53 protein-coding genes and 1 riboswitch (1 of these 54 only partly in view) are annotated in these 56,457 nt (G+C 73.6%); of the genes, 28 read left to right on the top strand and 25 right to left on the bottom strand.

The genetic code is table 11. The annotated features are described in order from the left end of the window. The 9 genes from AC2A1K_RS20565 to AC2A1K_RS20525 all read right to left on the bottom strand — a co-directional run. Positions 1 to 476 carry the start of a cytochrome P450 gene (locus AC2A1K_RS20565; protein WP_483898179.1) on the bottom strand. It extends 712 nt beyond the left edge of the window, so 476 of the gene's 1,188 nt are visible here — the first part of the coding sequence; its start codon is at positions 474 to 476; its stop codon lies off the left edge, out of view. Positions 477 to 535: 59 nt separating this feature from the next. Continuing rightward, entirely contained in the window at positions 536 to 1,702 is a 1,167-nt protein-coding gene (locus AC2A1K_RS20560) for a PucR family transcriptional regulator (protein WP_483898178.1), read from the bottom strand. A 72-nt stretch (positions 1,703 to 1,774) separates the two neighbouring features. After that, positions 1,775 to 3,409, bottom strand: coding sequence for a flavin-containing monooxygenase (locus AC2A1K_RS20555; RefSeq protein ID WP_483898177.1), 1,635 nt, complete (start codon positions 3,407 to 3,409; stop codon positions 1,775 to 1,777). Positions 3,410 to 3,420: 11 nt separating this feature from the next. Next, on the bottom strand, positions 3,421 to 4,401 hold the full coding sequence (locus AC2A1K_RS20550; protein ID WP_483898176.1) for an alpha/beta hydrolase: 981 nt from the start codon (positions 4,399 to 4,401) through the stop codon (positions 3,421 to 3,423). Positions 4,402 to 4,512: 111 nt separating this feature from the next. Next, positions 4,513 to 5,574 (bottom strand): 5-methyltetrahydropteroyltriglutamate--homocysteine methyltransferase, encoded by a 1,062-nt coding sequence (locus AC2A1K_RS20545; protein ID WP_483898175.1) that lies wholly within the window; start codon positions 5,572 to 5,574, stop codon positions 4,513 to 4,515. Continuing rightward, positions 5,571 to 6,461, bottom strand: coding sequence for a dioxygenase family protein (locus AC2A1K_RS20540; RefSeq protein WP_483898174.1), 891 nt, complete (start codon positions 6,459 to 6,461; stop codon positions 5,571 to 5,573). Before AC2A1K_RS20540 ends, AC2A1K_RS20545 begins: the two co-directional genes overlap by 4 nt. A 19-nt stretch (positions 6,462 to 6,480) precedes the next feature. Then, positions 6,481 to 7,317 (bottom strand): citryl-CoA lyase, encoded by an 837-nt coding sequence (locus AC2A1K_RS20535; RefSeq protein WP_483898173.1) that lies wholly within the window; start codon positions 7,315 to 7,317, stop codon positions 6,481 to 6,483. Continuing rightward, a complete protein-coding gene (locus AC2A1K_RS20530) occupies positions 7,310 to 8,485 on the bottom strand; it encodes a CaiB/BaiF CoA transferase family protein (RefSeq protein ID WP_483898172.1) in 1,176 nt (391 codons plus the stop codon). Before AC2A1K_RS20530 ends, AC2A1K_RS20535 begins: the two co-directional genes overlap by 8 nt. A 122-nt stretch (positions 8,486 to 8,607) precedes the next feature. Then, positions 8,608 to 9,414 (bottom strand): IclR family transcriptional regulator domain-containing protein, encoded by an 807-nt coding sequence (locus AC2A1K_RS20525; RefSeq protein WP_483898171.1) that lies wholly within the window; start codon positions 9,412 to 9,414, stop codon positions 8,608 to 8,610. Between the two features lie 222 nt (positions 9,415 to 9,636). Between AC2A1K_RS20525 and AC2A1K_RS20520 the strand changes: the two genes are divergently transcribed. Continuing rightward, on the top strand, positions 9,637 to 11,055 hold the full coding sequence (locus AC2A1K_RS20520) for an amidohydrolase family protein (RefSeq protein ID WP_483898170.1): 1,419 nt from the start codon (positions 9,637 to 9,639) through the stop codon (positions 11,053 to 11,055). A 104-nt stretch (positions 11,056 to 11,159) separates the two neighbouring features. Here the strand turns inward: AC2A1K_RS20520 and AC2A1K_RS20515 are convergent, their stop codons facing one another. Further along, positions 11,160 to 12,338: an FAD-dependent monooxygenase gene (locus AC2A1K_RS20515; RefSeq protein WP_483898169.1), complete on the bottom strand. Its 1,179-nt coding sequence runs from the start codon at positions 12,336 to 12,338 to the stop codon at positions 11,160 to 11,162. A 298-nt stretch (positions 12,339 to 12,636) separates the two neighbouring features. Here AC2A1K_RS20515 and AC2A1K_RS20510 point away from each other — a divergent pair, with 298 nt between their 5' ends. The 3 genes from AC2A1K_RS20510 (at position 12,637) to AC2A1K_RS20500 (ending at position 15,346) form a co-directional block, all read left to right on the top strand. After that, positions 12,637 to 13,395 carry a hypothetical protein gene (locus AC2A1K_RS20510; RefSeq protein ID WP_483898168.1) on the top strand — a complete coding sequence of 253 codons (759 nt, stop codon included), beginning with the start codon at positions 12,637 to 12,639 and terminating at the stop codon, positions 13,393 to 13,395. Positions 13,396 to 13,578: 183 nt separating this feature from the next. Continuing rightward, positions 13,579 to 14,412 carry an EamA family transporter gene (locus AC2A1K_RS20505; RefSeq protein ID WP_483898167.1) on the top strand — a complete coding sequence of 278 codons (834 nt, stop codon included), beginning with the start codon at positions 13,579 to 13,581 and terminating at the stop codon, positions 14,410 to 14,412. A 49-nt stretch (positions 14,413 to 14,461) separates the two neighbouring features. Further along, positions 14,462 to 15,346, top strand: a complete 885-nt coding sequence (locus AC2A1K_RS20500) for a class I SAM-dependent methyltransferase (protein WP_483898166.1) — start codon at positions 14,462 to 14,464, stop codon at positions 15,344 to 15,346. Here AC2A1K_RS20500 and AC2A1K_RS20495 read toward each other — a convergent pair. After that, positions 15,243 to 16,277: a helix-turn-helix transcriptional regulator gene (locus tag AC2A1K_RS20495; RefSeq protein WP_483898165.1), complete on the bottom strand. Its 1,035-nt coding sequence runs from the start codon at positions 16,275 to 16,277 to the stop codon at positions 15,243 to 15,245. The two genes, AC2A1K_RS20500 and AC2A1K_RS20495, sit on opposite strands and share 104 nt — an antisense overlap. 121 nt (positions 16,278 to 16,398) lie before the next feature. On the opposite strand from AC2A1K_RS20495, the gene AC2A1K_RS20490 reads away from it, so the two are divergent. The 3 genes from AC2A1K_RS20490 to AC2A1K_RS20480 all read left to right on the top strand — a co-directional run bounded on the left by AC2A1K_RS20490 (position 16,399) and on the right by AC2A1K_RS20480 (position 19,744). After that, complete coding sequence (locus AC2A1K_RS20490) at positions 16,399 to 17,196, top strand: alpha/beta fold hydrolase (RefSeq protein WP_483898164.1); 798 nt, start codon at positions 16,399 to 16,401, stop codon at positions 17,194 to 17,196. Positions 17,197 to 17,199: 3 nt separating this feature from the next. Beyond that, on the top strand, positions 17,200 to 18,354 hold the full coding sequence (locus AC2A1K_RS20485) for an LLM class flavin-dependent oxidoreductase (RefSeq protein WP_483898163.1): 1,155 nt from the start codon (positions 17,200 to 17,202) through the stop codon (positions 18,352 to 18,354). Positions 18,355 to 18,451: 97 nt separating this feature from the next. Continuing rightward, complete coding sequence (locus AC2A1K_RS20480; protein ID WP_483898162.1) at positions 18,452 to 19,744, top strand: MSMEG_0569 family flavin-dependent oxidoreductase; 1,293 nt, start codon at positions 18,452 to 18,454, stop codon at positions 19,742 to 19,744. Between the two features lie 9 nt (positions 19,745 to 19,753). On the opposite strand, the gene AC2A1K_RS20475 is transcribed toward AC2A1K_RS20480, so the two are convergent. Further along, positions 19,754 to 20,962 carry a fatty acid desaturase family protein gene (locus AC2A1K_RS20475; protein WP_483898161.1) on the bottom strand — a complete coding sequence of 403 codons (1,209 nt, stop codon included), beginning with the start codon at positions 20,960 to 20,962 and terminating at the stop codon, positions 19,754 to 19,756. 28 nt (positions 20,963 to 20,990) lie between these two features. Further along, positions 20,991 to 22,118 carry a ferredoxin reductase gene (locus tag AC2A1K_RS20470; RefSeq protein ID WP_483898160.1) on the bottom strand — a complete coding sequence of 376 codons (1,128 nt, stop codon included), beginning with the start codon at positions 22,116 to 22,118 and terminating at the stop codon, positions 20,991 to 20,993. 124 nt (positions 22,119 to 22,242) lie between these two features. Between AC2A1K_RS20470 and AC2A1K_RS20465 the strand changes: the two genes are divergently transcribed. Both AC2A1K_RS20465 and AC2A1K_RS20460 read left to right on the top strand, forming a co-directional pair. Next, the gene (locus AC2A1K_RS20465) at positions 22,243 to 23,253 is read left to right on the top strand and encodes a sigma-70 family RNA polymerase sigma factor (protein ID WP_483898159.1); all 1,011 of its coding nucleotides are present in this window, start codon (positions 22,243 to 22,245) and stop codon (positions 23,251 to 23,253) included. A 96-nt stretch (positions 23,254 to 23,349) separates the two neighbouring features. Beyond that, positions 23,350 to 24,765, top strand: a complete 1,416-nt coding sequence (locus AC2A1K_RS20460) for a selenium-binding protein SBP56-related protein (RefSeq protein ID WP_483898158.1) — start codon at positions 23,350 to 23,352, stop codon at positions 24,763 to 24,765. Positions 24,766 to 24,828: 63 nt separating this feature from the next. Here AC2A1K_RS20460 and AC2A1K_RS20455 read toward each other — a convergent pair whose 3' ends face one another. Then, positions 24,829 to 25,002 (bottom strand): hypothetical protein, encoded by a 174-nt coding sequence (locus AC2A1K_RS20455; protein ID WP_483898157.1) that lies wholly within the window; start codon positions 25,000 to 25,002, stop codon positions 24,829 to 24,831. A 107-nt stretch (positions 25,003 to 25,109) separates the two neighbouring features. On the opposite strand from AC2A1K_RS20455, the gene AC2A1K_RS20450 reads away from it, so the two are divergent. The 5 genes from AC2A1K_RS20450 to AC2A1K_RS20430 are packed head-to-tail and all read left to right on the top strand — an operon-like array spanning position 25,110 to position 28,414. Further along, a complete protein-coding gene (locus tag AC2A1K_RS20450) occupies positions 25,110 to 26,018 on the top strand; it encodes a VOC family protein (RefSeq protein ID WP_483898156.1) in 909 nt (302 codons plus the stop codon). Next, positions 26,015 to 26,479 (top strand): SRPBCC family protein, encoded by a 465-nt coding sequence (locus AC2A1K_RS20445; protein WP_483898155.1) that lies wholly within the window; start codon positions 26,015 to 26,017, stop codon positions 26,477 to 26,479. Before AC2A1K_RS20450 ends, AC2A1K_RS20445 begins: the two co-directional genes overlap by 4 nt. 17 nt (positions 26,480 to 26,496) lie before the next feature. Continuing rightward, positions 26,497 to 26,889 (top strand): nuclear transport factor 2 family protein, encoded by a 393-nt coding sequence (locus tag AC2A1K_RS20440; protein ID WP_483898154.1) that lies wholly within the window; start codon positions 26,497 to 26,499, stop codon positions 26,887 to 26,889. Then, positions 26,886 to 27,536 (top strand): class II aldolase/adducin family protein, encoded by a 651-nt coding sequence (locus tag AC2A1K_RS20435; RefSeq protein ID WP_483898153.1) that lies wholly within the window; start codon positions 26,886 to 26,888, stop codon positions 27,534 to 27,536. Before AC2A1K_RS20440 ends, AC2A1K_RS20435 begins: the two co-directional genes overlap by 4 nt. A 47-nt stretch (positions 27,537 to 27,583) precedes the next feature. After that, the gene (locus tag AC2A1K_RS20430) at positions 27,584 to 28,414 is read left to right on the top strand and encodes a GntR family transcriptional regulator (RefSeq protein ID WP_483898152.1); all 831 of its coding nucleotides are present in this window, start codon (positions 27,584 to 27,586) and stop codon (positions 28,412 to 28,414) included. A gap of 93 nt (positions 28,415 to 28,507) precedes the next feature. On the opposite strand, the gene AC2A1K_RS20425 is transcribed toward AC2A1K_RS20430, so the two are convergent. Genes AC2A1K_RS20425 through AC2A1K_RS20415 form a run of 3 tightly spaced genes read right to left on the bottom strand, consistent with a single transcriptional unit; the run spans position 28,508 to position 31,447 of the window. Then, on the bottom strand, positions 28,508 to 29,398 hold the full coding sequence (locus AC2A1K_RS20425) for a VOC family protein (RefSeq protein WP_483898151.1): 891 nt from the start codon (positions 29,396 to 29,398) through the stop codon (positions 28,508 to 28,510). After that, on the bottom strand, positions 29,386 to 30,303 hold the full coding sequence (locus AC2A1K_RS20420) for a fumarylacetoacetate hydrolase family protein (protein WP_483898150.1): 918 nt from the start codon (positions 30,301 to 30,303) through the stop codon (positions 29,386 to 29,388). The genes AC2A1K_RS20425 and AC2A1K_RS20420 overlap by 13 nt, the downstream gene beginning before the upstream one ends. A gap of 28 nt (positions 30,304 to 30,331) precedes the next feature. Beyond that, positions 30,332 to 31,447 (bottom strand): alcohol dehydrogenase catalytic domain-containing protein, encoded by a 1,116-nt coding sequence (locus AC2A1K_RS20415; RefSeq protein ID WP_483898149.1) that lies wholly within the window; start codon positions 31,445 to 31,447, stop codon positions 30,332 to 30,334. Between the two features lie 504 nt (positions 31,448 to 31,951). Here AC2A1K_RS20415 and AC2A1K_RS20410 point away from each other — a divergent pair. Next, the gene (locus tag AC2A1K_RS20410) at positions 31,952 to 33,169 is read left to right on the top strand and encodes a pyridoxal phosphate-dependent aminotransferase (RefSeq protein ID WP_483898148.1); all 1,218 of its coding nucleotides are present in this window, start codon (positions 31,952 to 31,954) and stop codon (positions 33,167 to 33,169) included. 73 nt (positions 33,170 to 33,242) lie between these two features. Here AC2A1K_RS20410 and AC2A1K_RS20405 read toward each other — a convergent pair whose 3' ends face one another. Beyond that, a complete protein-coding gene (locus AC2A1K_RS20405; protein WP_483898147.1) occupies positions 33,243 to 33,689 on the bottom strand; it encodes an ATP-binding cassette domain-containing protein in 447 nt (148 codons plus the stop codon). Positions 33,690 to 33,811: 122 nt separating this feature from the next. On the opposite strand from AC2A1K_RS20405, the gene AC2A1K_RS20400 reads away from it, so the two are divergent. Together AC2A1K_RS20400 and AC2A1K_RS20395 are read left to right on the top strand one after the other, a co-directional pair. Further along, a complete protein-coding gene (locus AC2A1K_RS20400; protein ID WP_483898146.1) occupies positions 33,812 to 35,563 on the top strand; it encodes a chorismate-binding protein in 1,752 nt (583 codons plus the stop codon). Then, positions 35,560 to 37,800 (top strand): S9 family peptidase, encoded by a 2,241-nt coding sequence (locus AC2A1K_RS20395; RefSeq protein WP_483898145.1) that lies wholly within the window; start codon positions 35,560 to 35,562, stop codon positions 37,798 to 37,800. Before AC2A1K_RS20400 ends, AC2A1K_RS20395 begins: the two co-directional genes overlap by 4 nt. On the opposite strand, the gene AC2A1K_RS20390 is transcribed toward AC2A1K_RS20395, so the two are convergent. The 3 genes from AC2A1K_RS20390 to AC2A1K_RS20380 are packed head-to-tail and all read right to left on the bottom strand — an operon-like array spanning position 37,731 to position 41,005. Continuing rightward, positions 37,731 to 38,549 carry an ABC transporter permease gene (locus AC2A1K_RS20390; protein ID WP_483898144.1) on the bottom strand — a complete coding sequence of 273 codons (819 nt, stop codon included), beginning with the start codon at positions 38,547 to 38,549 and terminating at the stop codon, positions 37,731 to 37,733. The genes AC2A1K_RS20395 and AC2A1K_RS20390 overlap by 70 nt on opposite strands. Further along, a complete protein-coding gene (locus tag AC2A1K_RS20385; protein ID WP_483898143.1) occupies positions 38,546 to 39,478 on the bottom strand; it encodes an ABC transporter permease in 933 nt (310 codons plus the stop codon). The genes AC2A1K_RS20390 and AC2A1K_RS20385 overlap by 4 nt, the downstream gene beginning before the upstream one ends. A 3-nt stretch (positions 39,479 to 39,481) precedes the next feature. Continuing rightward, positions 39,482 to 41,005 carry an ABC transporter substrate-binding protein gene (locus AC2A1K_RS20380; protein WP_483898142.1) on the bottom strand — a complete coding sequence of 508 codons (1,524 nt, stop codon included), beginning with the start codon at positions 41,003 to 41,005 and terminating at the stop codon, positions 39,482 to 39,484. A 121-nt stretch (positions 41,006 to 41,126) separates the two neighbouring features. On the opposite strand from AC2A1K_RS20380, the gene AC2A1K_RS20375 reads away from it, so the two are divergent. Further along, positions 41,127 to 41,741 carry a superoxide dismutase gene (locus AC2A1K_RS20375; protein ID WP_483898141.1) on the top strand — a complete coding sequence of 205 codons (615 nt, stop codon included), beginning with the start codon at positions 41,127 to 41,129 and terminating at the stop codon, positions 41,739 to 41,741. A 143-nt stretch (positions 41,742 to 41,884) separates the two neighbouring features. On the opposite strand, the gene AC2A1K_RS20370 is transcribed toward AC2A1K_RS20375, so the two are convergent. Beyond that, the gene (locus tag AC2A1K_RS20370) at positions 41,885 to 42,910 is read right to left on the bottom strand and encodes an acyl-CoA dehydrogenase family protein (RefSeq protein ID WP_483898140.1); all 1,026 of its coding nucleotides are present in this window, start codon (positions 42,908 to 42,910) and stop codon (positions 41,885 to 41,887) included. A gap of 75 nt (positions 42,911 to 42,985) precedes the next feature. On the opposite strand from AC2A1K_RS20370, the gene AC2A1K_RS20365 reads away from it, so the two are divergent. The 6 genes from AC2A1K_RS20365 (at position 42,986) to AC2A1K_RS20340 (ending at position 47,902) form a co-directional block, all read left to right on the top strand. Further along, the gene (locus AC2A1K_RS20365; protein WP_483898139.1) at positions 42,986 to 43,699 is read left to right on the top strand and encodes a siderophore-interacting protein; all 714 of its coding nucleotides are present in this window, start codon (positions 42,986 to 42,988) and stop codon (positions 43,697 to 43,699) included. 2 nt (positions 43,700 to 43,701) lie between these two features. Next, positions 43,702 to 44,517, top strand: coding sequence for a class I SAM-dependent methyltransferase (locus AC2A1K_RS20360; protein WP_483898138.1), 816 nt, complete (start codon positions 43,702 to 43,704; stop codon positions 44,515 to 44,517). A gap of 109 nt (positions 44,518 to 44,626) precedes the next feature. After that, positions 44,627 to 45,346 (top strand): metal-dependent transcriptional regulator, encoded by a 720-nt coding sequence (locus AC2A1K_RS20355; protein WP_483898137.1) that lies wholly within the window; start codon positions 44,627 to 44,629, stop codon positions 45,344 to 45,346. A gap of 73 nt (positions 45,347 to 45,419) precedes the next feature. Then, positions 45,420 to 45,650: a FeoA family protein gene (locus tag AC2A1K_RS20350; protein WP_483898136.1), complete on the top strand. Its 231-nt coding sequence runs from the start codon at positions 45,420 to 45,422 to the stop codon at positions 45,648 to 45,650. Positions 45,651 to 45,653: 3 nt separating this feature from the next. Next, positions 45,654 to 46,481 carry a FeoB small GTPase domain-containing protein gene (locus AC2A1K_RS20345; RefSeq protein ID WP_483898135.1) on the top strand — a complete coding sequence of 276 codons (828 nt, stop codon included), beginning with the start codon at positions 45,654 to 45,656 and terminating at the stop codon, positions 46,479 to 46,481. Then, positions 46,478 to 47,902 (top strand): nucleoside recognition domain-containing protein, encoded by a 1,425-nt coding sequence (locus AC2A1K_RS20340; RefSeq protein WP_483898134.1) that lies wholly within the window; start codon positions 46,478 to 46,480, stop codon positions 47,900 to 47,902. Before AC2A1K_RS20345 ends, AC2A1K_RS20340 begins: the two co-directional genes overlap by 4 nt. 59 nt (positions 47,903 to 47,961) lie before the next feature. Here AC2A1K_RS20340 and AC2A1K_RS20335 read toward each other — a convergent pair whose 3' ends face one another. Beyond that, entirely contained in the window at positions 47,962 to 49,017 is a 1,056-nt protein-coding gene (locus AC2A1K_RS20335; RefSeq protein WP_483898230.1) for a ribonucleotide-diphosphate reductase subunit beta, read from the bottom strand. Continuing rightward, positions 49,008 to 51,863, bottom strand: coding sequence for a ribonucleoside-diphosphate reductase subunit alpha (locus AC2A1K_RS20330; protein ID WP_483898229.1), 2,856 nt, complete (start codon positions 51,861 to 51,863; stop codon positions 49,008 to 49,010). The genes AC2A1K_RS20335 and AC2A1K_RS20330 overlap by 10 nt, the downstream gene beginning before the upstream one ends. A gap of 135 nt (positions 51,864 to 51,998) precedes the next feature. After that, positions 51,999 to 52,196: riboswitch (cobalamin riboswitch) on the bottom strand. Positions 52,197 to 52,403: 207 nt separating this feature from the next. Between AC2A1K_RS20330 and AC2A1K_RS20325 the strand changes: the two genes are divergently transcribed. From AC2A1K_RS20325 to AC2A1K_RS20310, 4 genes are read left to right on the top strand one after another with little or no spacing between them, the layout of a single operon-like run. Continuing rightward, entirely contained in the window at positions 52,404 to 53,387 is a 984-nt protein-coding gene (locus tag AC2A1K_RS20325; protein ID WP_483898133.1) for an ABC transporter substrate-binding protein, read from the top strand. Further along, entirely contained in the window at positions 53,387 to 54,433 is a 1,047-nt protein-coding gene (locus AC2A1K_RS20320) for a FecCD family ABC transporter permease (RefSeq protein ID WP_483898132.1), read from the top strand. The genes AC2A1K_RS20325 and AC2A1K_RS20320 overlap by 1 nt, the downstream gene beginning before the upstream one ends. Beyond that, positions 54,430 to 55,461, top strand: a complete 1,032-nt coding sequence (locus AC2A1K_RS20315; RefSeq protein ID WP_483898131.1) for a FecCD family ABC transporter permease — start codon at positions 54,430 to 54,432, stop codon at positions 55,459 to 55,461. The genes AC2A1K_RS20320 and AC2A1K_RS20315 overlap by 4 nt, the downstream gene beginning before the upstream one ends. Further along, positions 55,458 to 56,240, top strand: a complete 783-nt coding sequence (locus AC2A1K_RS20310) for an ABC transporter ATP-binding protein (protein ID WP_483898130.1) — start codon at positions 55,458 to 55,460, stop codon at positions 56,238 to 56,240. The genes AC2A1K_RS20315 and AC2A1K_RS20310 overlap by 4 nt, the downstream gene beginning before the upstream one ends. Before the next feature lie 45 nt (positions 56,241 to 56,285). On the opposite strand, the gene AC2A1K_RS20305 is transcribed toward AC2A1K_RS20310, so the two are convergent. Next, positions 56,286 to 56,456, bottom strand: a complete 171-nt coding sequence (locus AC2A1K_RS20305; RefSeq protein WP_483898228.1) for a CbtA family protein — start codon at positions 56,454 to 56,456, stop codon at positions 56,286 to 56,288. Position 56,457 lies beyond the last annotated feature (1 nt).

The following is a 56,457-nucleotide window of genomic DNA, read 5'->3' as shown; positions in this document are numbered from 1 at the left end:
TGCTCGCGGCCCTGCGGGGCCATGCCCACCGCATCGGGCAGCACGGTCATCGGGAAGCGCTCGGCCAGCGCGACCGCGGCGTCCACCTCGCGGGCGTCCACGGCGTCGTCGACGACCTCGGCGGCGACCGCCGCGAACCGCGACGCCAGATCCGCCAGCGCCCGCGGCGACAGCACCCGGTTCATCACCCGGCGCGCGGCGGTGTGGGCGGGCGGGTCGACGTCGAGCAGCGCGCTCGGCGGGCGCCACGCCTCGCCGCGCCGGATGTCGGCGAGCCCCGTGCCCGCCGCCGACGACCACGTCCCCCCGTCCCGGAAGATCGCCGCGACCTCCCCGTGCCGCCCCGCGGCCCACACCCCGTGCGCGGACAGCCACACCACCGGCGCGGCCTCGCGGATCGCGGTGTCGGCCGGGACGGGATCGGCGAGGACGTCGAGGGCGAACGGGTCGACGTCGAGCTCCACGGTGGCGACCACCGGGCCATCCGAACACTCCCCGCCACGGTGGGGCACCCCTCTCCCGGATGCCGGCAGGCCTACCCGGCGTCGTCCGCGGCCACGAGCGCGAGCCCGAGGAGCAGGCGGTCGCGGGCGTCGGCGAGACGGCGGCCGGTGAGGGCCTCGAGCCGGGAGAGCCGGTACATCACCGTGTTGCGATGGCAGTACAGCGCGCCGGCGGCGTGCGAGGGCGACCCGTCGGCGTCGAGCACCGCGCGCAGCGTCGCGAGCAGGGTGCCGCGCTCGGGGGCGGGCAGGTCCAGCAGGTCGCCGAGGGCCGCGCGGCGCAGGCGGGGCACGAGGTCGGCGGCCTCGGCGAGCAGGGCCTCGGGGAGCCGGTCGTCCAGGTCGGCGACCGCGCCGGCTCCCGCCGGGAGTGTCCGCGCGGCCAGGCGCGCCCAGCGGTAGGCGACGTCGAGCTGGCCGAGGCCGGGCACGGGCGGGGACACGCCGACCGGTCCGGTCGCGTGCGGGCGCAGCGCGGCGACGACCTCGCCGACCTGCCCGCCGACCACCACGCCGACGACCTCCGCGGACCGCACGTGCCAGAACGACACCGGAAGCACCTCGGCCGGGCCGTCGTCTCCCCCCGGCGCCACGACGCACACGACGGGCGCCTCGGGGTCGACGTCGAGCTGGCGGGCGGCGTCGTGAGCCCACGCGGCCTCGTGGCCGCGCCCGGCGAGCAGGCCCTCGAGCACCGCCCAGCGCCGGCCGATCTCGAGCCCGCGCCGGCGTGTCTCCTCGCGGCGGTAGGCGTCGACGAGGCGGTCGGAGCTCGCGTCGAGGATCCGCCAGACGTCGTCGGCGACCACCAGCAGCGCGCCGTCGTGCCCGCCGGCGAACCGCTCGCGCGACACCGCACGCATCCGCTCCCACACCAACCGCCCGCACTGGCGGTAGGCACGCAGCACCACCTCGAGCGGCACGCCCTGGCGCGCCCGGCGCCGGCCGGTGTCGACGGTGAGCGCCGCCGCGTCGACGTCGGGCGGCAGGTCACCGGCGAGCTGGGTGAGCAGCCGCTCCAGGCTCGCGCGGCACGTCGTGCGCAGGTCGTCGTGCAGGGGGACGCCCAGCACGCCGTACACGTCCTCGCGCTCGAGGATGCGGGCGGTGAGGCAGTCGGCGAGGTCGTCGACCTCCTCGAGCAGCGCCCGGCACAGCACCGTCAGCGAGTCCCGGGCCGTCCCGGCGGGCGCCACCATCGGCGCAGCATGCCGTGCGCGCAGCCCTGCGGTCCACGTCACATCCTGTGCTCGGCGCCCGGTCGGCGTCCCTCACACCCCCGAGCGGGCCCCGACCCGGGTGAGCTCGAAGCCCTCGTAGCCCTTCGCCGCGACGTCGTCGCAGATCCCACGATAGGTGCCGACACCTCCGAGGTACGGGTAGAGGCTCCGCGGCTTGCCCGGGATGTTCGCCCCGACCCACCAGGAGTTCGCCCGCGGCAGCAGGGTCGCGGCCGCGACCTCGTCGTGGTGGGCGATCCAGGCGTCCTCGGCCTCGACGGTCGCCTCGATGCGCTCGACGTCCTGCTCGCCGAGGTGGCGCAGGCAGTCCGCGACCCAGTCGACGTGCTGCTCGATGGACACGACCATGTTGCTCATCACCGACGGGCTCTGCGGGCCGGTGAGCATGAACAGGTTCGGGAAGTCGTGCGTCGCGATCCCCAGGTAGCTGCGCGGCCCCTGCGCCCACTTGTCGGTCAGGGCGACACCGTCCCGGCCCGTGATGCCCAGCCGGAACAGCGTGCCCGTCATCGCGTCGAACCCGGTCGCGTAGACGATGCTGTCGACCTCGTACTCCCCGTCCGCGGTCCGCACGCCGGTGGGCGTGATGGCCTCGATCGGTGCGCGGCGCACGTCGACCAGCGTCACGTTCTCGCGGTTGAAGGTCTCGTAGTAGCCGTTCTCCAGCGGCGGGCGCTTGGTGAAGAACGGGTGGTCGCTCGGGGCGAGCATCTCGGCGACGCCCGGGTCCTCGACCCGCTCACGGATCTTGCCGCGGAGGAACTCGGCGGCGGTCTCGTTGGCGTCCGCGTCGAGGAGCAGGTCGTTGAACGTCGTCCCCAGGCGGAACCCGCCCTGCGCCCAGGCCGCCTCGAAGATCTCCCGTCGCTCGTCGTCCGGGACGGAGAGCGCGGCGCGGTCCGCGACGTCGTACGGGAAGCCGAAGGCGGTCTCGCGGGTGCGCGCCCAGATCGCCCGGTAGTCGTCCTTGATCCGGCGGTCGAACTCGGGGGTGACCGGGTGGTTGCCGCCGGCGATGTCGTAGTTCGGCGTGCGCTGGAAGACGGTCACGTGCGCGGCCTGCTCGGCCACCTCCGGGATGAGCTGCACCCCCGTCGCGCCGGTGCCGATGACGGCGACCCGCTTGCCGGTGAAGTCGACCCCCTCGTGCGGCCACGTGCCCGTGTGGTGGGAGTCGCCGCGGAAGCTCTCGCGCCCGGGGAAGTCGGGCAGGTTCGTGGTGGACAGGCACCCGACAGCGGTGATCAGGAAGCGCGCCGAGACCCGGCCGCCGTCGTCGGTGTCGACGGTCCAGCGGCCGGCGTCGTCGTCCCACGCGGCGCCGACCACGCGCGTGCCGAACCGGATGTCCCGCCGCAGGTCGAACCGGTCGGCCACGTGCTGGAGGTAGCGGAGGATCTCCGGCTGTCCGGCGAAGCGCTCGCTCCACGTCCACTCCTCGAGCAGGTCCTCGGAGAGCCGGTCGGAGAAGCTGTAGAAGTAGCTCTCGGAGTCGCAGCGCGCGCCCGGGTAGCGGTTCCAGTACCAGGTGCCGCCCACGTCGTCGCCGGCCTCGAACACCTGCGTCGCGAGGCCGAGGCTGTCGCGCAGCCGGTGCAGCATGTAGAGCCCGGAGAACCCGGCGCCGACGACGACCGCGTCCACGGTCTGGTTCGTGCTGGTCATGGCCTTCCTCCTCAGAGTCCGAGAATCCGGCGCAGCCAGGCGGCCCGCGCCGCCCGTGCCTGGCGGGAGAGCGCCGCGTCGGGGACGAGCGTGTCGAAGCCGTGGAAGCCGCCCGGCCAGACGTGCAGCTCGGCCTGGACCCCGGCACGCCACAGCGCGCTCGCGTACGCGACGTCCTCGTCGCGGAACGTCTCGGTCGAGCAGACGTCGACGAACGCCGGGGGCAGCCCGGCGAGATCGGTGGCGCGGGCGGGCGCCGCGTAGGGCGAGACGTGCGCGGTCCCCCGCCGGTCGCCGAGCAGGAGGTCCCAGCCCGTCTGGTTGCTGATCCGGTCCCAGACGCCGAGCCCCTCGAACTGCGCCGTCGACGGGGTCTCGTTCCGGTCGTCCAGCATCGGGTAGATGAGCATCTGGCCGGCCGCGACCGGGCCCCCGCGGTCCCGCGTGGCCAGGGCCAGCCCCGCGGCCAGACCACCGCCGGCGCTCGCCCCGGCGAGCACGAGGCGGCGCTCGTCGAACCCCAGCTCGTCGGCGTGGGCAGCCGTCCAGACCAGCCCGGCGTAGCAGTCCTCGATCGGCGCGGGGTCCGGGTGCTCGGGCGCCAGCCGGTACTCGACGGACACCGCGACGGCGCCGAGCTCGTCGACCCACTCGCAGAGCTGGTCGACCCCGACGAAGCGGTCGCCGAGGATCATGCCCCCGCCGTGGGTGTGGAAGATGCCGGGCGCGTGCGCGACGGGGTCCCGGGGCCGCAGCACCGTCACCACGAGATCCGGCGCCCCGGCCGGGCCGGGGATGGTGCGGTCCTCGTACTCGATGGCCCGTCCGCCGATCACGTCGTCGATCGGCAGGAAGGCCGCCGCGAGGTTCTCGCGGACCCGGTCGAGGTCCTGCGGCCTGATGCTCGAGGGGAGCACCTCGTTGACCGCGGGCAGCGCCGCGGCCAGCTCCGGGTCGAAGGACGGGCGGGTCGGCGCGTGTGTGTCCGTCATCCGGCGGTCGCCTCCGGGCTCGCGACACCACGATCGATGTGGCGTCTGTCACACGGAGTGTGGAACCCCGGCCCGGGGCCGCCTATGTCCTGCCGGGACGAATCCGGTCGCTCAGTTCGCCGTCGGCACGCCCTGCCCGCCCGAGCGAATCTCCGCGCGCAGGCGCTTCGCCGCGTCGGCCAGCGCCCGCATCTTCCCGAACGCCGACTCCCGCGGCAGGTACTTCAACCCGCAGTCGGGGGCGAGGACGAGCTGCTCGGGCGGGAGCCGCTCGAACGCCCGGCGGGCGCGGCCGGCGACGACGCCCGGGCTCTCGACGGCCGGGTCCGACAGGTCGAGCACGCCGAGGATGATCGTCTTGTCGGTGAGGTCGCTGAGCACGCCGAGGTCCAGGCCGGACTGCGCGGTCTCGATCGAGATCTGCGTGACCGGCGAGCCGGCGAGCTCCGGGAGGAACGAGTAGCCCTCGGGACGCTCGTGGATGATCGCCGCGTAGCCGAAGCAGATGTGCACCGCCGTGGTGCCGGTGATCCCCTCGAGCGCCGTGTTGAGCGCCTCGAGCCCGTAGGCGCGCGCGGCGTCGGGCCGTGCCTGCATGTACGGCTCGTCGATCTGGACGACGTCCGCGCCCGCGGCGAACAGGTCGCGCACCTCGGCGTTGACCGCCGCGGCGTACGCCATCGCCGCCGCGCCCGGGTCGCCGTAGTGATCGTCCTGGGCCTGCTGGGACATCGTGAACGGGCCCGGCACGGTCATCTTGATCGTCCGGTCGGTCGCCGAGCGCAGGAAGTGCAGGTCGTCGACCTGGATCGGCGCCGGCCTGCTGATCGGCCCGGTGATGCGTGGGACCGGGTTGGGGTGACCGCTGCGGTCGAGCGCCGTGCCGGGGTTGTCGACGTCGACGCCGGAGAGCGCGGTGGCGAAGTGGTTCGAGTAGCTCTCCCGCCGGGCCTCGCCGTCGGTGAGGACGTCGAGCCCCGCGCGCTCCTGCGCGCGGATCGCCAGCAGCGTCGCGTCGTCCTGGGCCTGCGCGAGGAGCTCCGGCGCCACCCGCCACAGCTCCTTCGCCCGCACCCGGGGCGGGAACCGGTCGGCGAGCCGGGCGCGGTCGATGAGCCAGTCGGGCTGGGCGTAGCTGCCGACGAGCGAGGTCGGCAGGATCGGCGGCGTCATGCGGGCTGCAGCACGAAGTCGTAGGTGGCCTCGCACCACGGGACGTCGCTGTGGCCGCCGTCGGGCGTCGGACCCGGCTCCCGCTCGGTGAAGGTCACGACCAGCTCGCGCTTGACGCCGAACACGACGTCGCTGTCGAGGTACGGGGCGCCCTCGCGGAACAGGTGCGTGATCAGCGGCTCGAAGCCCGGCACGTCGAGCAGGAAGTGCACGTGGGCCGGCCGGAAGTGGCTGATCTCGGTCTGGTCGATGAGGCGCCCGACGGGCCCGTCCATGGGGATCGCGTAGCCGAGCGGCGCGATGGTGCGCACGCAGTAGGCGCCGTCCTGGCGCGTCGTGTACTTGGCCCGCAGGCGCGCCTCGTCGACGTCGAGCTGGGACTCGTAGGCGCCGTCGCTGTCCGCCTGCCAGACATCGAGCACCGCCCCGGGGATCGGCGACCCGTCCAGCGAGCGCACGGTGCCGTGCACGTAGAGCGGTGTGCCGGGCAGCCCCTCGGACATGTCCGCGCCGTACCCGAGCTCCGGCGAGCCCTCGATGTGGAACGGGCCCAGCACCGTCGCGGGCGTCGCCCCCTCGGCGAACCGGTGGTTCTGCTGCACCACCAGCATCGACAGGCCGAGCACGTCGGAGGTCAGGATGAACTCCTCGCGCTTGTCGTCGCTGATCTGCCCGACCTCGGTCAGCCAGCGCACCGCCGCCATCCACTCCGCCTCGGTCAGCCGCGTCTCGCGGGCGAAGGCGTGGAGGTGGCGGACGAGCGCGGTCAGCAGCTCCGCGGTCCGCGGGTCGTGCGCCGTGCCCCACCGTTCCGCGGCGAGGTCGGTGATCGTGTCCTCGGTGACGGTCAGAGGAGTGACCGGGGCGGGTGTGACCGGGTGCGCCATCGCGCCCTCCCTGTGGTGGCTAGAGGCTGTCCGGGGCATAGGGATCAGGGTCGACGGGTCGGTTGTTCAGGTCCACCGACAGGAAGATGTCACCTCCGACGGGGTGGCGCAGCTCCTCGGCGAGCTGGCCGATCAGCCCCGCGGTGCGGGCGAGCAGCGCGAACGCGCGCAGCAGCTCGAGCGGCAGCCCGAGGTCGGCCAGGGCGGCCCCGCACACGCCGGCGCCGTTGAGCGGCAGGGTCTTGCCGAGGATCTCGGGGTGCACACGCCCGATCGCGGCGAAGAGCGCGAGGTGCGGGCCGGTGACCCCTTCCTCGGCGGCGATCGTCATGAGCCGCGGCGTGCGGGGGTCGCCGTCCTTGTGGACGTGGTGGCCCAGGCCGGGGACGAACGTCTTCGCCTCGCGCTGCCTGCGGACGGCCTCGCGCGCCAGCTCGTCCCAGCCGGCGTCGTCGGTGGGCAGCGCCGAGGCGTTGGTCGAGCTCCGCTGCGCCGGGTCGCCGGCTGCTGCGACCAGCACGTCGTGCAGGAACCGCCCGCAGTCCTCGGTGACGCCGAGGAACCGCGACCCGCCGGCGAGCAGGCCCGCGGCGAGCGCGCCCTGCACCGAGTCGGGCGCGGAGAGGTGGGCGAGGCGGCTGATGATCGCGGTCGGCGTGTAGCCGTGGTCGGCCAGCGCCGCCAGCACGGCCTCGAACACCCGGGTCTCCCCCGGCGTCGGGCGGCGCTGCGTGGCGAGCCAGAACGCGAGCTCCCCGAACCCGACCTCGCCCATGACGTCGTTCGCCAGGTCGTGGCCGAGCAGGGTGATCGCGTCCTTGGACGCCGCGCCCAGGGCCGTCGGGTACTCATTCATGGGAGCTCAGCCACTTCCGGATCTCGTCGCCGTGCTCGTCGAGCTCGGGGGGCGGCAGCTCGTAGCTCACCGGGGTGTCGGAGAGGCGGATCGGGTTGCGGGTGGTGGGCACCTCGCGGCCGCCCACGCCCACCGGCACCACCGGGTCGAGACCGAAGCGCTCGGCGATGGCGAAACCACCGGCGATGCTGTTGATCGGGCCCGCCGGAACGCCGGCCGCGACGAGCAGCTCGAACCACTCGTCGGCGCCCTTGGTGGACAGCGCCTCGATCAGGATCGGCTTGAGCTCGTCGCGGTGCTCGGTGCGGTCGGCGTTGCGCAGGAAGCGCGGGTCGTCGGCGAGCTCGGGCATGCCGAGGACGCCGCACAGCTTGCGGAACTGGCCGTCGTTGGCGGCCGCGACGATGAGGTCGTTGTCGGCGGTCGGCAGCGGCTCGTAGGGCACGACACTGGGGTGGGCGTTGCCCATGCGGGTCGGGACGACGCCGCCCGCCGCGTACGCCGAGCTCTGGTTGACCATCCCCGACATCGCCGACGCGAGCAGCGACAGTTCGACGTGCTGGCCGCGGCCGGTGGCGTCGCGGTGGCGCAGGGCGGCGAGGACGCCGATGAGCGCGTCCTTGCCCGCCATCACGTCGAAGATGGAGATCCCGGCGCGGAACGGCGGCCCGTCGGGGGCGCCGGTGAGGCTCATCAGGCCCGACACCGCCTGGACCATGAGGTCGTAGCCGGGGACGTGGCCGCCGCCGGTGGACCCGAAGCCGGAGATCGAGGCGTAGACCAGGCCGGGGTTGTCGGCGGAGACCGACGCGTAGTCGAGCCCGTACTTGCCCATGCCGCCGGGCCGGAGGTTCTCGATGAGGATGTCCGCGCGCCGCGCGAGCTCCTTGGCCACGACGACGTCGGCCTCGTCACGCAGGTCGAGCGAGATGGAGCGCTTCCCGCGATTGATCCCGAGGTAGTAGGTCGACGTCTCGCCGCGCGTCGGCGGCATCCAGGTGCGCGTCTCGTCGCCCTGCGGCGACTCGACCTTGATCACCTCGGCGCCGAGGTCCGCCAGGAGCATCGTGGCGTACGGCCCGGCGAGCACGCGCGAGAAGTCGGCCACCAGGAGTCCCGCGAGCGGCCCCCCGCGCGCCGCCGCGTCGGGGTGGTCCTCCTGCACCATGCCTTCGACCCTCCGTACGCTCTCCGGACAGTTGTCCGGCAAGGAGCCTGCTCGCTGCGGGCGAGATCGTCAAGTCCCCGACCGGCGCCGCGGGCTCGGGCGGGTCCACCCCTCCTGCTCACCTACGAGGCCGGCAGCGTCGCCCGCGGGAGCGCCTCCCGGCGGGCGAAGTCGGAGGAGATGTCTCCGGCGGCCTGCAGCAGCAGGGGCAGGTGGTGCTCGAGGAGGTGGTCCACCGAGGTCTCGGCGGCGTGGCAGTTGACGTTGACGCCGGCGATCACGCGGCCCTCGCCGTCGCGCAGCGGGGCGGCCACCGAGCGGATGCCCGGCGCGAGCTGCTCGTCGGTCAGGGCCCAGCCGCGGGCCCGCACCTCGCGCAGCACGGCGTCGCGCTCGGCGACGTCCGGGCGCCAGCGCGGCGTGAGGCCCGAGCGCGTGGGCTCGGCGAGCACGCGCTCGAGCTCGTCGGACGACAGGGCGGCGAGCTGGACCTTGCCCAGCGAGGTCGGCAGCGCCGGGAACCGCGTCCCGATCTGGACGGTCAGCGCCACGATCTTCGGCACGGCCACCCGTGCCACGTAGACGATGTCCGACCCGTCGAGCTGCGCGATCGAGCAGGACTCGCCGGTGCGCGCGACCAGGCGCTCGAGGTGCGGGCGCGCCACTTCCCACAAGCCCATCGCGTCGACGAAGGCGACCCCGAGGTCGAGCACCCGGGGTGTGAGCGTGAAGCCCCGCTCGCCGGCACGGACGTAGCCGAGCTCGGCGAGCGTGAGCAGGATGCGCCGCGCCGTGGGACGGGCGAGCCCCGTCGCGGCGGCGACCTCGGCCAGGCTCATCACCGGGCGCTCGGCGCCGAACGCGGTGAGCACGTCGAGCCCGCGGGCCAGGGCCTCGATGAAGTCGGGCCCCGCTCCGTCTCGCGGCATGAGCGTCCCTCCTCGAGGCGCGGCTGGCCGGAGCGTAACCGCCTGACCGCTGGGCGGACAGCACGCGTCACCCGCGGTCAGACCGGGCGTGCCTGCGTGGTCCCTGCGTGGTCGTTGACAACTGCGCTCGTCCTCCACGACAGTGACGTTCGTCATCTGACCGCTAGACGGACGACTGTCCGTAGTTGGTTCGCCACTGTTCGGCCACCGAGGAGCGCCTCCATGAGCCAACCCGTCGTCCTGCGCGGGGGCACGGTCATCACCGTCGACAACGGCCACACCGTGCTCGAGGGGCACGACGTCCTCGTCGTCGACGACCGCATCGCCGCGATCGGTGTCGACCTCGAGGTCCCGGCCGGCACCGACGAGATCGACGCCCGCGGCGGCGTCCTCATGCCCGGCATGATCGACACCCACCGACACATGTGGCAGACGGCGATGCGCGGCTACGGCGCCGACTGGACGCTCACGCAGTACTTCGTCTGGAACTACCTCGACCACGGCCGGAAGTTCCGACCCGAGGACATCCACGCCGGCGACCTGCTCGCGGCGCTCGAGGCGATCGAGGCCGGCGTCACCACCTGCGTGGACTGGTCCCACAACCTGCAGACCCCGCAGCACGCCGACGCCGCGATCGACGCCCTCGCCTCCGTGCCCGGCCGCTTCGTGCTCGCCTACGGCAACATCCAGGACGCGCCGGCGAACTGGACGGCGGACCCCGGGTTCCGCGACGTCCTCGAGCGCCGCCGCGGCGACGTCGACGGATTCCAGCTCGCCTTCGACGTCACCGGCGACCCGACCTTCCCGGAGAAGCCCGCGTTCGAGGTCGCCCGCGACCTCGACCTGCCCGTGACCACGCACGCCGGCGTGTGGGGCGCGACCAACGACGACGGCATCCGCCTCATGCACGAGCACGGGTTCATGGGCCCGGAGACGGTCTACGTGCACGCCGCGACGCTGACGGCCGACTCGTACCACCGGGTGGCCGCGACCGGCGGCTCGGTGTCGGTGTCCACCGAGAGCGAGCAGAGCGCCGGCCAGGGCTACCCGCCCTCCTGGGTGCTGCGGACGCACGCCATCCCGATGTCGCTGTCGATGGACACCTCGATGTGGTGGAGCGGCGACCTGTTCTCCGCCATGCGCTCCACGCTGAGCGCCGACCGCTCCCGTGAGCACCTCGAGGCGCACGCCAAGGGCGAGACCGTCACCCACCACGCCCTGCGCGCCGAGCACGTCGTCGACATGGCCACGATGGGTGGCGCCCGCGCGCTGGGTCGCGCGTCGGACCTCGGCAGCGTCGAGGTGGGCAAGAAGGCCGACCTGGTGCTGATCCGCAACGAACACTCGCCGGTCGGGTTCCCGATCCTCAACCCCTACGGCCACGTCGTGTTCCAGGCCCAGCGCGGCGACGTCGAGGCCGTGCTGGTCGACGGCCGCCTCGTCAAGCGCGACCACCGCCTCGTCGGCCTCGACCTCGCGGCCGTCCGCCGGACCGTCGAGCAGACCGTCGAGCACCTGCGCGGCGAGCTCGGCGAGGACGCCTGGCGCCAGGGCATGAACCCCGACATCCCGCAGACCAAGGTCCTCGACAACCCGTACACCTACACCGACTACCGGTCGGCCTCGACGCACGGCGCCTGAATCCCCCGAGGGCCCGCCAGCGGGGTGGTCCTCGCCCTGGTCATCGAGGTGCTCGGCGACCGCGTGTTCCTGGAAGCCGTGCACCGGCGGGCACGGCGCGGTGATCAGTCGGGGTCGACGCCCGCGTACGCGTGCGCGAACCACCGCCGCAGCAGCAGGTCGCGGTGCAGCGACGACACCCAGCCCTTCCGCAGGCCGAGCCCGAACCCGTCGCGCTCGTCGCCCGCGCCCGGCGGGGCTGTCATGATGCGCAGGAACCAGTCGGAGAACGCCTGCGTCCGCCAGATCGCGGGGAGGCGGGTCGCGCTGTAGCTCTCGGCGCGCCGGCCGTCCCGCTCGGGCCCGAAGCGCTCGGTCAGCCCGTGTGCCAGCTCGACGGCGTCGAAGATCGCGAGGTTCATGCCCTTCCCGCCCGCCGGCGTGATCAGGTGCGCCGCGTCGCCGACGAGGAACACCCGGCCGTGCTGCATGGGCGTGGTCACCCGGGTCCGCAGGTCGAGCACGTCGACCTCGGGCAGCTCGACCCCGTCCAGCGCGGCCCCGACCCCGAGACGCCGGCCGACCTCCGCGCGGATGGCGTCGTGCGGCCAGTCCGCGGGCGACTGGTCGCCGGGGACCTCCATGTACAGCCGCGTGACCTCGGGCAGCCGGCGCATGTGGGCGGCGTAGCCCCGGGGGTGGGCGGCGTAGATCGTGTGGTCGACCAGCGGCGGCATCGCGGCACTGATCACGAGGAAGCGCTGCGGGTGGCGACGGTCGTGCTGGGTGAGCTCGCCGGCCAGCGATCGCGCCACCACGCTGCCCGCGCCGTCGCATCCGACGACGATCTCCGCCTCCAGCTCGCGGACGCCGTCGGGACCCGTGGACGTCACCCGCGCCCCGTCGGCGTCCTGCTCGACCCCGGTGACGCGGCGGGAGAACAGCACCTCGCCGCCGTGCTCGAGCAACGACGTCGCGACCCGGGCGACCAGGTCGTGCTGGGGGAACACGTAGTGCGGGCGACCCCCGGTCAGCGCGGCGTAGTCGACGAGGACGGACTCGTCGGCGGTGCGGAACTCGCAGCGGTGGTTCTCGGCGGCGAAGTCGAGGACCGTGCCGCCGAGGCCCTCGGCCGTCAGCAGCTGCACGGTGCGGTACTCGACGATGCCGGCCTTGGGCAGCGTCCCGAGCTCGTCGCGCGGCTGGGACTCGATCACCGTGGTCGCCACGCCCGCTCGCTGGAGCATCCACGCGAGGATCAGCCCCGCCGGCCCGGCGCCCACGACGATCACGTCCGTCCGCACCCCGCCACCCTCGCCCGCAGCGCGGTCGGCCCGCAGCGCGACTCCCGGCGAACGGGAAGGAGATCGCTCGCGGGGGTGGGCGGGGCTCGGCGGGCGGATGTGCGCCGGATTCGGCGGGCGGGCTCGTGCCGGGTTCAGACGGCACGGCGTCGCCAGGGCCCGCCGGGTGGCGGGTGCGCCTCGCGGCGTCGCCAGGAGTCGATGTCGCGGTGCCGGTGACCGGGTCGGTGAGCAACCGACGCCACCACGCCTGCGGGTCGCCGGCCAGGCGCCGGGCCGTCTCGGCGGGGATCGGGCCGTGGCCTTCCAGCTCACCGGGGCGGTCGGAGAACCCGGCGAGCACGTCCCACCCGATGGTCACCCGCACCTCGGTGCGGACCGGCGAGCGCCTCCCGCGCCGCACGCCCCGGACCGGGTCGCGCGCGTCGTCGGAGTCGCCCCGGCCGGTCGCGGTGTCGGCGGCGGCCTGCTCCTCGGCGGCCTGCTCCTCAGCGCGCCGCCCGTCCGCCGGGCGGTCGTCCGCCGGCCGGTCGTCCGCCGGGCGGTCGTCCGCCGGCCGGTCGTCGTCGACGGCCTCACGCGTCGGCTCGTCACCGCGAGCGTCGCCGTCGGTCACGTCGCCGTCGGTCACGTCGCCGTCGGTCACGTCGCCGTCGGTCACGTCGCCCCTGGCCGAGTCGTCGTCCTGGCAGCACGCGCCGTCGCAGTGGTCGCCGTACGCCGTGGCGCCGTCGAGGATGAGGTCGCGGGCGGTGTCGCCGCGCTTCTGTTCCATGTCGCGCTTCGGGCCCTCGGGGTCGTCGCCGGCCTTGCGGGCGACGGCGTCGACGAGGCCGAGGGACGTGGCTCGTCGGCCACCGCCGCCCACCCGCTGTCGAACACATGTTCGATGATATCAGTCACGCCGACACGGCGGGGCTCGGCGCGGCTGCTTTCTGGTGATCAGTGTGCCGGAGCCGCCGGAGCGACGTACGTGACGTCCGCCGACCCCCGCGGAGCGAACCTGCGAGGTCCTCCCGCCGGCGTTAGGGTCCGGACAGCACGTGGTTGCGCCTAGGGTTCCGTCCGCCGCCCGCCTTCCAGCCCACAACCAGGGTCGGCCGGGGTCTGGACCGAGCGGCGCCACGACCGCCCCGACCCACGGTCCGGGCCGGTCGACACCTGACGGGAGAGAAGCCCCGAGGGCTCCTGTTCGACGTGCCCACCTCCGGGTGGGCAGCGACACCTAGGAGCCACCTCGGTGACCCCCGCGATCACAGCCCTCACCCTGCTCGCCGCCGTCCTGCACGCGACGTGGAACGCCGTCGCGCACGGCGTCCCCGACCGTCTCGTGGGGTTCGCCCTCATCGGCACGACCTACGTCGTCCTCGGCGGGGGCGCCGCCCTGGTGCTCGGCCTGCCGCCCGCAGCGGCGTGGCCGGCGATCCTCGCCTCCGCACTGATCCACGTGATCTACATGCTGCTGCTCTGGTGGAGCTACCAGCTCGGCGAGTTCAGCCAGGTCTATCCGGTCGCGCGCGGGACGGCGCCCTGGGTGGTCGCGCTGGTCGAGATGGCCTGCGGCGAGGACCTGCCGACCCTGCAGCTCGTCGGGATCGGCGTGATCTCGCTGGGCCTGATCAGCCTCGCCCTCGACGGCGGGCGGCTCACGCGGGCGTCGCTGCCGGCCCTCGGCGCCGCGTTGGCCACCGGCGTCAGCATCGCCGGCTACACGGTCGTCGACGCCACGGCCGTGAGCACCACCCCGGTGGCGGTCTACGCGGCGTGGATGTTCCTGCTCCAGGGTCCCGTGATGCCGCTCGTCGCCCTCGCGCGACGAGGACGGCGCCTGCGGACGCTCAGCCGCGGCGTCGTCCTCGCCGGCCTCGGCGGCGGCGTGGTCTCCCTCGCCGCGTACGGACTGGTGCTCGTCGCCCAGACCAGCGGGGCCACCGCCGCGATCGCCGCGCTCCGCGAGACGAGCATCGTCATCGGGGCCGTCATCGGCTCGGTCCTCCTCGGCGAGCGCTTCGGCCGCGGCCGCGCCGCCTCGGCGGCGGTGGTCGTGGTGGGGATTCTCCTGGTGGACCTCTGAGGGTAGATTCCGACCGAATGATGGGATTCTTCTCAGAATGTGAGACACCGTGACTGCCTACAGCCAAGGGCACGCCGCGAGCGTGCTGGCGTCGCAGACCTGGCGGACGGTCGACAACTCGGCGGCCCACCTCGCACCGCACCTCACGGCCGGAGCGCGCGTGCTCGACGTCGGCTGCGGTCCGGGGACGATCACCGTGGACCTCGCGCGGCGGGTCGCGCCCGGCCGGGTGACCGGGATCGACCTCGACGAGGCGACGCTCGAGAGGGCACGGGCGAACGCGGACGGCGTCGAGAACGTCCACTTCGCGACCGGGACGGCGGACGACCTCCCGCCCGGACCCTTCGACGTCGTCCACGCCCACCAGGTCCTGCTGCATCTCACCGACCCGGTCGCTGCGCTGCGCGAGATGCTCCGCGTCGTCCGCCCCGGAGGCCTCGTCGCCGCCCGGGAGTGCGACTACGCCGCCATCGCGATGTGGCCGCACGACCCGCGTCTCGACCGCTGGCTGGAGATCTACCGCGCCGTCGCGCACGCCCACGGCACCGAGCCCGACGCGGGCCGCCGCCTCCTGGCCTGGGCCCACGCCGCCGGCGCGACGGACGTGACGCCGAGCGCCTCGATCTGGTCGTTCGCGACCCCGGACGACCGCGCGTGGTGGGGCGGGCAGTGGGCCGAACGCATCGTCGCGTCCACGATCGCCGAGCGCGCCGTCGACGGCGGCGTCGCGACGCGGGACGAGCTCCAGGACGTCGCCGACGCCTGGCGCGCCTGGGCCGCCCACCCCGACGGCTGGTTCAGCATCCCCCACGCCGAGGTGGTGATCAGGGCTACCGACGGAGCGTCGTCGAGGGCGGCTCCCCGAACCGCACCCGATACGCCGCCGCGAACCGTCCGAGGTGCGAGAACCCGTGCCGCAGGGCGATCTCCGTGACTCCGTCGCCGGGTTCCGCCACGAGCAGGTCCTCCCGCACCGCCTCGAGACGCCGGGTCCGGAGATACGCCATCGGCGTGGTGCCGAGCTCCCGGCGGAAGGCCGCGTGCAGGGCCCGCTCGCTCACGCCGGCGCACTCCGCGAGGTCGGCGACGGTGAGCGTCCGGTCGTGGGCGGAGTCGACGAGCTCGAGCACCCGGCGCAGCACCCGGCGCGGCGCCGGCGGCGACCGCCGGAAGATCCGGTCGCGGTGGTTGTGCCGCGTCCCCAGCAGCAGCGCGGTGACGACCGCGTGCTCGACCTCGCCCGCCAGCACCGCCGGCACCTGCCCCGGCGAGTGCGCGAGCAGCGCGCGCAGGCTCGTCACGGCCCCGACCACCGCCCGCCCGGTGCTGTCGACCTCCAGCCCCGGCTCGAACGCCAGCGGCGCATCGGGCACGTCCTCGACCAGCGACCGCAGCCCGCGCTCGAGCCGGTCGCGGTCGACCGCGACCATGAACTGCTCGGTTCCGGAGCGCCAGCGCATGTCGACGCGCTCGGCGTAGTCGAGGACGACGCCGCGGCTCCGGTCGCCGACGGTGCTGGAGCCGCCCGCGGAGAAGGACACCGCCCCGCGCGGGACGAAGCTGATCGTCACCCACGGGATCGGCGGCGTGCAGGTGACCGTGACGGGCGAGCGGTAGCGCGAGCGCAGCACCCCCACCCCGCCGACCCGCCGCCACGACACCGCGGCGTCGAAGTCCTCGGGGTCGTCGTCGACGGTCATGGCGTGGCCGCAGCCGAGGAACTCGATCGTCCGCGAGCGGGCCAGCGCCGGGCGCGAGGTGCGGATGTCGACGGTCTCCGCGGGGTCCGCGGGGTCCGCGGGGTCCGCGGGGTCCGCGGCGCCGAGCTCCGGGCGTGCCAGGTCCTCGGTGAAGGCCAGCGACATCGATGTCCCCCTCGAGGAGAAGGGATCCGCTGCAGGAAGCGGCCGACGGCGGCGGTCAGCGGATCGTGCCGGGCGCGGCGCACTTCCTAGTGTCCGCAGTCACATCCTGACAGGAGGCCCCGTGACCGTCACCGATGTCGATCCCTCCACACCGGCGATCCAGCGGCGCACCGCCGGGAGCGGCGCCGTCGCCTACCGCCGCGCCGGCACGGGCCGCCCGGTGCTGCTCCTGCACTCCGCGGGCGGCGCGAACGAGTGGGGCCCGCTGCAGCTCGGGCTCGCGGGCACCGCCGACCTGATCGCGCCCGACCACCCCGGCTTCGGCCTGTCCGACGACCTGCCCGAGCTGCACACCGTCGACGACCTCGTCTACCACTACCTCGACCTGCTCGACGGCCTCGGCCTGCCGCAGGTGGACGTGGTGGGCCTGTCCTTCGGCGGCTGGGTCGCGGCCGAGCTCGCGATGCACTCCCCCGAGCGCGTGCGGCGCCTCGTCCTCGGTGCCGCGGTCGGCCTGCGCATCCCCGAAGCGCCGATCGCGGACCTGTTCCTCATGAATCCGCCGCAGCTGATGCGCGCGCTCTTCCACGACGAGGCCCTGGTGTCGGCGGCGCTCGCGGCCGTGCCGACGACCGAGCAGATCCTCGCCACCTACCGCGACCTCGGCGCGCTGGCCCGCTTCGGCTGGCACCCGTTCCTCAACGACCCGAAGCTCGAGCGCCGCCTGCACCGCATCACCGCGCCGACCCTCGTGCTCGCCGCGGGCGAGGACCGCCTGGTCCCCCGCGCGCACGCCGAGCGCTACACCGCGCGCATCCCGAACGCCCAGCTGCACGTCATCCCGGACTGCGGCCACGCCCTGCACGGCGAGAAGCCCACCGAGGTCACCGCCGCCGTCGTCGAGCACCTGGGGAGCTGAGACGTGAAGGTCAACTTCTTCCACCTGATGCCCTACCCCTACCTGCCCGACGACTTCGACGACGTCGAGAAGTACCCCTCGCCGTCGCTGACGTTCTCCAACGCCCACTTCGATCCGGCGATCGGCGTCGACCTCTACCACCGCTACCTCGACGAGCTCGAGTACGCCGAGACCGTCGGCTTCGACGGCATCGTCGTGAACGAGCACCACCAGTCGGCCTACGGGACGATGCCCTCGCCCAACATCATGGCCGCGGCGCTGGCCCGCCGGACGAGCCGGGCGACGATCATGGTGCTGGGCAACGCGATCCCCCTGCGCGGCAACCCGCTGCGGGTGGCCGAGGAGATCGCGATGCTCGACCACCTCACGAAGGGCCGGCTCCTGTCGGGCTTCGTGCGCGGGATCGGCTGGGAGCACTTCGGGCACAGCATCAACCCCGCCGACTCGCGGACCCGCTTCAACGAGGCGCACGACCTGATCAAGAAGGCATGGACCGAGCCCGGGCCGTTCAGCTGGTACGGCGAGCACTACGAGTACCGCTACGTCAACATCTGGCCCCGCCCGCTGCAGCAGCCGCACCCGCCGATCGCGGTGCCCGGCGCCGGGAGCCCGGAGACGATGCGCTGGGTGGCCGAGAACCACTACACCTACGTCTCCGTCTACGCCCCGACCCGCGTCGTGAAGGGATGGTTCGACGGCTACCGCAGCGCGGCCGCCGACCTGGGCTACGTCCCGGAGCCCGAGAAGATCGGGATGGCTCTGCCGGTCTTCGTCGGCGAGGACGACGCGTCGGCGCACCGCGAGGCGCGCCCGTACGTCGAGTGGCTCTTCCACCGCGGCCTGCGCCAGGGCCTCGAGATCGTCTTCCCGCCCGGGTACATGAGCCCTGCGGCCATGAAGGGCCTGCTCAGGGCGAACATGAAGGCCTTCCCCGAGCTGTCCTACGAGGAGCTGCTCGAGCTCGGCTACGTCGTCGTCGGCGGCCCCGAGCAGGTCCGCCACCGCCTCGGCGAGCTGCGCGACGAGCTCGGGCTCGGCCAGCTCATGGCCATGCTGACCATCGGCGCGATGCCCGCGGAGATGGTCCGGCGCAACACCGAGATCTTCGCGAGCGAGGTCATCCCGGAGCTGAGGAAGACACCGCCGGCGGCGTCCTGACCCGTTACACGCGGCAACAACGGCGCAGTCCGGAGGCAATCACCCCGCAACGGTTCCCGCCCATCGTGAGGAGGAAGCCGAGCGACGGGGAGCGATCATGGAGTTGTCGGGCGGGCACTGGCCGGTCGTCGTCGTGGGCGGCGGGCAGGCGGGGCTGTCGATGAGCCGGTGCCTGGGGCGGCGCGGGATCGACCACCTCGTCCTCGAGCGTGCCGAGGTCGCGCACTCCTGGAAGACCTACCGGTGGGACACGTTCTGCCTGGTCACGCCGAACTGGCAGTGCCAGCTGCCGGACTTCCCGTACGCCGGCGACGACCCGCACGGGTTCATGGTGCGCGACGAGATCGTCGAGTACCTCGAGGCCTACCGGGCGTTCGTCGACCCGCCGATCGTCGAGGGCGTCGAGGTCACCCGGGTCTCGCGGGACGACCGCGGGACCTACCGGCTGGCGACGAGCCGGGGCGACATCTCCGCCGACCAGGTCGTGGTCGCCACCGGCGGGTACCACACGCCGATCACCCCGCCCCTGTCCCAGCCGCTGCCCGACGAGATCACGCAGGTCCAGTCGCAGGACTACCGCTGCGGTGCGCAGCTACCGCCCGGCGAGGTCCTGGTGGTGGGCAGCGGCCAGTCCGGCGCACAGATCGCCGAGGACCTGCACCTGGACGGCCGGAAGGTCCACCTCGTGGTCGGCGACGCCCCGCGCGTGGCCCGCTTCTACCGCGGCCGTGACGTCACCGACTGGCTCGCCGAGATGGGCTACTACGACATGCCCGTCACCGAGCACCCGAACCGCGAGGGCGTGCGCGCGCAGGCCAACCACTACGTCACCGGGCGCGACGGCGGCCGCGACATCGACCTGCGCGCCCACGCGAAGGCCGGCATGTCGCTCTACGGCCTGCTCACCGACCACCGCGACGGCGTGCTGCACTTCAAGCCCGACCTCACCGAGCGGCTCGACCACGCCGACGAGGTGTCCGAGTCGATCAAGGACACGATCGACGGCTACATCGCGAAGCAGAAGATCGACGCCCCCGTCGAGGAGCGTTACACGCCGGTGTGGCAGCCCGACGGCGAGACCCTCGAGCTCCGCCTCGCCGACACCGGCATCACCTCGGTGGTGTGGTGCATCGGCTTCCGGCAGGACTTCCGGTGGGTCGACGTCCCGGTGTTCACCGGCCGCGGCGCCCCCGCCCACACGCGCGGGGTGACCAGCGCGCCGGGGCTCTACTTCCTCGGTCTGCCCTGGCTCTGGACGTGGGGGTCGGGGCGCTTCTCCGGCGTGGGGCGCGACGCCGAGTACCTCGCCGAGCGCATCCGCTCCCAGCGCGGTCTCACCGGGACGGGCCCGCGCGGGGACGTCTGCAACGTCCTCGCGCTGGGCTCCTGACCCGGGCGACTACGACGCCGGGTGCCCCGGCGTGCTCGGCGCGACCTGCGGCGTCGCCGGGGCGCCGGAACCCGTCGGGTTCACCGCGCCCCAGTTCCGCGGCAAACCCTTCGCCTGACGGCGCTCCTGGGCCTCGCGCATCTTCTTGGCCGGCAGCGACAGTCGCCAGATCGACCGCGTGGCCTGCCAGAACTGCCGCGGGAACGAGCCCGTCGTGTAGGGCAGGTCGTACTTCTCGCACAGCGCGAGGACCCGCTCCTGGATCTCCGGGTACCGGTTGCACGGCAGGTCCGGGTACAGGTGGTGCTCGATCTGGTAGCCGAGGCTCCCGGACATGATGTGCATGAGCCGGTTGCCGGTGAAGTTCGCCGACCCCAGCAGCTGGCGCAGGTACCACTCGCCCTGCGTCTCGTTCTCCAGCTCCTCCTCGGTGAACACCTCGGCGCCGTCCGGGAAGTGCCCGCAGAAGATGATCGCGTAGGACCAGATGTTGCGGATGAGGTTGGCCGTGAGGTTGGCGGTCGCCGTCGTCCGGAAGTTCCTGCCCGCGAGCGCCGGGAACAGGACGTAGTCCTTGCCGATCTGGCGGGCCTGCTTGCGCACGACGCCCTCGAGCTTGCGGCGGAACTCCTCGGGGTCCTCGATCTGCAGCTTCACGAGGCCGTCGATGTCGAGGTCGTGCAGGGACACGCCGTACTCGAACGCCAGCATGAGCAGCGTGTTCACCACGGGCTGGGTGAGGTAGTACGGGTGCCACGGCTGGTCGGAGCGGACGCGGAGGATCTCGTACCCGACGTCCTTGTCCTTGCCGATCACGTTCGTGTACGTGTGGTGCAGGTAGTTGTGGGAGTGCTTCCACTGATCGGCCGGGCAGACGTTGTCCCACTCCCAGGTCGCGGAGTGGATCTCCGGGTCGTTCATCCAGTCGAACTGGCCGTGCATGACGTTGTGGCCGATCTCCATGTTCTCGAGGATCTTGGCCACGGACAGCGTCAGCGCGCCGGCCCACCACAGCTCGCGGCGGTGGCTGCCGAACAGCATCGCGCGCCCCGCGACGTTCAGCCGGCGCTGGATGGTGATCAACCGGCGGATATAGGCGGCGTCGGAGTCGCCGCGCTTCTCCTCGAAGTCGGCGCGGATCTGGTCGAACTCGCGGCCGATGGCTTCCACGTCCGCCTCGGTGAGGTGGGCGAACTCCTTGACGTCGGCGATGGCCACGGCGGTCTTCCTCCCGAGGGGGGTTGTCCTACACGTCGAGCACGACGTCGCCCGCGGCGGCGCCGATACAGGTCTGGATCTTCACCGCGTCCCAGTCGGCGCCACCGGTGCCGTCGGCACGGTGCTCGGTGCCGTCGCGCAGGTCGCGCACGACGCCCTGGCGCAGCGGGACGACGCAGGTGTGGCAGATGCCCATCCGGCAGCCGAACGGGAGCTGGAGGCCGGCCTGCTCGCCCGCCTCCAGCAGCGTCGTGGCGCCGTCGATCACCACCTCCTTGTCGGACTGCCTGAAGGTGACGGTGCCGCCCTCGGCCTCGCCGCCGGCCAGGTCGACCGAGAAGCGCTCGAGGTGCAGCTGCTCGGAGAGCCCGGCGTCGGCCCACACGCGCTCGGCGTCGTCGAGCAGGGCGTTCGGCCCGCACACCCACGCCTGGCGCTCGCGCCAGTCGGGGCAGAGCTCGGTGAGGTTGTCGAGGTCGAGGTGACCGTCGGCGCGGGTGTACTGCTTGTGCAGCCGCAGGTTGTCGTGCTGCGCGGCGAGGCGGTCGAGCTCCTCGCCGAAGATCAGGCTCTGCTCGTCGGGCGCCGAGTGCGCGACGAGGACGTCGGGCATGGTGCCGCGCCGGTCGAGCGTGCGGAGCATCGCGATGATCGGCGTGATGCCGCTGCCGCCGGTGAGGAACAGGACCTTCTTCGGCGGCGGGTCGGGCAGCACGAACTCGCCGCGGGGCGGGGCCAGGCGGACGATCGTGCCGGGCTCGAGCCCGTCGACCAGGTGCTTCGACAGGAAGCCCTCGGGCATGGCCTTGACGGTGACCGAGAGGTGACCCTGGTCGCGGCGCGGCGGGGAGGTCAGGGAGTAGGAACGCCAGTGGAAGCGCCCGTCGACCTGCACCGCGATGCCCACGTACTGGCCGGCCTGGTGGTCGAACGACCAGCCCCAGCCGGGCTTGATGACGAGGGTGACCGCGTCGTCGGTCTCGGGCGCGACCTTCACGACCTTGCCGCGCAGTTCCCGCGCCGACCACAGTGGGTTGATCAAGGAGAGGTAGTCGTCGGGGAGCAGCGGGGTGGTGAACCGCCCCGTCAGCGTGCGCAGGCGGCGGATGCCGCGCGGCAGTCGTCCGGTGCTGTCGCCGTCGCTCACGTCGCTCACCTCCACCACACTACACGGAACCATCGGTACCAGGAACTGACGGTAACGGCTACCGTGCCGCGGGGACGTGATACCCGTGAGCCGCGCCACGAAACAACCCCGCGGCTGCGGCAGACTCGAGCGGGTGAGCGAGACGGCGGTTCCCGACACCGACCTGGCCCGGGCGCGCGACGGGGACGACGCCGCCTTCGGTCGCCTGGTCGCCCCGCTGCGCCGCGAGCTGCACGCGCACTGCTACCGCATGCTCGGCTCGTCGCACGACGCCGACGACGCGCTGCAGGACACGCTGGTGCGCGCGTGGCGCAAGCTCGGGAGCTTCGAGGGCCGCAGCTCGCTGCGCACCTGGCTCCACACCGTCGCCACCCGCGTGTGCCTCGACCTCGTCGACGCGCGCGGCCGGCGGGCCCTCCCGATGGACCTCGCGGCGGCGAGCGAGCGCATCGTCACCGAGGACGTGCCGCTCACCGAGGTCGCGTGGCTCGGCCCCTACCCCGACGAGCCGGGCGCACGGGCCGAGGAGCGCGAGGCCGTCGAGCTCGCGTTCGTCGCCGCGCTCCAGCACCTGCCGGGCAACCAGCGCGCGGCGCTCGTGCTGTTCGAGGTGCTCGGCTTCTCGGCCGCCGAGATCGCGGCCATGATGGACACCTCCACCGCGTCGGTGAACTCGGCGCTGCAGCGGGCCCGCAAGCTGGTCGGCGAGAAGGTGCCGGACATCGGCCAGCAGCGCACCCTGCGCGAGCTCGACGACGCCCGCCTGCGCGCGATCGTCACCGGCTACTCCACGGCGCTCGAGCAGGGCGACGCCGACGCGCTGGTCGCACTGCTCACCGAGGACGTCACCTGGTCCATGCCGCCGCTGGGGCGCTGGTACGCGGGCGTCGAGGACGTCGAGGCGTTCGTGCGCGCGGTCCCGGCCGGCGGCAACTGCGGCTCGTGGCGCCACGTCGAGGTCGTCGCCAACGGGCAGGTCGCGGTGGCGTCGTACCTGCGCCCGCCCGAGGAGCCCGCCGACGCCCCGCACCGGCCGTGGTCGATCGACGTGCTGACGCTGCGTGGCGACCGCATCGCCGCGGTCACCTCGTTCATCGGTGCGGAGCACCACGCGGCCTTCGGGCTTCCCGAGCTCCTGCCCTGACCGGCGCACCGGCCACGGCCGGACGACGCCTTGGTCCGTGGTGGGCGCGGGTGTGACGCTGGGCACACCTGCCGCCGACACCCGGGGGAGCGTCCGATGAGCCCGTCGACCACCGACCCGACCTTCTACCGATCCCCCGCCGCGGCCGCCGCCGCGCCGCCGGAGCAGCTCGCGTACGTCGCGGCCTTCGACCGGTCCGGGGAGCTCCCCGACGCGATGGCGGTCGTCGACGTCGACTCGCGCTCCGAGCACTACGGCCGTGTCGTCGGGTGGACCGACCTGCCCGCCGGGGCCGAGCTGCACCACTTCGGCTGGAACGCCTGCAGCAGCGCCCTGCAGCACGAGGGTCACGACATGGACGGGCTCTCGCGCCGCTACCTGCTGGTGCCGGGGCTGCGGTCGTCGGACGTGCACGTCCTCGACACCGGGCCCGACCCTCGGGCACCACAGATCGTGCGGACGATCGACGCCACCGAGCTGTCGGCGAAGGCCGGCTACTCCCGCCCGCACACGCTGCACTGCGGACCCGACGGCATCTTCCTGACCTGCGTCGGCGGCCCGCTGGACGACCCCGACGGCCCCGGCGGGATCGCACTGCTCGACCACACGACCTTCGACGTCGTCGGCCCCTGGGAGACCGACCGCGGGCCCCAGCGGCTGCACTACGACGCCTGGTGGCACCTCAACCAGAACGTGCTCGTCTCCAGCGAGTGGGGTACGCCGTCGATGATCGAGGACGGGCTCGTCCCCGAGCACCTCCTCGGCGGGGACTACGGCCACCACCTGCACTTCTGGGACCTCGCGAAGGGCGTGCACCGGCAGAGGGTCGACCTCGGCAGGGAGCACCAGATGGTGCTCGAGATCCGTCCCTCCCACGACCCGGAGGCCACCTGGGGCTACGTCGGGGTCGTCATCTCGACCGCCGACCTGTCCGCGTCGGTGTGGCGGTGGCACCGCGCCGACCCGGGCGGGCCGTGGGAGGTCGACGAGGTCATCACCATCCCGGCCGAGCCCGCCGACCCGTCGCTGCTCCCGCCCGCGTTGAAGCCGTTCGGCGCGGTCCCGCCGCTGGTCACGGACATCGACCTGTCCGTCGACGACCACTTCCTCTACGTCTCCTGCTGGGGCACCGGCGAGCTCAAGCAGTACGACGTCAGCGACCCGGCGCGCCCGCGCGAGGTCGGCTCGGTGCGCCTCGGCGGCATCGTCGCCCGCCGGCCGCACCCCGGGCGGCCCGACGAGCCGCTGTCCGGGGGCCCGCAGATGGTCGAGGTGAGCCGCGACGGACGCCGCGTCTACGTGACGAACTCGCTGTACGGGTCCTGGGACGACCAGTTCTACCCCGACGGCGTCGGCGCCTGGATGGCGAAGCTGGACGTGTGGCCCGACGGCGGGTTCACCCCTGATCCGCGGTTCTTCCCGCACGGCGAGGAGTTCCGGGGCCGGCGCGTGCACCAGGTGCGCCTCCAGGGCGGGGACGCGTCGTCGGACTCGTACTGCTACCGGTCCTGACCTACCGGTCGCCCACGCCGCCCCTGGTCCGGGTCACCCATGACCCCGACGATCGGGCGCGGTTCAGCGCAAGCCGGCCGTGACCCCGCCGTCGATGGAGATGTTCTGGCCGGGGAGGAACGGCGCGAACCCCACGCCCGCGGCGGTGCCGTCCTGCACGTCGCAGCCGGCGACGCGCGCGCCGGGTGGAGGCGTCGGAGCAGGGGCGCGGGCGGCGTCGGCCGGACGTGCGCTCATGCGTCCCAGAGTGTGCATACCTTGACGAGCCATCGATCCGATCTCGCCGCCGCGGTCGGTCCGCGACAGTGGTTGACATCACCCGTAACTGTATCCACTCTGAGGGGGTGATCGAGCTGGTCGACATCGCCTACGTCCGCTCCGGTGCGGCCGATCTGGCCGGCGCCGTGCGGTTCGCGACCGACGTGGTCGGGCTGGAGCACGTCGACGGCGGTGAGCCGGGGGTCGCTCACCTGCGGGCCGACGGCCGCCACCACTGCCTGGCGTTCGTCGAGGGGGTGGGCGGAGTCATCGCCTCGGCCTTCGCGGTGGCCGATCCCGGCTCGCTCGCCCTGGCGGAGACCGAGCTCGAGACGCGCGGTTTCACCGTCCGCCGGGGCGACGCCGACGAGGCCCGCTCGCGGCGGGTGAGCGAGTTCGTCGCGTTCGACGACCCCTTCGGCAACCGGATCGAGCTGGTCGTCGGCCAGCAGACGCTGGCGCGCCCGGTGCGGTTCGGGCGGGCCTCGGGCATCACCGAGTTCGGCCACCTCTGCCTCGACGCCCCCGACGTCGTCGAGGCCCACCGGTTCTGGTCGACCACGTTCAACGCCCGCGCCTCGGACTGGATCGGCGACGCGGCGTGCCTCATGCGCATCGACGAGGTCCACCACAAGCTCGCGGTGTTCAAGGGCGACCGGCCGGGCCTGTGCCACGTCAACTTCCAGGTGGCCGAGCTCGACGACGTCTTCCGCAACTGGCATCACCTGCAGGACCACGACGTCGTCATCGAGATGGGCCCGGGTCGCCACCCGCAGTCGGGCGCGGTCTTCCTGTACTTCCTCGGGCCCGAGGGCCTGACCTACGAGTACTCGTACGGCGTCCGCCGCATCACCGACGAGGCGGCCTGGCGGCCCCGGTTCTTCGACCCGGCCGAGCCCGGCTCGATCGACATGTGGCTCGGACCCACCCGCAAGCCGCTGACACAACCTCAGGGCCCGCAACCTCACCTGGTCCCGGAAGGGATCCGTCCATGATCTTCGTGACGCACGCGCTACCCGTGAACGAGCCCGGCGAGCCGCTGATCACCCGCGACGCCCTGTGGGACGGGCTGGTCCGCAAGGCGGAGAACGCGCTGCCGTTCGTTCCCGCGATCACCGACTGCACGGTCACCGCCCGTTACAGCGACGCCGTCTTCGACCGCGACATCGTGCTCCAGGCCGAGGCGTTCTCCGAACGGATCACGCTCGAGCACCCGCACCGGGTGGTGTTCACCCGCCTCGCCGGTCCGGTGCTCGGGACGATCGCCAACGAGATCGAGGGCGACACCCCCGACCAGCTCACGCTGCGGTTCAGCTTCGCGCTGGTCGTGGCGGGCGAAGCGGGCGGCTCGGCGGGCGAGCAGGCCCATGCCGACCAGATGACCGGCATGTACCGCGCCGCCGTCGCGGCCACGCTCGACGCCGTTCGCAAGATCGCGGCCGGCGCATCCGTCTGATCCCCCGAGGAGCAGCCATGTCCGACTGGGTCACCGACTACTACGCCGACGTCGACGCGCTGCGTCTCGAGCCGTTCGTCGCGCGCCACGCCGACGACGCCGTGGTGATCTTCGGCAACCAGCCCCCGACGGTCGGCGTCGCCGCCATCCACGACGCCTTCGAGGGCTTCTGGGCGATGATCGGCGGGATGCGCCACGAGGTGCACAACCGCTGGGACGAGAACGACGGCGCGACCGCGGTCCTCGAGGTCACCACGCACTACACGACCAAGGGCGGCGCCCACGTCCCGTTGCCCTGCGTGTCGATCCTCGACCGGAACGCCGAGGGCAAGGTGACCTCGTTGCGCATCCACATCGACCTGGCGCCCCTCTTCGCGGCGATGGCGCAGGAGGCCCAACCCGTGTCGTGACGGACACCGACCTCCCTTCTCAGGTCGCGCTCGCGGCGCGGGTCCTGGGCCGCCACGGCCTGGTCACCGCGTTCGGGCACGTCTCCGCGCGGACCGGCGACCGGGTGCTCGTCACCCCGCCGACGGCGCCGGGCCTCGTCGCCGCCGACGACCTCGTGACCGTGGACGTCGCCGCCGACGAGCTGCCCGCCGGCGCCGCCCCGGAGACCTGGGCGCATCTCGCCGTGTACCGCGCCCGCCCCGACGTCGCCGCGGTCGCGCGGGCCCAGCCCGAGTCGGCGTTCGCCGCGGCGGCCGTCACCCGGGAGCTGGCGCCGCTGCACGGCCAGGCCGCCTGGCTGGGGCGCCGGGTGCCCGTGCACGAGCACGCCCGGTTGCTGCGCGACCCCGAGCGCGCCGCGGCCGCCGCGCGCACCCTCGCCGACGCCGACGCCGTGCTGCTGCGCGGGAACGGGGCGCTGACGGTCGGGGACACGCCCGGGATCGCGGTGGCCCGCATGTGGCTGCTCGACGCGGCGTGCCGGGTGCACCTGGCCGCGGCGGGTCACCGGTCCCGGGCGCTCGACGACGAGGACGTCGACGCCTGGCGCGCCGCCGGCCCGCCGCTGCTCGAGCGCCTCTGGCGGCACCTCGCCGGTGTGCCGTGACCCGGTTCGTTCCGCCGTCCGCCCCAGCCTCTGCATACACTCGTCCGGTGTCGATCGGCGAGCTCATCGGTGGGCGGGACGGGCTGCGCATCCCCGACCCGCGCCAGACGAGCGTCAGCGTCCACACCTACCTGCGCGACCTGATCATCAGCGGCGACCTGCCGCCCGGCACCCAGCTCAAGCAGGCCGAGCTCGCGCGTGTCCTCGCGGTGTCGCGGACACCGCTGCGCGAGGCCTTCCGGATGCTGCAGGAGGAGGGGCTCATCTCCGCCGAGCCCAACCAGCGCAGCCGGGTCGTGGGACTGGACGCCGAGGAGCTCGACTCGCTCTACGCCGCCCGCGTCACGCTCGAGTCCCTCGGGGCTCGGCTGACCGCCGGGAAGTTGACCCGCGAGGAGCTGCGCAGCGCGACCGCGGCGTTCCGCGAGATGGAGCGCACCTACAAGGCCGGCGACATGGCCAGCTGGACCGTGGCCCACCGCAACTTCCACCGCCTGCTCGTCGGGCGCTGCGGCGCCACCGTGCTGCGCACCATCAACTCCTACGCCGAGCAGAGCGAGCGCTACGTGCGCATGGACCAGAACCAGCACGGCAACGACTTCTCGTCACGCCAGGCGGAACACCAGGCCATCCTCGACGCGGTGCGCGCGGGGGACGGGGTTGCCGCCGTCGCGGCGATGGCGAACCACCTCGCGGGCACGGCCCGGCGCGTGGTGAACGGCTTGACGAAGGCGGCACCGGGCCACGGGACCCCGTGCGTGGACGCGGCGCTTGCCCTCGTGCTCAGGGGGGTCAGTGATCCCCCCGAGCCGCACCTTGGAGCGGTCAGTGGTCCCCCCGCGACGGCGCCGGTCGGCAACGCGACGGAGGAGCGCTGACGAGCCGGACCTTGGAGCGGTCAGTGGTCCCCCCGCGACGGCGCCGGTCGGCAACGCGACGGAGGAGCGCTGACGAGCCGGACCTTGGAGCGGTCAGTGGTCCAGAGAAGGCGGGTCGATCGGGCCCCACTGGTTGACCGTCGCCAGGTCGACCTCCCACGTCCGCGGGTACATGGGGAACTCCTCGTGCCAGGGACGCGGCTCCCAGTAGCCCTTCGCCTCGTCGTGCACCACGTCGATCTGGGTGAACAGCTCGACGACGTTGCCGTCGGGGTCGCGGTGGTAGGTGAACAGGTTGTGGCCCGGCCCGTGCCGCCCGGGACCCCAGTGCAGCCGGTGGTTGTTCTGGGCCAGGTGGTCGAGCATCGAGATCAGGTGGTTCGGGTCGCGCATCTCGTAGGCGACGTGGTGCATGCCCGCGTACTTCTGGCTGGCCATGAAGTTGGCCGCGTGGTGGTCGGCGTTGCAGCGCATGAACACGAAGAAGTCGCCGACGGTGTCCGACCACCGGAAACCGAGAAGGTCCTGGTAGAAGGCCTGCATCGGGGCCAGCTCGGGGGTGTAGGCCGCGACGTGGCCGAGCTTGGTCGGGCGCAGCGGGGTGAAGCCTTCGACGCCGCTGGGGTCCTGCGCGGTGGTCAGGTGCAGGGCGACGCCGGTGAGCGGCTCGTCGAGGACGAGCACGTCGGGCGTGCCCGGCCCGATGTCGCTGCGGCGCTCGGTGACGTACCCGGCGTCCTTGAGCCGGGTCTCTGCGCTGTCGAGGTCCTCCCAGAGCTCGTACCCGACGACCTGACGGGCGCGCGCCGCGCCCCTCGTGACGACCACGCAGTGGTGGTCGACGCCCGTGGTGAGGAACGCGCCGTTCTCGTCGCCCTCGACGAGCACGAAGTCCAGGACCTTCGTGTAGTACTCGACGAGCCGCTCGACGTCGGGGGTCTCGAAGCCGACGTAGCCGAGCTTCGAGACGTTCACCGTGCCCATGACCGGTCCTCTCGTGTCGTGACGGTGTTGCGCAGCGCGCCGACGCCGTCGATCTCGGCGACGGTCTCGTCGCCCGGGGCCAGGAAGTCGCCGCGCGGGAAGCCGACGCCGGCGGGCGTCCCGGTGGCGATGACGTCGCCCGGCTCGAGGGTCACCGCGCGGCTCGCGGCGGCGATCAGCCGGTCGGTCGGAGTGACCATGTCGGTGGTGCTCGAGTCCTGCTTCACCACGCCGTTGACCGACAGGCGCAGGGCGAGGTCCTGCGGGTCGCCGATCATCCACGACGGCACGATCCCCGGCCCCAGCGGACAGAAGGTGTCGCCGGCCTTGGCCAGGATCCAGTCGTGCCCGAACGGTGGTGCCACCGCGTCGGCGCGTTCGAGCAGGTCCCGCGAGGTGATGTCGTTGACGACGGTCCAGCCGGCGACGACGTCGAGGGCGCCCTCGACGGGGACGTCGACGCAGCGGCGACCGATGACGGCGGCGAGCTCCACCTCCCAGTCGATCTTCCGCCCGGCGCGGTCGGGCAGCACGATCGCCTCGTCCGGCCCGACGACCGAGGTGGTCGGCGGCTTGAAGAAGAAGTACGGCTCCACCTCGCCCACGGGGCGCTCGACGCCCATCTCGGCGAGGTGGGCGTAGTAGTTGGCGCCCGCGCACAGCACCTTGCGCGGGTAGAGCAGGGGGGCGGCCAGGACCGCGCCGGGCACGGGGTCGAGGCTCTCGGCGTCGAGACCGCGCAGCGTCGGCGCGAGCACGTCCCACTCCCCCAGCACCTCGAGCATCGTGCGCCCGGCGAGCTCGTCGGGCGCCCGGCGGATCACGCCGCCGGCGCGGACACCGACCTCGGCCTTCGACACGTCGCCCTGGTGGTGGGTGACGAGCATCCACGGCGGCTCGCGCACGCGTCCTCCCCTGCTGGCCAGCCGGATGTCAGCCGTGGTCGGCGGCCGCGGTCGTCAGCACGATCCGGCCCATGTTGTCGTCGGCCTCGAGGAAGCGGTGCGCGAGCGCCGCCGCCTCCAGCGGGAACGAGCGGTCGACCACCGGGCGGAAGCCTCGCCCGACCTCGGCCCACAGCTCCCGCGCGCTCGCGTCGTTGCCGGTGCGCACGCCGAGGATCCGCTGGTTGAGCGTGTAGAGCCGGGCGAGGTTCAGCGGCACGGCGCCCCCGAGGAAGGCCCCGGACGAGACCACAGCGCCCCGCGGGGCCAGGACGTCGGTGGCGCGGGCGAAGATCTCCGGCTCGCCGAGGTCGTCGACGGCGACGGCGACACCGGCGCCACCGGTCAGCGCGCGGACCTCGTCGACGAAGGACTCCGAGGTGGGGTCGAGCGCCGCCTCGAGGCCCAGCCCGAGCAGCCGCTCTCGCTTCCAGCCCGCGCGCGAGGTGCCGACGACCCGGGCGCCGAGGTGGCGGGCGAGCTCGGCGGTGGTCGACCCGAGCGCGGACGCCGCGCCCAGCACCAGGACCCAGTCACCCTCGCGCAGGCCGGCGCGGCGCAGCTGGTTCATCGCGACCGGACCGGCGAGCGCGACGCCCGCGGCGGTCGCCGGGTCGAGGTCGCCGGGGATGGTCCAGATCGCGGCCGCCGGGACCGCGGTGTACTCGGCGTAGGCGCCGTGGCCGTGCACCCCGGCGATGTGCAGGCGGGGGCAGGCCTCCTTGTCGCCCTCGGCACAGGCCGCACACGCGCCACAGCCGAGGACCGGCCAGACGGCGACGTGCTGGCCGACGGCGACGCCACTCACGTCGGCGCCGACGGCGACGACGGTGCCGGCGTGCTCCACCCCGAGGATGTGCGGCAGCTCGGGCTTCACGGGATGGCGCCCGGCGCGCAGGGACACGTCGAGGAAGCGTCCGACGCACACGGCCGCGACACGCACCAGGACCTCGCCGGGCCCCGGCTCCGGGGTGGGCACCGTGTCGAGCGCCAGCACGTCGGGCGGTCCGAAGCGGTCGAACACGACCGCCGACATCGTCGCGGGAACGGCGCTCGGGACGCCGGGCCAGACGGCGGGGACGGGACTCGCGGAGAGGGTCGGCATCGACGGCTCCTTGTCACGCGGCACGGAGCGCAGCGGAGCTGCCGCGGCGAGGGCCAAGCACTGCGCGGAGCCATAGTGCACACACTTTGTGGCGGGCGCAATGCGACGGACGTGAACGGCGCGGTGCCGTGGTACGGCCCGATCACCCCGGAACGGGCCTTCCCCACTGCTCGCGCATCCAGTCGGCGCTCTCCCGGCCCGCGCGGAACGGACGCCGTTCGTCCCCGCGTGGACGCCGGTGTCCCCGGCCGAGAACCAGTCGACGATGGGCCCCACCGAGTCGTCGGGGCGGGCGATGAACCCGTCGAGCGACATCGTCGCGATCAGCACGACGGCCATGACGACGTCCGTGTTCGTTGTCGGAACACGAAGGTATCGCTCGAGGACTCTTTATTCAACCAAGAAGTTGGGCAACCGGAGTTCCCGGTCACACGTCCTCGTTTGGTAGACCGGGACGCGGCACGGTGACGTGCCGAAGCTCGAGGGATGAGTGGGCGAGGGGTAGTGCCAGTGGAGTTCCGCCAGTCGAACAAGCTCCGCGACGTCTGTTACGAGATCCGCGGCCCCGTGGTGGAGCAGGCGAACCTGCTGGAGGAGGCGGGCCACAGCGTCCTGCGCCTCAACACGGGCAACCCGGCGCTCTTCGACTTCGAGGCGCCCGAGGAGATCGTCCAGGACATGATCCGGATGCTCCCTCACGCACACGGCTACACCGACTCGCGCGGTGTGCTGCCCGCGCGACGTGCGGTCGCCCAGCGCTACCAGGCGCGCGGGCTCGAGGTGGACGTCGACGACGTCTTCCTCGGCAACGGGGTTTCCGAGCTGATCTCGATGGCCGTGCAGGCGCTGGTCGAGGACGGCGACGAGGTGCTCGTGCCCGCGCCGGACTACCCGCTCTGGACCGCGGTCGCGACGCTGGCCGGCGGGAACGCCGTCCACTACCGCTGCGACGAGCAGGCCGACTGGGCGCCCGACCTCGACGACGTCGCCACGAAGATCACCGACCGCACCAAAGCGCTGGTGATCATCAACCCGAACAACCCGACGGGGGCGGTGTACTCGAAGGAGGTCCTCGACGGCCTGCTCGACCTCGCCCGCCGCCACGGGCTGATGGTGATGGCCGACGAGATCTACGACCAGGTGCTCTACGACGACGCCGTGCACCACGACGTCGCGTCCCTTGCGCCCGACCTCGTGGTGCTGACGTTCTCGGGGCTCTCGAAGACCCACCGGGTCGCCGGCTTCCGCTCCGGCTGGCTCGTCGTCACCGGCCCGCGTCAGCACGCGCGCGACTACCTCGAGGGCCTCGCGATGCTGGCGTCGATGCGCCTGTGCGCGAACACCCCGGCGCAGTACGCGATCCAGGCGGCGCTCGGCGGGCGCCAGACCATCGGTGAGCTCTGCGCGCCGGGCGGGCGGCTGCGCCAGCAGCGCGACCGCGCCTGGGAGAAGCTCAACGCGATCCCCGGTGTCTCGTGCGTGAAGCCCCGCGGCGCGCTCTACGCGTTCCCGCGCCTCGACCCGGACGTCTACCCGATCAAGGACGACGAGCAGTTCGTGCTCGATCTCCTGCGCGAGGAGAAGATCCAGGTCGTGCAGGGCACGGGCTTCAACTGGCCCGACACCGACCACTTCCGCATCCTGACCCTCCCCCACGCGGCGACCCTCGAGGACGCGATCACCCGCATCGGCACCTTCCTGGAGACCTACCGCCAGAACTGAGCGTCGTGCTCGGTACGACAACGCAACCCACCACGATCATGGTCGGGGCGCCGCGCCCGGCCCCGAGCCCTCATTACTGGCTGTGGCCCGCGGTGGACAGACGCCGGGCGACGCCCCCGTCCTCGACCCGCAGGACACGGTCGGCGACGCGCCCCACCTGCGCCTCGTCGTGGCCCGCCCCGACGACGGTCAGGCCGTCGCGGGCCAGCTCGAGCACCGAGGACGGCTCGTCGAGCAGCACCGCCTCCGGTTCGGTGATCAGCGTGCGCGCGAGGCACATCCGCTGCAGCTCGCCGCCGGGGAGCCTGCGGCGCGTGAACGCCGACGGGCTCGTGGCCGTGGCGCAGGAGCCGCGGGCGATCCAGGACACGCTGCCGGACCGTTCCTGACCATCCAGGAGCCCGTCGAGGACGAGACGTTCCGCCCGTCCGTGCGCGGGCGGCGACAGCGGATCGCCGGCGGCCGGGGTCGACGTCCCGGCCGGCGAGGTGCTGCGTTCCGGGGAGCGCCCGACGATCACGCCGCCCGCGGTCGTCGAGCCGTGCCGTCGACCGGGCGCACCTCGACCTCCCGGCCCCGAGCCGCGGTGATTCGTTGCTGCATCACAGATGCATCAGTGGCTCGACGGTAGGTTGGCCGCTCGTGACCGCCCGCTTCGACGATCTGCGCACCCGGAGCGGGCTGGCGTTCCCGACGCCGGACGAAGTGCTGGTCGCCGACAACCACGACGAGGTCCGCGGCGTGCTCGCGGCCCTGGACGCGGCGACCGCCGCAGGCCGCTGGGCGTTCGGGTTCGTGGCCTACGAGGCGGGCGCCGGCCTCGATCCCGCCCTGCCGCGCGTGGACCCACCGGCCGGGGTGCCGCTCGCGTGGTTCGGGGTCTGCGGTCCGCCGACGCCCGTTCCGGCCGTGACCGCGCCCCAGGTCTGGCCGACGTCCGGACCCTGGCGGCCCGACGCGGACGCCGGCCGGCATCGGGACGCCGTCGCCGCCGTGCGGGCGCGCATCGCCGCCGGCCAGACCTACCAGGCGAACCTCACGACCACGCTGCGCGGACCGGCGCCCGCCGACCCGCACGCGGTGTACGCCGCGATGGCCACCGAGCAGGGCGGTGCCTTCAATGCCCTGCTCGACCTCGGCGACCTGGTGATCGCGAGCGCGAGCCCCGAGCTGTTCGTCGAGCGCGAGGGTGACGCGCTGCGGATGCGGCCGATGAAGGGGACGGCCGCGCGCGGGCCCACCTCCGCGGAAGACCTCACCGTCCGCAACCGTCTGCGCGCCGACCCCAAGGAGCGCGCCGAGAACGTGATGATCGTCGACCTGGTGCGCAACGACCTCGGCCGGGTCGCCGCCACGGGGTCGGTGCAGGTCACCGACCTCTGCACCCCCGAGCGCTACGGCACCGTGTGGCAGCTGACCTCCGGGGTCACCGCCCGCGCCGCTCCCGGGGTCGGCTGGACGGAGACGTTCGCCGCGCTCTTTCCGTGCGGCTCGGTCACGGGCGCGCCGAAGCACCGCTCCATGGAGATCCTCACCGAGCTGGAGGCCGGCCCGCGCGGCGTGTACTGCGGCGCGATCGGCTGGGTGGGGCCGACGGCGGGGCGGTTCTCCGTGGCGATCCGCACCCTCGTCGTCGACCGGCGCACGGACGCGGCGACGTACGGCACCGGCAGCGGCATCACCTGGGGCTCCGATCCGGCCGCCGAGCACGCCGAGCTGACGGCCAAGGCGCGCGTGCTGGGACGACGCAGCCGGCCCGCCGGCCTGCTCGAGACGTTCGCGTACGCCGACGGCCGGTGCCGCCACCTCGACCGGCACCTCGCGCGGTTGCGCGACTCCGCGGGGTACTTCGACGTGCCGTTCGACGCCGACACGATCGACCGGGCTCTCGGCGAGGCGCTGGACGGCAGCCACGACGCCCGCGTCCGCCTGCGCCTCGCCGCCGACGGCACCGTCGACATCACCCTCGCGCCGCTGCCCCCGGACCTCCCCGGGCCGGTGCGCCTCGCCGTCGACGACGTGCCGATCGACCCCGCCGACGCGGCCCGCCACCACAAGGTCGTCCACCGCGAGCCTCACGACGACGCCCGCGCGCGCCACCCCGACGCCGACGACGTGGTGCTGGTCAACACGTGCGGCGAGGTCGTCGAGACGACGGTCGCGTCCCTCGCCGTGCTCCTCGACGGGACCTGGTGCACGCCGCCGCTGACCGCCGGCGCGCTCCCCGGTGTCGAGCGCGCGGTCCGGGTCGAGCGGGGCGAGCTGACCGAGCGCACGCTGCGTCCGGACGATCTCGAGCGCGCGGACGGGATCGCCGTCCTGAGCTCCCTGCGCGGGTGGCGGGCCGCCGTGCTTGACCATGCCGCGACGGCACGGTGTCCACTCGGGGCATGACGAGCCCCGTCTCCCCCACCCCCGCTCGCACGGCTGCCGACTACGCCCGCGCCGAGCAGATGCTCGCGCCGTACCGCGCCCGCCGGGTGCCCACGGTGACGCCGCAGTGGATCGGCGACGGCGAGCGCTTCCACTACGTGTCCGCGGGCCGGTTCATGCTGGTCGACCCGGGCAAGGGCGAGCGGACCGAGCTGGTCGACCACGAGCGGCTCGCCGCCGCGCTGTCGGTGGCGACGGGTACGGCGGTGGAGGCCGGCGCGCTCCCTCTCGTCGCGCTGGAGGTCGACGACGACGCGATCCGGTTCACCGCCCTCGGGCAGCGCTACCGGTGGGCCGACGGGGCGCTGACCGGCATCGAGGAGATCCCGCCGCGGCCGAACGAGACCGCCTCGCCCGACGGGCGCTGGATCGCCTTCGGCCGAGACGGGAACATCTGGGTGCGCTCCCGCGACGGCAGCGAGGAGTTCGCGCTCACCGACGACGCCGAGCCCGGCCTCGCCTACGGCGCCGCGAACGCCCCGATGAGCCTGACCGTGCTGCTGCGCTCGTTCGGCACGACCCCGTTCGTCTACCTGACCTGGTCGCCGGACTCGACACGGCTGCTGGTCCACCGGCTCGACGAGCGCGCACTCGACGAGCAGGTGCTCGTCGAGTCGGTACCGCCCGGCGGCGGGCGCCCGGTCGCACACCGGCTGCCCTACCCGATGCCCGACGACGAGGCGCACCCGACGCTGACGTGGCACGTCCTCGACGTGGCCGCCCGCACGCAGGTCGACGGCCAGGACCCACCCGAGCCCGCGGTGCACGGCACCGCGTTCGTCTACGCGTGGTGGTCGGCCGACGGTGACGCCGTCCACTACCTGCGGCAGGCGCGCGACGCGCGGACCCTGCACCTGCGCCGCCTCGACCCGGCGACCGGGGCGACGACGACGCTGATCACCGAGACCGGTGCGACCCGCGTCGACGCCACCCCGCAGCTCGGCGAGCCGACGATGACCCACGTGCTCGGCACCGGGGAGATCCTCTGGTGGTCACAGCGCGACGGCTGGGGTCACCTGTGGCTGTACCCCTCCGGCGACGGGGAGGCCGAGCAGGTCACGTCGGGCCAGTGGCCGGTCCGTGCGGTGCTCCGGGTCGACGAGGGGCGCCGGCTGGTGTGGTTCCTCGCGGGCGGGCAGCGCCCTGGCGACAATGGGGACCCGTACGTCCGCCAGATCGCGCGGATCGGTCTCGACGGCACCGGCTTCACGCTGCTCACCGACGACGACCTCGACCACGACACCGTCGCCCCGCCCGGCGGCGGCTACGTGGTCGACCGGGCCTCGTCCCCCGCCGTGCCGCCGCAGGCCCGGGTGCTCGACGAGGACGGCGAGGTGCTGGTCGAGCTCGAGGCGCCCGGCACCGAGACCTTGCGCGCCGAGGGCTGGACCCCGCCCGAGCGGTTCCGCGCCACGGCCGCCGACGGCCGCACCCCGATCTTCGGCCTGCTCTGGCGCCCGCACGGGCTCGACCCGCGGGGCCGCTACCCGGTGATCGACCACGTCTACCCCGGCCCACAGAACCACCGCGCGCTCCCCGCCTTCGACTCGCCGCACCAGGGCGAGCCGGAAGCGCTCGCGGCGCTCGGGTTCGCGGTCGTCGCGATCGACGGGCGGGGCACGGCCGGGCGCAGCAAGGCCTTCCACGACCACTCCTACGGCGACCTGGGCAACGCCGGCGCGCTCGACGACCACGTGGCCGCGATCCGCGAGCTGGGGCGGCGCCACCCGTGGCTCGACACGGACCGCGTCGGCATCACCGGCCACTCGGCGGGCGGGTTCGCCGCGGCGCGCGGCATGCTCGCCCACGCCGAGCTCTACCGGGTCGGCGTCGCGGTGGCCGGCAACCACGACGACACCTACGGCCTGCAGATGTGGGCCGAGCACTACCACGGCCCGGATGCCGAGTCCGACCGCAGCGCCCTGTCGACCCCCGCCCTGGCGGCGAACCTGGCGGGCAAGCTCCTGCTGATCCACGGCGAGCTCGACGAGACGGTGCTCGTGACGCAGACCCACCGCCTCGTCGACGCGCTGATCACCGCGGACAAGGACGTGGACGTGCTCATCGTCCCGGGCGGCGACCACTCGATCTTCCATCGTCGCCACTACGTGTTCCGCCGGACCTGGGACTACTTCGTCCGCCACCTCCACGGCCAGGAGCCGCCGGCGTACCGCCTGGCGCCGCTGCCGCTGGGCTGAGCCGGGGCGAGAACGCCGAGGGCGAGCGTGCTCGCGACCAGGGCGGCCGCCGGCGCCACGACCAGCCAGGGCGCGACGAAGACGTAGGTCCGTCCCTCGGCGAGCATCGTGCCCCACTCCGGCGTCGGCGGCTGGATCCCGAGCCCCAGGAACGACAGCCCGGCCAGGGTGAGCACGATGCCGGCGAACCGCGCCGCCACCGACGCGAGCAGGGGCGACGCGACCGCGGGCAGCACGTGGTGGCGCAGCACCCGCCCCGGTCCGGCGCCGAGCGCGGTGGCCGCCAGCACCCAGTCCTCCCCGCGCACCGCGACCGTCAGGTGGTGGACCTGCCGCGCGAACGGCGCCCAGCCGGTCACCACGATCGCGAGCAGGGCCGGGGCGAGCCCCGACCCGAGCACCGCGGCGACCACGAGCCCGACGAGCAGGGCCGGCAGCGCCCCGAGGACGTCGACCAGCGCCTGCGTCCCGCGCGCCACCGGGTGCCGTGGCCACCAGCCGCTCGCCAACCCGCTCGCCGTGCCGACGGCCGCGGCGATCGCGAGCGCGAGCAGGCCGAGCCCCAGCGAGTAGCGCACCCCGCCGAGGACGCGGGCGAGCACGTCGCGCCCGAGCTGGTCGGTGCCCAGGAGGTGGGCCGACGAGGGCGGCGCGAGGCGGTTCGCGAAGTCCACGGCCTCCGCGGGCCACTCGACCACCGCGACGACGGCCAGGATCACCGCGAGCCCGGCCAGGAGCAGGCGCCTCACGAGCGGAGCCTCGGGTCGGCGGCGAGCTGCGCGAGCTCCGTGACCAGCGCCGCGAGCAGCGCGACCGCGACGACGAGCACGAGCCCGGCCTGGATCACCGGCAGGTCGCGGTCCCCGACGGCCTCCGCCAGCAGCCGGCCCAGGCCGGGCACGGCGAACACCACCTCGACGACCACGGCGCCCCCGAGCGTCCCGCCGAGGAACGGGCCCGCGCCCGCGACGACCGACGTCAGGGCGCGCGGCACCACGTGCACCAGCAGGGTCCGGCGCGGCGACAGGCCTTTCGCGCGGGCGGTCCGGACCGAGGGGTGCCCGAGCACCTCGGCGGTCTCGGCCCGTACCAGCCGCGCCGCCAGGGCGCCCGGCCAGACGGCGAGGGTGAGCACGGGCAGGACCGCCTCGTCCGGGCTGCCCCACCCCAGCGCCGGGAGCGCGCCGGCCCCGACGGCGACGACCAGGACCAGCACCGGGCCCAGCACGAACTCCGGGACGGCCAGGGCCACCGCGCCGCCCCACCGGGTGGCGCGGTCCGCGGCGCCGTCCGGGCGTCCCGCGGCGAGCGCCCCCAGCGGGACGCCGAGCGCGAGCGCGATCGCGAGCGCCGGCGCGGCCAGCACCAGCGAGGTCCCGGCGGCCTCGAGGACCTCCGGTCCGACCGGGGAGCGGGTGGTGAACGACGTCCCGAGATCGCCGCGCAGCGCCCCGCCCAGCCAGTCGAGGTACTGCGTCACCACCGGCCTATCGAGTCCGAGCTCGCGGGTCAGCCGCTCCTCGGTCGCCGGGTCCGGGGTCGACGAGGCACTGCGGGCGCGCACGACCGACCGGGTCACCTCGCCACCGAGCAGCCGCGGCAGCACGAACGCCGCCACCGACGTGAGGAGCAGGACCGGCGGGATCCAGAGAAGCCGTCGGAGGGCGACCGCGAGCACTCGTCAGTCGGCGGGCGCCAACGTCGGCAGCACCGGGCGCAGGTCGAGCGGGTCCGGGGTGAAGCCGGTGACGCCCCGCTCGGCCGCGGTGTTCTGCGGGTGCACGAGCGGCACGTTGACGGCGTTCGCGGTCAGGGTCGCCGCGGCGGTCCGGAAGACGTCCGCCCGCCGGGCCGGGTCCTCGAGCGCGCCGAGGCTCGCGACCGTCGCGTCGAACGCGGGGTCGCAGTAGCGATCGATGTTGTACGACCCGTCGCAGGTGTAGTCCGAGTCCAGGACGCCCGCGGGGTCGGGGAAGTCGGAGAGGTAGCTGCGGGAGTTGACGAACATGTCGAAGCGGCCGGCGAGCAGCTCGGGCTCCTGCGCGGCGTAGTCGCCGACGGTGATGTCGACCGCGATCCCGGCCGGTTGGAGCTGGGCCGCGATCGCCGAGGCGAGCACCGGCAGCTCGGGGCGGTTGGGGAAGGTCCACAGCCGCACGCGCAGCGGGTTCTGCGGGCCGTACCCGGCCTCGGCGAGCAGCGCCCGCGCCGCCGGGACGTCACCCGCCGGCGGAGGCGTCGTCGCGCCGTAGGGGACGGCGGGCCCGAAGAGGTCGGACGCCGGGGCCGCGGAACCGCCGAGGACCTGGTCGGCGAGCACGTTCCGGTCGAGCGCCGCGGTGACCGCCCGGCGGACCCGGACGTCGTCGAACGGAGCGGCCGAGCCGTTCAGCTGGAGGAGCACGGTGCGCGCCGACGGGTACTCGGCGAACCGCACCTCGGGGTCGGCCTGCAGGCTCGCCCGCGAGGTCTCGGGCAGGCCCTCGGCGAAGCCGACGTCGCCGGAGCGCAGGGCGAGCTCGCGGGTCTGTGGCTCGGTGACGTAGTCGACGGTGACCTGCGGCGACGCCGCCTTCGGACCCCAGTAGGCGTCGTGGCGCAGCAGCGTGGCGCCCTGCGTCCCGCGGATCTCGGTCATCCGCAGCGGCCCGGTGCCGGTGTTCTGCGGCGAGGGCTGGCCGTCGGGCGAGGAGGCGGCGGCGTAGGCCGCGGGCGAGAGCACCGAGGTCGTGCCGGAGCTCAGGCGCAGCGGCAGGACGGGATCAGGGGCATCGGTGCTCACCCGGACCGCGGCGGGCCCGTCGGCCTCGACGCGCATCCCGAGATCCGCGATCGACCGCGGCGGGGTGGGGCGGGAGAGCACGAAGGTCAGGGCGGTGACGACGGCGGCGGCGTCGAGGCGCGCGCCGTCGTGGAAGACCACGCCCTCGCGCAGCGCGAAGCGCCAGGTCCGCCCGTCGGCCTCGCGCGCCCAGGAGGTCGCGAGGCCGGGCACGGGGTTGCCCTGCGGGTCGAGTCCGACCAGCGGCTCGGCGACGCCGAGCTTGGTCAGCAGGGCGCCGTCGTCGGCGTCGAACGCGTAGGCCGCCCGCGGCGGGAACTGCAGCGCCACCCGAACCCCCTGCTCGGCGGGCGCCGACGTGGAGCAGCCGGCCAGGAGGGCGAGGGCGGCGATCGCGACGAGGGAGCGCAGCGTTCGAGACACGCCGTTCATCATCTCAGCAGTCAATGAGGTATTTGGTCCGACAACGTACGTTCCGGGTCACACCGGACATCGCCAGACTTTCTATGTTGCATATCAACTGCAACAGCGTCAGGCTGGTGCGATGCCGGAGTACACGCTCCCCGACCTGCCCTACGACTACGGCGCCCTCGAGCCGCACATCTCGGGCAGGATCATGGAGCTCCATCACGACAAGCACCACAACACCTACGTCACCGGGCTGAACACGGCGATCGACGCCCTCGCGGAGGCCCGCGAGAAGGACACGATCGGCACCACGGCCCTGCTGTGGGAGAAGAACCTCGCCTTCAACTACGGCGGGCACATCAACCACTCGGTGTTCTGGAACAACCTCAGCCCGGACGGCGGCGACGAGCCGACCGGCGAGCTCGCCTCGGCCGTCGACCGCGACTTCGGGTCGTTCGAGGCGTTCCAGAAGCACTTCACCTCGGTGGCCACGACCATCCAGGGCTCGGGCTGGTCGATCCTCGGCTTCGACACGCTGGCCCAGAAGCTGCGCATCTTCCAGCTCTACGACCAGCAGGCGAACGTGCCGCTCGGCATCGTCCCGGTGGTCATGCTCGACATGTGGGAGCACGCCTTCTACCTCGACTACCTCAACGTGAAGCCGGACTACGTCAAGGCCTGGTGGAACGTCGTGAACTGGGCCGACGCGGCCGAGCGCTTCGAGCACGCGAAGGGCACGACGCTGGTCTGAGCCCTCAGGACTCGCGCGGTGATCGTTCCGACAAGCGTCCGCCGCGCGGCGCGCGGCGACCCCTCGACCCTCCTCGGTCGGGGGGTCGTCGTGAGTGCTGCCGCGATGTGAGCAGAAACCGGTGCTGGAGCACCGGTTTCTGCTCACATGCGCGGTAGCGCACCCAGCAGCTCGGCGCGGATCTCCGGACGGCCGGCCGCGACGAGCGTGAACGCCGCCTCGCGCGCCAGACGCCGGGCCGGGTGGCGCCCGACGATCGCCCGGCTGCCCACCGCGACGGTCAGGATCGCGGCGGCACGGACGGCGAGCGCGGAGGCCGCCGCGCGGGCCGGCGCCATCCGCGGGGCGTCGGCGAGGCCGGCGTCGAGGTCGTCGCGGGCCGCGTCGAGCGCCTTGCGCAGGGCCGCCGCGGTGTCGGGCTCGCCGGCCTCGCCCACCAGCGCGGCACAGCGCCCGGCCACCCCGAGGGCCAGGCAGCCGTTGACGCGCGCGCTGACGTGCTGGCCCGCCAGGAACTCCGCGCGCGTCGGAGTCGCGACCACCGCGTCGTCACCGACCCACCACCCGTCGACGTCGAGGCGCACGGTGCGACTGCCGTTGGCCGCGGCGAGCTCGAGGGGATGGACGGTGAGCCCGCGTGCCTCGGTCGCCGGGACGAGCAGGGAGACGACGCGCGCGTGCTCGTCGTCGGCGTCCGCGGTGGCCGCATCGCGTGCCGAGACCTGCAGCAGGTCGACGATGCCCCAACCGGTGACCAGCGGGGCGACGCCGTCGAGGCGCCAGCCACCCTCGACGGCGGTGGCCCAGAGCTTCGGCGGCTGCGGGATCGCGCCGGCGAAGGCCACGCCGCCCCGTGTGACGCCGCGGACGGCGTCGACGAGGTGCCGCTCACGCAGCGCCGCGTTCGGCGTCGCGGACAGCCCCCGCAGCACCCCGTGGTGCTGCATCCACGTGAACGTCGTCGTCAGGCACGCGCCGGCAAGGGTCTCGACGACGCCGACGAAGTCGTCGAACGCGACGTCGTCCGAGGCCGCGAGCCCGTAGAGGCCCGCGTCGGCCAGCGCGCGGAAGTGACTCTCCGGGATCGTCGAGGTGCGGTCGACCTCGTCCGCCGCCGGGGCCAGCACGTCGGCGGCGACCTCGCGCGCCCGGTCCAGCACGTCGCCCATGACACTCGAGGATAGCTTCCGGCGATCAGCAAGTAAGGCTAGCCTCACCTTCATGTCGTCCCGTGGTGCCCGCTGATGCCCTCGCTCCCCGCGCCCCTCGCCGCCCGGGCCGAACGCTGGTTCGGACGGCCGGCCACCGTCGTCGAGGTCGTCGACCTCTCGCCCGGCCTCGTGCGGGTCGGGTTCGTCGGCCCCTCCTGGCGCGGACGGCCCTGGGTCCGGGGCCAGGAGGTGGAGTTCCGCGTCGGCGACCGGGAGTTCCGCCACTACACGCCGGCCGACGTCGACCCGAGTCGCGGTCGGTTCGACGTGGTCTTCGTGCGGCACGGCGACGGACCCGGGACGGCCTGGCTCGCGGCCCTGCAGCTCGGCACCGAGGTCGGTGTCATGGGCCCGGGTGGCGGGGTCCGCCGTGAGCCCGATCGCCGCGAGCTGTTCCTCGGCGACGCGAGCGCGCTGGGCCTGTTCGCCGCCGTGGTGCCGACCTCGGGCGACGCGCGGGGGGCGGTCGAGGTGCCGTCCGCGGACCTCGGCGCGGCCGCGGCGCTCGTCCCCGCGCTCGACGTGGTCGTCGCCGGCGCCGTGCCGGGCATCGCCCTCGACGCCTGGCTCGACGGCTGGATCTACGGCGGGGTCGCCGACCGCGAGCCCGCCCCCGAGCAGGTGTGCCTCGCCGGCCACGTCGGCACGATCGAGGAGCTGCGCCGCCGGGTCCGCCTGCAGTACGGGCTCGGGCGCCGGGCCATCGCCACCAAGGCGCACTGGGCCGACGGGAAACAGGGGTTGTGACCGTGCGCCCCGAGCTCACCGGCGTCCCCGAGACGACCCTGTGGACCCTGCACAACCGGGCCGCCGAGGCGCGCCGGCCCGACGCCGCGTTCCACGACCCGTGGGCCATCGAGGCCCTGGGGCGGCTGACCTACCCCTACACGGAGCGCTTCGGCACCCCGAGCCAGACGCACGCCCTGCGCGCCCGGGCCTTCGACGACGCCCTGCACGCCTTCCTGGGCGAGCACCCGGACGCGACGGTCGTCGCGCTCGGCGAGGGCCTCCAGACCACGTACTGGCGCCTCGGCGAGCCCGACGTCGACTGGATCAGCGTCGACATGCCCGAGGTGCTCGCCCTGCGCGAGCAGCTGCTGCCGGCGGCCCCGCGGATCCGGCACGTGGCCCGGTCGGCCCTGGACCGGGACTGGACGGACGGCCTCGGCGACGCCCCGACGATCGTCACCGCCGAGGGCCTGCTCATGTACTTCACGCGCGAGCAGGCGCTGAGCCTGCTCGCCGACTGCGCGGCGCGGTTCCCGGGCGGGCAGATCCTCTTCGACACCATCCCGCCGTGGTTCAGCCGCCGCACCGTGCGCGGGCTCGACCTCACCCCGGCCTACCGGGCGCCGGCGATGCCGTTCGGCATCACGGTCACCGACGTGCTCGCCCTGCCGCGCCTGGTGCCGGGGCTCGAGAGCGTCGACGACCTCGGCCTGCCCGACGGGCGGTGGCCCTTCCGGCGGTGGGTGGTGCGGGCGGTCGGCGCCGTCCCCGTGCTGGGCACGAACCGCCCCGGGCTCTTCCGCGGGCGGTTCGCGGGGCGACCCCGCGGCGCATGAGCGATGACACCCGAGGCCAGGCCCGCGACGGCGCGGGCGTGTGTGTCGAGGCTGTGACGGCGTTCCGCACCACCCTCGGGGGTGGGGGACCCCCGCTACCCTGACTCCCATGTCCGAGACCGTCGCGCCCCGCACGGCCGCGGTCGACGACTACATCAAGGCGATCTACGCGGTCTACGAGCGCGGCGAGGGCCCGGCGTCGACCACCGCGCTGGCCAAGCGCCTCGGGGTCGGCGCGTCCTCGGTGTCCGGGATGCTGAAGAAGCTGACCGACCAGGGGCTCGTGGAGCACCGCCCCTACGGCGGGGTGCGGCTCACCGACGGCGGCACCCGCGCGGCGCTCGACGTGCTGCGCCGTCACCGGCTGCTCGAGACCTACCTCGTCCGTGAGCTCGGCTACGGATGGGACGAGGTGCACGACGAGGCCGAGGTCCTCGAACACCACGTGTCCACCACACTGCTGGACCGCATGGACGCGCGCCTGGGGCATCCGCGCTTCGACCCCCACGGCGACCCGATCCCCGCCGCCGACGGCACGGTCGCCGACTTCGCCGGGCGGCGGTTCGCGACCCTCGAGCCCGGGGACCGCGGGCGGCTCGTGCGCGTCGACGACACCGAGCCCGCGATGCTCACGTGGCTGCGCGAGCAGCAGGTGGAGCTCGGCGTGACGTTGGAGCTCCTCGCGCGACGTCCGTTCGGCGGCCCCTTCCAGGTCCGCGTCTCGGGTCCGGCGCCGGATGCCGACCTCGACCTCGGTCCCGAGCTCGCCGACGCCCTCTGGGTCGACGATGTCGTCCCGGGGGTGTTCCATCGGGCGTCCGCAACGTAGAGTTCGGCCAGCCGAACTTTGCGGGTAGGCCGGGGCGAAATCTCCGGGCCCGAGCGGGACGGGGTGGTCGCGGATGACACTGGACGAGCTTCCCCGCGGCCAGCGGGCCGTGGTCACCGCACTCGACATCCGTGGGGGCGAACGCCGCCGGCTGATGGACCTCGGGCTGCTGCCCGGCGCCGCCATCCGCGCCGACATGACCAGCCCGCTCGGCGACCCCACCGCCTACGAGGTCCGCGGCGCGCTCGTCGTCCTGCGCCGGGGCCAGGCGAAGACCGTGCACGTCGAGGCCGGGGACCGGTAGACCGTGGGGGCCCCGCTGCCGTCGCCCGGCGTCGGCCCCCCGCCCGCCGGGGACGCGTGCGGTTCCTGTGCGCTGGCTCCCGACGCGACCCGTCCGGGCCCGCTCGGGCTCGATCCCGGCCGCTACGACCACGTGATCGCGCTCGCCGGCAACCCGAACACCGGCAAGAGCACCGTCTTCAACGCGCTGACCGGGCTGCGCCAGCACGTCGGCAACTGGGCGGGCAAGACCGTCGCGCGCGCCGAGGGCGGCTTCTCCTACGGCGGCGCCGGTTACCGGATCGTGGACCTCCCGGGCACGTACTCGCTGCTGTCCACCAGCACCGACGAGGACGTCGCCCGCGACGTGCTGCTCTTCGGGCGCCCGGACGTCGTCGTGGTCGTCGTCGACGCGACGCGTCTCGAGCGCAACCTGCCCCTGGTGCTGCAGATCCGCCAGATCACCGGGCGCGTGGTCGTCGCGCTCAACCTCGTCGACGAGGCCCGCCGCCACGGCATCACCGTCGACACCCGCCATCTCATCCGTGAGCTCGGCGTCCCCGTCGTCGCCACCGCCGCCCGTCGCGGCCGGGGCCTGCCCGACCTGCTCGCGGCGATCGCCCGGGTCGCGACCGCCGACGACCCGCCGAAGCCGCTGCGCCTGGTCCACCGCGACCCGGCGCTCGAGCGGGCCGTCGCCGACCTCGCGAGGCAGGTCGAGGCGCGCTTCCCCGGCGTACCCAACAGCCGCTGGGTCGCGCTGCGCCTGCTCGAGGGCGACGCCGGCATCGAGCAAGCGGTGCGGAGCGGCACCCTGGGCGACCTGGCGACGCCGCTGGAGCCCGCCGGATGACCGACCTCCTCGACGAGGCCGCCCGCCTGCGCCGCGGCCTCTCCGACGATCCTTCCGACGACCTCGCCGACCGGATCGTCGAGTCGCTCTACACCGACGCGGCCCGGATCGCCGAGACCAGCGTCGACCGCGACGACGCCCGCGCGAAGCTCACCGTCGACCGCGCCCTCGACCGCGTACTCACCCACCGCGTGTGGGGCTTCGTCGCGATGGGCGTGCTGTTCTTCGGCGTCTTCTGGTTCACGATCGCGGGCGCCGCGGTCCCCTCGGACCTGCTCTACGTGCTGCTCGTCGAGAACGGCCACGCGTGGCTTCGTGAGCTGTTCGAGGCCGTCGGGTCGCCGGGGTGGGTCACCGGCCTGCTCGTCGACGGTGTCTACCTCGCCACGGCGTGGGTGGTCGCGGTGATGCTGCCGCCGATGGCGATCTTCTTCCCGCTGTTCACGCTGCTCGAGGACTTCGGCTACCTGCCGCGCGTGGCGTTCAACCTCGACCGGCTCTTCGCCCGCTCCGGCGCCCACGGCAAGCAGGCGCTGACGATGATGATGGGCTACGGCTGCAACGCCGCCGGCGTGACGGCCACACGGATCATCGACAGCCGCCGCGAGCGCCTGATCGCGATCATCACGAACAACTTCAGCATCTGCAACGGCCGCTGGCCGACGCTGATCCTCATGGGCACGATCTTCGTCGGCGCCGTCGTGCCGCCGGCGCTCGCGGGGTTCGTCGCCGCGGGCAGCGTCGTCGCCGTGGTGATCGTCGGGATCGGCGTGACGCTCGCGGTGTCGTGGCTGCTCTCGCGCACCGTGCTGCGCGGCGAGAGCTCGGTGTACTCGCTGGAGCTGCCGCCGTACCGCCCGCCGCAGGTGTGGCGCACGCTCTACACCAGCATCATCGACCGCACGCTCAAGGTGCTGCGTCGCGCGCTGGTGATGGCCGCCCCGGCCGGCGCGGTGATCTGGCTGATCGGCAACGTGCACCTCGGCGACGCCAGCGTGGCCGCGCACCTCGTCACCGCGCTGGACCCGGTGGGCTGGGTGATCGGCCTCAACGGCGTCATCCTGCTCGCCTACCTGGTGGCCGTGCCGGCCAACGAGATCATCATCCCGACCATCGTCATGTTGACCCTCACCCTCGGCGCGAACACCCTCGGCGCCGCGCCCGGGGTCATGCTCGAGCTGGGTGACGACGCGCAGGTCGGCCAGGTGCTCGTCACCGCGGGCGGCTGGACGCTGCTCACCGCGGTCAACCTCATGCTGTTCACCCTGCTGCACAACCCCTGCAGCACCACGGTGCTGACGATCTGGAACGAGACCCGCAGCGTGCGCTGGACGACACTCGCCACCCTGCTGCCCCTCGGGCTCGGCTTCGCCGTCTGCGCCCTCACCGCCGGCCTCGCGCGTCTGGCCGGCTGGGTGTGATCCCTCGACACCTCCGCGCCGGTCAGCGCTCACCAGGTCAGCGCTCACCAGGTCAGCGCTCACCAGGTCAGCGTGCCGCCGGTCTGGTACTCGGTCACGCGCGTCTCGAAGAAGTTCTTCTCCTTCGTGAGGTCCATCGACTCGCTCATCCAGCCGAAGGGGTTCTCACGTTCGCCGTAGAGCGCCGCGAGGCCCAGCTGGGCGCAGCGCCGGTCGGCGATGAAGCGCATGTACTGCTCGCACGACTCCGCCGAGAGCCCGAGCATGCCGCGCGGCAGCGTGTCGCGGCCGTAGGCGATCTCGAGCTCGCAGCCCTCGGCGAGCATCGTGCGGATCTCCTCGGTGAACGACGAGGTCCACAGGTGCGGGTTCTCCGCGGCGATCTGGTTGATCACGTCGACGCCGAAGTTCAGGTGGATCGACTCGTCGCGCAGGATGTACTGGTACTGCTCGGCGATGCCGACCATCTTCCCGCGCCGACCGAGCGAGAGGATCTGCGCGAACCCGGTGTAGAACCACATGCCCTCGAACACGACGTAGAACGCGACGAGGTCGCGCAGGAACGCCTGGTCGGCCCCGGTCGTGCCGGTGCGGAAGTCCGGATCCTCCAGCGTCTTCGTCCGATCGAGCGCCCACGCCGCCTTGTCGGTGATCGACGGGACCTCGCGGTAGGCGTTGAACAGCTCGCCCTCGTCGAGACCCAGCGACTCGCAGATGTACTGGAACGTGTGCGTGTGGACGGCCTCCTCGAAGGCCTGGCGCAGCAGGTACTGCCGGCACTCGGGGTTGGTGAGGTGCCGGTACACCGCGAGCACGATGTTGTTCGCGACCAGCGACTCCGAGGTCGCGAAGAAGCCGAGGTTGCGCTTGACCATGTGGCGCTCGTCGGGCGTGAGCCCGTCCGGTGACCGCCAGAGTGCGATGTCGGCCTGCATCGAGACCTCGGAGGGCATCCAGTGGTTCGCGCAGCCGGCGAGGTACTTCTCCCACGCCCAGCGGTACTTCATCGGCAGCAGCTGGTTGACGTCCGCGCGCGCGTTGATCATGCGCTTGTCGGAGACGTCGACGCGCTCGGCGCCGCGCTCGATCGTGTCCAGTCCGGTACTCACTGGCAGGCCTCGCAGTCGGGGTCGTCGATGGAGCAGGCGGGAGACGGAGCGGACGACGGCGCCGTCGGGACGACGGCGTTGAGCTTGCCGTCGGACACCGCGAGCGTGGACTTCTCCACGCGAGTCGCCGCCTGCGAGCGCAGGTAGTACGTCGTCTTGAGGCCGCGCTCCCAGGCGAGCTGGTACAGCGCGTCGAGCGCCCGGCCGTCGGGGCGGGAGACGTAGAGGTTGAGCGACTGGGCCTGGTCGAGCCACTTCTGGCGCCGGGCCGCCGCCTCGACCAGCCACGTCGAGTCGATCTCGAACGCGGTGGCGTAGAGCTCCTTGATGTCGTCGGGCACGCGGTCGATCCCGCCGAGCGCACCGTCGAAGTACTTGAGGTCCGAGACCATCACCGCGTCCCAGAGCCCGCGCTCGGCGAGATCGCGGACGAGGTGGTCGTTGACCACGGTGAAGTCACCGCTCATGTTCGCCTTGACGTACAGGTTGCGGTAGAGCGGCTCGATCGACGCGGTGACCCCGGTGATGTTGGCGATGGTCGCCGTGGGGGCGATCGCCATGACGTTGGAGTTCCGCATCCCCTGCCGCTGCACCCGCTCGCGCAGCGAGGACCAGTCGAGGCGCTGCGTGCGGTCGAGGGTCAGCTCGCCCTCGGCGCGGGTCGCCGCGAGCAGCTCCACCGAGTCGATCGGCAGCACGCCCCGGCTCCACAGCGAGCCGTCGAACGAGGCGTAGCGGCCGCGCTCGGCCGCGAGGTCGGACGAGGCGGCGATCGCGTGGTAGCTGACGTGCTCCGTCGAGACGTCGGCGAACTCCACGGCGCCCTGCGAGGCGACCGGGATGCGCTGCGCGAACAGCGCGTCCTGGTAACCCATGATCCCCAGGCCCACCGGGCGGTGGCGCAGGTTCGACCGCCGGGCCGACGGGATCGTGTAGAAGTTGACGTCCACGACGTTGTCGAGCATCCGCACGGCGGTGCGCACGGTGCGGGCGAGCTTGTCGGCGTCGATGCCGTCCTCGTTCACGTGCCGCGCGAGGTTCACCGAGGCGAGGTTGCAGACCGCGACCTCCTCGGCGCCCGTCGCCGCCGTCGTGTTCAGCGTGATCTCGGTGCACAGGTTCGAGGAGTGCACGACGCCCGCGTGCTGCTGCGGGGAGCGCACGTTGCACGGGTCCTTGAACGTGATCCACGGATGCCCCGTCTCGAACAGCATCGTCAGCATCCGTCGCCACAGGTCCACGGCGCGCACCGTCCGGAAGACCGTCCGTTCGCCGCGCGCCGCCGCGGCCTCGTGCGCCCGGTAGGCCCGCGCGAACGCGTCGCCGTGCAGGTCGTGCAGGTCGGGCACCTCGTCGGGCGAGAACAGCGTCCATTCGGTGTCGGCACGCACCCGGCGCAGGAACTCGTCGGGCACCCAGTTCGCGGTGTTCATGTCGTGGGTGCGCCGGCGGTCGTCGCCGGTGTTCTTGCGCAGGTCGAGGAACTCCTCGACGTCGATGTGCCAGGTCTCCAGGTAGGCGCACACGGCGCCCTTGCGCTTGCCGCCCTGGTTGACCGCCACCGCGGTGTCGTTGGCGATCTTCATGAACGGGACGACGCCCTGCGACTCGCCGTTGGTGCCGCGGATGTGGGCTCCGGTGCCGCGCACCGGGGTCCAGTCGTTGCCGAGCCCTCCCGCGTACTTCGACAGCAGCGCGTTGTCGCTGATCCCGCCGAAGATGCCCGGCAAGTGGTCGGGCAGCGTGGTCAGGAAGCACGACGAGAGCTGCGGGCGCGTGGTGCCGGCGTTGAACAGCGTCGGCGTCGAGCACATGACGTCGAAGGCCGAGAGCAGCCCGTAGAACTCGACGGCCCGGCTCTCACGGTCGATCTCACGCACCGCGAGTCCCATCGCGACGCGCAGGAAGAACGCCTGCGGCATCTCGTAGCGCTCGCCGCGCACGTGCAGGAAGTAGCGGTCGTAGAGGGTCTGCAGGCCCAGGAACGTGAAGTCGAGGTCCCGCTCGGGTCGCAGGGCGCTCGCGAGCCGGTCGAGGTCGAACTCGCCGAGCGCCGGGTCGAGGTGCCCGACCTCGATGCCGCGCCGCACGTACGCGGTGAGGTAGGCCGGGTAGGCCTCGACGGCCTCGGCGTGGTCGGCGGGCTCGGGCAGCCCGACGGCGGCGAACGCTTCGCGACGCAGCACGTCGAGCAGCAGGCGGGCGCTCGCGACGGAGTGGTCGGGGTCGGTCTCGACCAGCGAGCGGGCCGCGAGCACCGGCGCCTGGTCGAGCTCGGCGGCGCTGATGCCGTCGTAGAGCAGCCGGCGGGTCTCGGCGAGCACCCGGTCGGCGTCGGCGCCGGGCAGGCCATCGCACGCCTCGGTGATCACGCGCTGCAGGCGGTCGAGGTCGACGGGAGCGGTCGTGCCGTCCGCGTGACGGACGTGCAGCTCGGCCGGCGGCGCCGGCGCGGTCGCGCGGGCGCGGGCGTGCTCCTCGCGGTAGAGGACGTAGGACCGCGCGACCTGGTGGTGGCCGGCCCGCATGAGGGCGAGCTCGACCTGGTCCTGGATCTCCTCGATGTGCACGGCGCGGTCCGGCCGCGGGTCATCGGTCCGACTCCGCTGCGCTGCGTGTCCCGCGTGCCGCAGGAGCGCCAGCTCGACGGCCTCGGTCAGCTCGGCGACGACCGCGCGGACCCGGCTGGACGCCGCGGCGTCGGTGCCCTCGACGTCGAGGAACGCCCGCGTCAGCGCGGACGAGATCTTCGTGGGGTCGAACGGGGTGGTCTGCCCGGTGCGGCGGATGACCGGGACGGTGGACGGGGCCTGGTCGCCCCGCGACGCGGGGGAACTCTCGACGGTGGTCAGGGCCTGCTCCTCGTGGCTCGCTGCCCGTGGACCCGAGCCCTGGAGGAGATGCGCGACCGCGCGGAGGTGCTCGGCACCGCCCGCCCGCCCGGCCCTCCCACGAGGCCGCGGACCCGAGCACGCCGGCGGCGTGCCCACCGATGGCAGGTCTTCGGACTCGCGGGCACGGCACCTGCTGGTGCCGCCTACTGGCCGTCGCTTCCCAGGTCCCGCGAGACCCAGTGCTCGTGACGGCGGTCGTTCCCACTCACCGCTGCGGGGCAGTCCCGGATTCGCACCGGGTTCCCTGTTGCCACCCGGACCGCCGCGAGGACGGGCCGGGAACCATCGACGCCGCGGACCCTACATCTGGGTGTGTCGACACGATCGGACCACCACATGATCGACACAGCGTGTCGTGAGCGGGCAGCCGTGAACCACGGCACACACCTCATCGCTTCATGAGATGTCGATGTTGATGCATTCTCCTCATCGACGCCGAGGAGGTCCGTTGTGTCTGCTTCATCCGGTCGCCGGAGATCGCGACCCTGGCTCGTCCTGATGGCCGTGGGCGCGATGGTGCTGGCGGGATGCGGCGGGCGGCCGGAGCCGGCCGCGGTGGGACCGGGCGGGATCACCGAGGTCAACTGCGGCCTGCCCGTCACTGTCCCGGCTCCCCCGCAGCGGGTCTACGCGCTCTACCAGCCGGCGGCCGAGGCGGTCCACGCCCTCGGGCTCTCCGACCGCCTCGTCGGCACGTCGTACCACGGGGCGCCGGTCCTGCCTCAGCACGCCGAGGCCCAGGCACGGGTCCCGAACATCCCCGACCTGCCGTCGCGGGAGGCGCTGCTCGCCACGAACCCGGACTTCGTGCTGGCGGGCTTCAACAACGCCTTCGCCACCAGCGGCTCGGAGAGCATCAGCACCCGCGCCGACCTGGGTCGGCTGGGGATCGCCTCCTGGATCAACGCCCCCTTGTGCCCCAGCCAGGACGGCCTGTCGGACGAGGCGATCGACCCGGCGTCGGTGCGCATGGAGACGGTCTACGCGGACCTGCGGGGACTCGGGCGGCTGTTCGGGGTGCCCGAGCGCGCCGACGCGGTCGTGGCCGATCTGCAGGGTCGCGTCGACGCGGTGGCCCGGCAGGTCGCGGGCCGTCCCGCGCCGCGGGTCGCGATCCTGCTCAACGACGACGACGGCAGCTACCGGGTCGCGTCGGGCATCGACTTCGGGACCCAGGTGCTGGCGATGGCCGGGGCGCAGAACGCGTTCGCCGACCTCACCGAGCGCCGGCACGTCGCGGTGAGCAAGGAGGAGCTGGCCGCCCGCAACCCGGACGTCATCCTCACGTCGACCTGCTGCGACCCGGCGACGATCGGGCCCGACGGCGAGGCGGACGTCGCGCAGATCCTGAACGACCCCGCGCTGGGCGCGGTGCGGGCCGTCCAGGAGCGGCGGGTCTTCCCGTTCCTGTTCGAGGACCGTGCCGCCGGGGTACGCGGCCCGTACGCGGCCGAGACGGTCGCCGGTCTCGTCCACCGGTAGTGACGGCGTCCGCGGCGCTGCCCGGGCGGACCGGCCGGACCCGGCGGCGGGCGCCGCTCGGCGCGCCGGGAGTTCTCGTGGTGTCCGCCGTCCTGGTGGCGCTGGCGACCGTGACCTCGCTCAAGATCGGCAGCCGGCCGCTGTCGTGGGCCGAGCTCCACGACGGGCTGTGGCACTTCGCGGGCCGGCCCTCGGACATCGTGGTCCGCCACGTCCGGGTGCCGCGGACAGCGGCGGGCCTTCTCGCCGGTGCCTGCCTCGGTCTGGCCGGGTGCATCGCCCAGGGCGTCACCCGCAACCCGCTCGCCGGCCCCGGCACACTCGGCGTCAACGCGGGCGCGGCGGCGGCGATGATCGCGGCGATGTCGGTCACCGGCGTCGGCGCGCTCGCCGGCTACGTGTGGTTCGGGCTCGCGGGCGGCGCGCTGGCCACGGTCACCGTCTACGCGATCGGCGGCGCCGGGCGCGACGGCGTCACCCCGATCAAGCTCGCCCTGGCCGGCGCGGCGGTGTCGGCCCTGGTCATGGCGGCCGTCTCGGCGATCGTGCTGCTCGACCGCGATCTCTTCGCCCGCTTCCGGTACTGGATCATCGGCTCGCTCGCCCGCGCCGACCTGGCGACCGTCGTGCAGGCCGTCCCCCTCGCCGTGGTCGGCGGTCTCCTCGCGGCGGTGCTCGTCCGCCGGCTCGACGCCGTGGCCCTGGGCGATGACACCGCGCGGAGCCTGGGGGCGAGTCCGGGGACGACACGGGCGCTCGGGCTCGCGGCCCTCGTCGTGCTCGCCGGGACCGCCACCGCGATCGCCGGGCCGGTGGCGTTCGTCGGTCTCGTCGCCCCGCACGTCGCGCGGCCGCTGGTGGGCACCGCGCACCGCTGGGTGCTCCCCGTGGCCGCGCTGCTGGCCGCGGCCGTGGTGCTGCTGGCCGACGTGGTCGGCCGCGTGGTCATCGCTCCCGAGGAGATCCAGATCGGCGTGACCGCCGCGATCGTCGGCGGTCCGTTCTTCGTTCACCTCGTCCGGACCCGGAAGGTGGCCGTGCTGTGACCGTCGTGGTGCGCCGGGGCGGGTTCTCGACCCGCTTCCGGCTCCGGGGTCTCGCGGTCGGCGTGCTCGCCGCCGTCGCCGCCGGCGGGATCGCGTTCATCGGGATCGGGTTCGGGCAGTACCCGATGTCGCTCCGGACCGTGTGGGACACGCTGGCCGGGTCCGGGACGATCATCACCTACGACATCGTCGTGCTCGACCGGCTGCCACGGGCCCTGGCCGGCGTGCTGGTCGGGGCCGCGTTCGGGGTGGCGGGCGCCGTGCTGCAACGGATCGCGCGCAACCCCCTGGTCAGCCCCGACGTCATCGGGGTGAACGCGGGCGCGTCCGCCGGCGCCGTCGTGATGATCCTGGGGGTCGGCGCGTCCGCGGCCGGGGTCACGGCGGGAGCGCTCGCCGGCGCGGCGCTGGCCACCGCGGCGGTGTACGTCCTGGCCTACCGCCACGGGTTCTCCGGGTACCGCCTGGTGCTGGTGGGGATCGGGATCGCCGCGATGCTCACCGCGGCCGCCACCTTCATGCTCGGCCGGGCCGACGTCAACGCGGCGTACCAGGCCGCCGTCTGGCTCGTCGGCAGCCTCACCGGCCGGGGCTGGCCGGACGTGGTCCCGGTGGCGGCGGCGGTCGCGGTGCTGGTGCCGGCCGCGATCGTGCTGACCCGTCACCTCGCCCTGCTCGAGCTCGACGACGACCTCGCGCGCGCCCTCTCCCGACGGATCCACCGCGCGCGTCTCGGCCTGCTCGCGTGCGCGGTCGGCCTGTCCGCCCTGGCCACCGCGGCGGCGGGGCCGGTCGGGTTCGTCGCCCTCGTCGCGCCCCAGGTCGTGCGCCGTCTGCTCGGCGAGCGCAGCCCCGGGCTCGTCCCGTCGGCCGCGGTCGGCGCCCTCGTCGTCGCCGCCACCGACCTGATCGCCCGCATGGCGTTCGCCCCGCGCGAGCTGCCGGTCGGGGTGCTGACCGCCCTCGTCGGCGCACCCGTGCTCATCGCCCTGCTCGTGCGGGCCAACCGGATCGGAGCGAGCGGATGACCCTCTCTGGCGAGGAGCTGCGCCTCGGCTACACCGCGGACCGCATGGTGATCGACGGCCAGTCCGTCGCGCTGCCCGCCGGGCGGATCACCGCGATCGTGGGCCCGAACGCCTGCGGGAAGTCGACGCTGCTGCGCGGCCTCGCCGGGCTGATGCGCCCGGCATCGGGCCGAGTGCTCCTCGACGGCGACGAGCTCTCCCGCCTGCCCGCCCTCGAGCTGGCCCGCCGCATCGGAGTCCTGCCGCAGGCCCCGGTCGCCCCGGACGGGATCACCGTCGCCGACCTCGTCGGCCGCGGCCGCCACCCGTACCAGCGGTGGTTCCGGCAGTGGTCGGCCGACGACGAGGCGGCGGTCACCACCGCGCTCGCCGCCACCGGACTCGAGGAGCTGGCCGAGCGGCCGGTCGCCGAGCTGTCCGGCGGCCAGCGCCAGCGGGCCTGGATCGCGCTCGTCCTGGCCCAGGGCCCGCAGACGATGTTGCTCGACGAGCCGACGTCGTTCCTCGACCTCGCCCACCAGCTCGACGTCCTCGACCTGCTGCGGACCATCAACGCCGACCGGGGACGCACCGTGGTGATGGTGCTGCACGACCTGGAGCTCGCCGGCCGGTACGCCCACCACGTGATCGCCATGCGCGACGGCGCGATCCACGCGCAGGGCCCGCCCTCCGAGGTGATCACCGAGGACGTCGTCGCCGCGGTGTTCGGGGTCGACGCCCTGGTGCTCGAGGACCCGCTGACCGGGACGCCGCTCGTGCTGCCCCGTCCCCGGACATGACGACGGCCCCGCCCCTCGAAGGAGGGCGGGGCCGTCGGGGAAGCGTCAGACGGAGGTGGTCTCCGTCCTGCGCTCCGGCACGTCGTCCTTCGCGAGGCGACGCTCGACGAGCGCACCGAACACGAGGCCGAGCACCGTCCACAGCAGCGCCTGCGCGCCGAACGACGCGACACGGAACGCGTAGAGCACGTCCGGGTCGAAGCCGGGGAAGACGATC

This window comes from Actinomycetospora sp. 2LY8.5, from assembly GCF_057180585.1.
The sequence above is the reverse complement of the archived record's forward strand: the minus strand, read 5'-3'. Positions and strand labels throughout refer to the sequence as shown.

Coding starts and splice junctions, on each gene's coding strand:
- AC2A1K_RS20460 (WP_483898158.1), top strand. CDS start 23,350: ATGAGCCCGTCGACCACCGACCCGACCTTCTACCGATCCCCCGCCGCG.
- AC2A1K_RS20355 (WP_483898137.1), top strand. CDS start 44,627: ATGTCCGAGACCGTCGCGCCCCGCACGGCCGCGGTCGACGACTACATC.
- AC2A1K_RS20425 (WP_483898151.1), bottom strand. CDS start 29,398: ATGGGCACGGTGAACGTCTCGAAGCTCGGCTACGTCGGCTTCGAGACC.
- AC2A1K_RS20520 (WP_483898170.1), top strand. CDS start 9,637: ATGAGCCAACCCGTCGTCCTGCGCGGGGGCACGGTCATCACCGTCGAC.
- AC2A1K_RS20550 (WP_483898176.1), bottom strand. CDS start 4,401: ATGACGGACACACACGCGCCGACCCGCCCGTCCTTCGACCCGGAGCTG.
- AC2A1K_RS20370 (WP_483898140.1), bottom strand. CDS start 42,910: ATGGGCGACGTGCTGGACCGGGCGCGCGAGGTCGCCGCCGACGTGCTG.
- AC2A1K_RS20365 (WP_483898139.1), top strand. CDS start 42,986: ATGCCCTCGCTCCCCGCGCCCCTCGCCGCCCGGGCCGAACGCTGGTTC.
- AC2A1K_RS20455 (WP_483898157.1), bottom strand. CDS start 25,002: ATGAGCGCACGTCCGGCCGACGCCGCCCGCGCCCCTGCTCCGACGCCT.
- AC2A1K_RS20325 (WP_483898133.1), top strand. CDS start 52,404: ATGGCCGTGGGCGCGATGGTGCTGGCGGGATGCGGCGGGCGGCCGGAG.
- AC2A1K_RS20350 (WP_483898136.1), top strand. CDS start 45,420: ATGACACTGGACGAGCTTCCCCGCGGCCAGCGGGCCGTGGTCACCGCA.
- AC2A1K_RS20560 (WP_483898178.1), bottom strand. CDS start 1,702: ATGGTGGCGCCCGCCGGGACGGCCCGGGACTCGCTGACGGTGCTGTGC.
- AC2A1K_RS20440 (WP_483898154.1), top strand. CDS start 26,497: ATGTCCGACTGGGTCACCGACTACTACGCCGACGTCGACGCGCTGCGT.
- AC2A1K_RS20530 (WP_483898172.1), bottom strand. CDS start 8,485: ATGGTGCAGGAGGACCACCCCGACGCGGCGGCGCGCGGGGGGCCGCTC.
- AC2A1K_RS20545 (WP_483898175.1), bottom strand. CDS start 5,574: ATGACGCCGCCGATCCTGCCGACCTCGCTCGTCGGCAGCTACGCCCAG.
- AC2A1K_RS20495 (WP_483898165.1), bottom strand. CDS start 16,277: ATGTCGCTGGCCTTCACCGAGGACCTGGCACGCCCGGAGCTCGGCGCC.
- AC2A1K_RS20535 (WP_483898173.1), bottom strand. CDS start 7,317: ATGAATGAGTACCCGACGGCCCTGGGCGCGGCGTCCAAGGACGCGATC.
- AC2A1K_RS20395 (WP_483898145.1), top strand. CDS start 35,560: ATGACGAGCCCCGTCTCCCCCACCCCCGCTCGCACGGCTGCCGACTAC.
- AC2A1K_RS20375 (WP_483898141.1), top strand. CDS start 41,127: ATGCCGGAGTACACGCTCCCCGACCTGCCCTACGACTACGGCGCCCTC.
- AC2A1K_RS20340 (WP_483898134.1), top strand. CDS start 46,478: ATGACCGACCTCCTCGACGAGGCCGCCCGCCTGCGCCGCGGCCTCTCC.
- AC2A1K_RS20310 (WP_483898130.1), top strand. CDS start 55,458: ATGACCCTCTCTGGCGAGGAGCTGCGCCTCGGCTACACCGCGGACCGC.
- AC2A1K_RS20445 (WP_483898155.1), top strand. CDS start 26,015: ATGATCTTCGTGACGCACGCGCTACCCGTGAACGAGCCCGGCGAGCCG.
- AC2A1K_RS20480 (WP_483898162.1), top strand. CDS start 18,452: ATGGAGTTGTCGGGCGGGCACTGGCCGGTCGTCGTCGTGGGCGGCGGG.
- AC2A1K_RS20525 (WP_483898171.1), bottom strand. CDS start 9,414: ATGCCGCGAGACGGAGCGGGGCCCGACTTCATCGAGGCCCTGGCCCGC.
- AC2A1K_RS20555 (WP_483898177.1), bottom strand. CDS start 3,409: ATGACCAGCACGAACCAGACCGTGGACGCGGTCGTCGTCGGCGCCGGG.
- AC2A1K_RS20540 (WP_483898174.1), bottom strand. CDS start 6,461: ATGGCGCACCCGGTCACACCCGCCCCGGTCACTCCTCTGACCGTCACC.
- AC2A1K_RS20415 (WP_483898149.1), bottom strand. CDS start 31,447: ATGCCGACCCTCTCCGCGAGTCCCGTCCCCGCCGTCTGGCCCGGCGTC.